Genomic DNA, 53108 nt, shown 5'->3' on the forward strand with positions numbered 1-53108 from the left:
CTAAATATGTTCAAAAGAGCAAAAGAACAGTGTGATTATCTCATTGTGGGTGTAGTAACGGATGAAGGTGTCAGGAAACATAAAAAAACTGAGCCGTTTATTCCGTTTGATGAAAGGATAGAGTTAGTCGGTTCCTGTAAATATGTGGATGAAGCAGTTGAGATACCACTTAACTACGGTGGAACCAGAGATGCTTATAAAATGTACCACTTCGACTGCCAGTTTTCAGGAAGCGATTATATTGATAATCCCGACTGGCTAGGAGAGAAAACTTTTTTAGAAAAACAAGGTGCTGACCTGATATTTTTTCCGTATACAGAGGGAACAAGCTCTACTAAAATAAAGAGCATGATAGAAAGATCTTTGATGTAAATTTGATACCCTGGTTTTGGCTGGACGTTCTGTTTTGGTAACAGAACGTTCCTGGCCAAAATCAGGATTTTTTTATTTGTACCACTTTCTTAAGATTGATAGAAATTTTCCTGACAACTTTCTTGACAAAATCTGCAAATAAATGTAGAATATAGTAAGAAAAATTACAGAAAAATAGGGAAAAACAAAAAAACCTGTCGAAATTTAACTGAAAAGGGGTAATTTTTTTGTAGCGAAAGACAATTCCCAGAGAACCAAAGGGGATGAAAGTGAGGAACAATCGGATGAATGGCATATTTGGGAATAGCATTTCAATGGCTGAAAAAACTTTGGATTATCTGTGGTCAAAGCAGCAGGTAACGTTGAATAATATTGCTAACGGAGAAACTCCAGGCTATAAAGCTCGTTATGTAACGTTTGAGGACGAGTTCCGAAAACGTTTGCTGGCTGGAAAAGAGGGTACGTCAAGAGACATTGGGAAGGCCATAAGCAGTTCCAGACATTATATCCATGAAACAAAGGACGAATCAGCAAGATTGGACGGGAATAATGTCAACATGGATGTAGAGAATGTGGAACTGGCAAGAACGAATCTTCAATATCAGTATCAGCTGAACGCATTGAACAGTGAAATTAGCAGGCTTCGTACTGTTATTAAAGGTTAAGACGGGAGGTATATGAGATGGAGCAGATATTTATAAGACCTATGATCCCAATGGAGTCCATCGGGAATATAGGAATGGAAAAGAAAGTGACAACCGGACAGGATGGAGGTTCGGTGTTTCGTGATATATTTAACGAAGCTATTCAAAACGTAAGAACCACGGATGAAGATTTGACGACACAGGAATACCTGTTGTCAACAGGCCAGATTGATGATGCGCATACCATACCGGCAGCGGCAGCAAAAGCCCAGTTATCTGTAGAACTTTTATCATCTCTTCGGAATAAGGCACTGGAAGCCTACAATGAGATTATAAGAATTAACGTTTAAGTAGATAACAGGGCGGATGGATGCGATGGAAAAGATAAAGGAACTTTTAGGAAAACTGAATGACAAAGTAAAAAAGGCCATAATCATCGGCGCTGTCGGCGTGGCGGTTGTGGCGGGAGCAATTGTGATAGCGCTGTCCATGCGGGAGAAGCCTTACGAGGTAATGTTTCCAAGTGTCAGCAGCGAAGAAGCCAAACAGATCATTGGAAAATTACAGGAAGATGGAATCGACTATCAGTATAAAAACGGTGACATTCTGGTACCCACGCCCCAGCTGGATACCACCAGGGCAAAGTTGGTTTCGGAAGGATATCCCAAAAGCGGTTTTACATACGATGTATTCAGAAATAATGTAAATTTGATGACTACGGATTCAGACCGGCGGCGGTTTGAGATTTATGATCTGGAAACCAGAATCGGTTCTACGATTAAAGTGTTTGATGGCGTTCAGGAGGCATATGTAACCTTAGCTTTGGGAGAACCCTCCAAATATGCACTGTCTGATGACACGGCACAGGAGCCCAGCGCCCAGGCTGTTGTGGTTATGAAGGATGGAGGATCTCCCACGGAGGAGCAGGCAAAGTCTATCCAGCTTCTCATATCCAGAAGTATACCTGGATTGGTCATTGACAATGTCTCTGTATTTGACGGAAACGGACGGGAAGTTTCCATCGGATCCGATAATGAGGACATTAACAACGGCAAGGCCGGAGAAGAGATCACCAGGCTGATCGAAGACCAGATTTCTGCAAAGGTCTTGAATGTCCTTGGACCTGTATACGGAAATGGCAATGTCAGGGTATCCGTAAAAGGCACGGTCAATATGGAAAAACTGATTCGGGAGAGTATTGTTTACAATACCCCCGAAAAGATCGATGAAAAAGATAAGACCGGTCTTACCTCCGAGGAATCCATATTCAAGGAATATTCCGGAAGCGGACAGAATGCTTCCGGTGTGGCTGGCTCAGAAGCCAATGCAGATATCCCTCAGTATAATGCAGGAGGAACAGATGCGGAGAACGCATATGGTTCCAGCAGCCTGACCAGAAAATATCTTTTGAATCAAATAAAAGAACAGGGCCAGGTCAATCCGGGAACTTTGGAAAACCTCACTGTTTCCGTAGTGGTAAACGGAACCGGATTCGGCAGCATGACCATTGACGACATAAGGGATTTAGCCGGAAATGCGGCGGGAATCCCTCAGGGAGAGCGTGCGGAAAAGATAACGGCCGTGGCAGCACCTTTCTATACTGTGGAAGTACCTCAGGCACCTGAAGCTCCTGCGGAAGCAAATACCAGCGGCATTTTGATCAATCAGTGGATTCTGATTGCGGCTCTGGCGGGAGTGCTTCTCCTTCTTCTGATTATAATTTTGGCAGTAAGGCACAGACGGAAGAAGAATGCTCTTATGGAGGCCATGGAAATAAGCCAGGAAGATGTTCCGGAATTGCCGGTTATGGCAGAACTGCTGGAAGCAAATGAAAAAGAACAGGCGAATCTGGAACCTGAAGAAGACAGGGGAGCAGAGCTGCGCCAGAGCGTCCGCGAGTTTGCAGAGCAGAATCCTGAGATATCAGCTCAGCTGCTGAAAACATGGTTGAATGGAGGCGGTAACAATGGCGATTAATCTGACGCCCGAGCAAAAAGCGGCAACAGTGGTTGTTTCACTGGGAGTGGAGAAGGCTTCCAAAGTATACAAGTACTTAACCGAAGACGAGATTGAGAAATTAACTCTTGAAGTGGCAAAACTTGGACATGTGGAAGCAGAGCAGACGGAAGCCATTTTGGATGAGTTTTATAAGACCTGCCTGACTCAAAAGGTGGTCACTGACGGAGGCTTGGAATATGCAAGAACTGTTCTGGAGAAAGCCTTCGGCGAAAGCACGGCCAACAGCCTGCTTCAAAAGGTTACCCAGTCTCTGAAATCCAGATCCTTTGGGTTTATCCGGAAAAGTGATGTAAAGAACCTGCTTTCGGTCCTTCAGCATGAAAGAGCCCAGATCATTGCCCTGGTTCTTTCTTATACAAATGAGGAGATGGCAGCTCAGATCATTTCGGAGCTTGCCCCTGAAAAGCGCATGCAGGTAGTGGAGGCCATTGCCAGAATGGAGAGCGCTTCTCCTGAAGGAATTAAAATTGTGGAAGAAGAGATCAGGAAGCGGTTCTCTGGCATCCTTACTACCGATTACACCAGCGTGGGAGGTGTTGATTACATAGCAAACGTTATGAACCACATAGACCGGAGTAACGAAAAACTCATCTTCGACGAACTGGGCAGAAAGGATGCGGAGCTGGCGGATACCATCCGCAAGAAGATGTTCGTATTCGAGGATATCATTACCATGGACAATCGTTCCATCCAGCGTTTTATCAGAGAGTGCGATATGCGTGACATGGTTTATGCTCTTAAGAATGCAAACGAGCAGATTACAACAGTTATTTTCTCCAATATGTCAACCCGTATGAAGGAAAGCATTGAGTCCGATATGGAAGTTACCGTTAATGTACGCTTAAAAGATGTGGAAGAGGCTCAGCAGAGGATTGTCGGTATTATAAGGCGTCTGGAAGAAGAGGGCGAGCTGATCATCAATAAGGGCGGAAAGGATGACGTCATTGTCTAATATTATAAAGGCTATGCAGAGGACAGATCGTGTTCTGGAGTACGGATTTACCAGGGAATTTGAAGATATCAGGGTAAATGAAAAAGAGAATCCGGAAAGGGAATCGGAGCAGGAAGACTCTGCAAACCAGGGATATGACAGGTATCTTCAAACTACCGAGCTGTACGAAGATGCCATAAAGAAGAGTCGGGTAGTTCTGGACCAGGCGAAGGCGGATTCGGAAGATATTCTCAACCAGGCAAAGGCGGACGGGGAAAAGCTCCGTGCTCAGGCCATGGAAGAAGGACGCCAGGCCGGATATGACGCGGGATATGAGGAGGGCTTTAGAAAAGCCTATGAAGCACATAAAGAGGTTCTTGAGGCGCGCCAGGAAGAATTCCTGGAGGCTATGAAAAATACGATTGAGAGCGTTACGCAAGAGAAAGAAAAGATACTGGATAAATATATTGATGACTTAAAAAAAGTCACTCTGACCATTGCGGAAAAAGTGATTCAGACCAGTCTGCGATCCAGCGGTGAGATCATTAAGCGCATGATCGTGGCTGCCGCGGGAAAGCTTAAGAAAACCCAGTGGGTGAAAATTTATGTATCCCAAAGAGATGCGGGAATGATGATACAGGGAGATGTGGGGCTGTTAAGTGAATTGTCCCACATTTCCGGGAATATCAAGATCATAGCCATGGATCATGAGGAGGACGGAGCTTGTATCATTGAGCTTCCGGAGGAGATTATTGATGTCAGCGTAAATACCCAGCTGGAAAATATTAAAGGAATACTTAATAACGCCAGACTGTAACAGGAGGAACCTGCATGTTTAAAGAATTGACGGATCTCATTACAAAAACTGAGACAATCGACCATATCGGGAAGATTGAAAACATTGTGGGGATGTCCATGGAAGCCTCTGGTGGAAGGGCCAGTATCGGAGACATTGCCTATATTTACAATGAAGACCGGCAGGAACAGATACCGGTTGAAGTGGTGGGCTTTAAGGATGACAAAATACAGCTTATGGCCTATGAAAATATGAATGGCATTGCTGCGGGCAGCTTTGTCCGAAATACAAAACGCAGGTTGAAGGTACCGGTAGGAGATTTTTTAAGAGGTCGGATCATCGATGCAAAGGGAGAACCAATGGATGGGAAAGGACCTTTTGAATCTCCCCGGTATTATTATGTAGAAAATCCTTATATCAACCCCATGACCCGTCCTCCCATTACGGACAAGCTGGAATTTGGGGTCAAGGCAATTGACGGCTTAAACACCATTGGAAAAGGTCAGCGTATTGGGATTTTTGCAGGCAGTGGTGTAGGAAAGAGTACCTTGCTGGGCATGATTGCCAGGAATGTAAAGGCAGATATTAACGTGGTGGCCCTGGTAGGGGAGCGTGGAAGAGAAGTCCGTGAATTCATAGAAAAAGACTTGGGACCGGAAGGAATGAAACGTTCCGTGTTGGTAGTAGCTACCTCAGATCAGCCGGCCATGCTTCGTATGAAGTGTCCGTTGGTTGCCACCACCATAGCTGAATACTTTAAAAATCAGGGCAAGGATGTATTGCTTATGATGGATTCCCTGACCCGTTTTGCCATGGCTCAGAGAGAAATTGGGCTTGCAATCGGTGAGCCCCCAGTGGCAAGAGGCTATACTCCCTCTATATACGCGGAGTTTCCCAAGCTGCTGGAACGAAGCGGAAACTTTGGAGAAGGTTCCATTACGGGAATCTACACGGTTTTGGTGGAAGGTGATGATACCAATGAGCCTATCGCTGATACGGTAAGAGGTATTGTGGATGGCCATATTGTGCTGACCCGAAAGCTGGCCAATGCCAACCATTTCCCGGCCATTGACGTAAACGCCAGCATTTCACGTCTGATGACCAACATCGTTTCAGATGAGCACCGGAAATTAGCTTCCCAGCTCCGGGACATGTTAAGCCTTTATGAGAAAAATGAGGACCTTATCTCCATTGGTGCTTATAAAACCGGTACGAACCCAAAGCTTGATGTAGCTATATCCAAAATTGATAAAATCAATCAGTTCCTGTGTCAGGGGATACAGGAACAGACCAGCTATGAAGAGGTCTTAAATAAAATGAAGATGATTTTAGCATAGATGCTGAAAGGGGAAGTGGAGCATGAAAAAGTTTAATTTTCCACTTAATACAGTATTAAATTACAAGGATCAGGTTCTGGACAATTTAAAAAATGAGCACGCTCAGATTGTGGATCAGGTAGTTAGGCAGGAAAAAAAGGTCGAGGTCTTGTCGGATCGTAGGAGAGAAGCATGTAACCGGTTTCAGGAGGAGATAGGCCAGGGCATTGCTGTTAGTATGATGCGGGAATATGAGACCTATATCACCTTCATGCAGCAGAAAATTCTTGCCGAGCAGGGAACTCTTCAGAAATTGAAAAAAAGAGAGGAACAAAAGCGGGAGGAAGTGGTGGAGGCCAGAAAAGAAGTGGTTTCCATCGAAAAACTGAAGGAAAAGAAGCTTTTGCAGTATAACAAAGAAGTCCTGCGCAGCGAGGAGCTGTTCATTGAGGAATTCGTTTCTAATACGACCTCGGTCCATGGAAGCAGGTAATCCTGCCGGAAAACTTCTGGCAGTTACCATAAAATCAAATGCCTGAAGGCATGAAAAGAAAGGAGTGAGAAGATGATAGAGGTAAAAAACAGCAGTGTGGATCTGTTATCCAGACAACTGACCGGCAGCAGGATAAAGGAAGAAAAGGCAGCTGACGGTTTATCCGAGTTTAAGGCCATGTTAAAAAGCGGCACTCAGAAGAAGGATAGCAAAAGTCAGGAACCAAGAGAGTCCTTTGAAGAAAATCCGCCTGCAGCGGAAGTGGCATCAGAGGCTGCTGCTCTGGTGTCTGCGGCCGCAATGGCGAAAGTCCAGGGGCTGGAGGAACAGTTTCAACTAGCCGGACAGGAACCAGAGACCCAAATTATGGAAGCCATTGGAGAGGCCCAGGCTCCGGTTTTTGTGTCAGAAGAAAGTGGAAAAATCCAGACAATGGATTCATTCCGTGCTTTGGATCAGCTTCGTTTTCAACAGCTGACAGAAAATGGTATGGGAGCAGAAAGTCTTCGCGAGGGAAATTCCATGACCTTGGCGGATAGTTCAAAAGAAAAGCCGGAGTCCATTTTCCTGAATGCAATGGCAACGCTGCAAAAAACAGGGAAAAAGGAACCTGTGATTCAGGATATAGCAGGGCAGAACACGGAGGCAGTTGTAAATCCAGATGGGAAAAAGGATATTTTATCGGAGAAGCCGCTTATGAAAGCAGCAGAGACAGTTTCCGGTTTAGCTGAAAAGGAACCGGCGGTGATTCTTCCAAAGAGCAGTTCTCAGGAAAAACCGGGCCCTGTGGAAGAAGACCAGGATAAAATCGGGAAAAACCTTCCGGAAAAGCCCTATGAGCCTGAACGTTTCTGGAACAGACACCTTGAAAAGCCTGAGGAAGTCCATACAACTGTAAGAGCAGAGAATTCGAAAGAATTGGAAGCAAAGTTATCGGAACAGATTTTAAAACAGATACGCCAAGGAAATGGGGAATTGGATATTCAATTGGAACCCCATAATCTGGGTAAGATCCGGATCAAAATTTCCTATGAGGATAATCAGATCAGTGTTTCACTTCTGTGTACAGAAAGTAAAACCTTAAAGCTTTTATCCCAGTCGGCGGGCGATTTAGGCTCCATTCTGGAATCTAATTTAGAACGGCCCTTCCAGGTCCTGGTAGACAAGCAGGAGCCGGATTACTTAAACCAGCAGCAGGAGCAGGGGAGCAGACAGGAACAGCGTGGACAGCATCAGGAAAGCCAGAGGGAAGAAACCCATGAGGACTTTATACAAAAGCTGAGGCTTGGGATTTTTGAGACAGAAAGCGCCGAAGAAAACGGCGTTGGTTACAGATAAGGAGAGAAGTAATGTCAACTGTAAATGGAGTAAATTTGTATAGTTCTCTGGAAGATTTTAAGGATAGAGCAAAAACCACCAGTAACAGTGAATTGACAACGGAAGGATTTTTTAGGCTTTTGGCAGCACAGCTTCAAAATCAGGACATGTCAAGCCCCATGGATAACTCGGAGATGATGACTCAGATGACTCAGATCGCCATGATGCAGGCTATGAACAACTTCTCCACTGCAATGGGGGATTTTGCCCAGGTCAATACAATCAATTATGGAACTTCCATGATGGGAAAAGACGTTATGGTTGCATACCACGATAAGAACGGGGCAGTTAAAAAAATCACGGGAACTGTGACAAGAGTCGATATTTTTAATGGTGTGCCAACTATTTACATCGACGACGATGAAAAGACAGGCTATCCGGTTTCCAGCATTATGTCCGTTTATGAAAAGGGGCATAAGCCTCCGGATAATGTGGGTGATACAGACAAGGACGATGGAGTCAAGGATCCGGATACAGATAATAATACCGATGGAGCTAAGAATCCGGATACAGATAACAATACCGATACCAGTACCGATTAGAATGCGCAGGTGATGATTAATGCTAGGTAAAATAAACCAGCATGAGGAACTAAGGCAGCTAAAGCTGCGGAATGCTGCCGCAATATCAAAACCAGCAGGCAGCTTTAATGAGATACTTCAAAACAGAATTGAGGAAAAGGAAGGGCTTCAATTTTCTCGCCATGCAGCAGAGCGGGTCAATCAGCGCGGAATTGAAATGTCGGATTCATTTATACAGGATTTGCAGTCCGCAGTGGAAAAAGCCCGTTCCAAAGGTGCAAAGGATGTGGTGATTATCAGTGACAAGGGAGCGTTTATTGTAAATGTGCCCAATAATACTGTGGTAACAACCATGTCCGGCAATGAAATGAAAGAAAATATTTTTACAAATATCGACAGCGCCGTCCTGTTATAGCTGGACCATTTATGGAGGCTTTTCCTGTATGTCCGATTGACAGCAGGAGGAAGGCGAAAAAAACGAAGGAGAACAATAACTATGGTCAAATCAATGTTTGCCGGTGTGGCAGGTCTTAGAACTCATCAGGCCAAAATGGATGTTATCGGTAATAATATAGCTAACGTGAATACATGGGGATTTAAGGCAGGCACCATGTCCTTTAAAGACACCATGTATCAGAACACCTCAGCCGGTTCAAAGGGCAGCACATCTGCCGGCGGTTACGGAGGCACCAATGCCAATCAGGTAGGGTATGGCGTGACGACAGGAAGTATTACCTATGACTTTTCTATGGGAAGCCCGTCACCTTCTTCCAGAGGCCTTGACTGCTATATTGATGGTACTGGGTTTTATATTGTAGGTCCTATGGTTGGAAACGGAGAGGGTTTTTCCCTGGAAGATAAGGATGTTATTTCCTCCAAGGGCTTGAGTCTTTCCAGAGTAGGAAAGTTTGATGTGGATAATCAAGGATATCTGGTTGACGATTCAGGAAATTATATATATGGATTTGAAAATACCAATACAAGCGATCTTTCCCAGGGAACATTTAATACTACTACATTGAAACCTTTAAGGATTCCTATGACATCAGAAATAGCGGCCATAGGGGATAAGAATGCGGTAAATAAGGTGGAGGCAGCAAGGAAAGAGCTTGAGGGAGCAAGAGCCAATCTCAATAAGCTGAATCTGGAGTTGGGGAAGGCAAGAGAAGAGTATATTGCGGTAAATGACGAATATGAAACCAAATATAACAATCAGGGCATCAAGGCAAAAACAGACGCTGTTTATGATCCGCAGAATGGATCTAAGGTACTCATGGAAAAAGCCTATAAGGATTGGCTGGATGGTAAAAGTGATCCGGCAAAGGCTGGTGATTTGTTGACCGCATATAATGATGCGAAAATAAAATATGAAGAAACTGTAAATGATTTGATCGTAGCACAGGCGGTGCTTCGGAATAACTCGACAACCAGCGCTAGTGACATTGCTGCTGCCTGGGGGAAATATAAGACAGCCTTTACTAATCAGGTAGATGCTTCCAAAGTTTATGATGATGCACTGAAAGCTTATAATGCTGATCCTAGTACTGCAAATAAGACAGCATTAGATGTGGCACAGGCAGACTTGGATGACAAGAAAAAGAAATTTGCTGAAGAGAAAAAAGCCCTGGATGACCTTCAGGCAGCCTTAAGCAAAATCGAACCTGAATCTGTGGAAGGAAGGCGGGATGCTAAAAAGCAAGCTGCCGACAAAGCCAAGGCCTTCGCTGATGCAGCACAAACAGCAGTAACCGAAGCAGAAAAGCGGCTGGAAACAGCCCAGAACAGCTCGACCAGTACTCAGGTAGAGAATGCCGGATCAAGCAATGAGAATGAACTTGCCAGGTTAAGCAATTACTCAATCAAGGAAGACGGCACCCTGGCAGGTACTTCTGTTGACGGCAGCGCTACAGTTATCATCGGTAAGGTCGCCTTAGCCGGTGTCCAGAATGTCAGCGGTCTGGAAAAGACCACAGGTTATTACTATGTCCCAGGCGCTAATGCCGGCAGTGTAAGCATTTATGAAGCCGGTGGTGTCCAGGGCCGAATCATGGGAAATTATCTGGAAATGGCAAAGGTAGACCTTGCTACAGAGATGACAGATATGATCACTACACAAAGAGGATTCCAGGCCAACTCAAAAATCATTACAGTTACGGATCAGATGCTGGAAGAACTGGTTAATATTAAGCGGTAATAAGCTATTGTAGATTTGGGGAGGCGGTGCCTGCCGCTTCCCCCCAATGAGAGGAGTTGAGCCATGATTCGTCTTACGAGACTGAATGATGAAGAATTTGTAATCAATTGCAATCAGATTGAGCGGATTGAAAACATACCGGAGTCCAATATTATACTGGCCAATGGAAAGCATTATGTGGTAAAAGAAAGTGTTGATGAGATCATTGACCGGGTGATTGAATTCCAGGCTCAGATATATGCGCGCGCGCAGAAAAAGAACGTTTAATCCAGGCACTGCCTGGAATATAGGAGGTTACTTATGGATGTATCATTGATCGTTGGCTGGGTGCTGGGAATCATATTGATTATCTACGGAATCGGCATGGAAAAGCTGATGAATTTTGTGGACATGCCCAGTGTTATCATTGTTGTGGGAGGTACAGCCGCAGCGTTAATAGCCAGCTTTCCGTTTAAAACCCTGGTGCAGATTCCAAAACACATCGGAATAATGATCAGTTCCAACCGGTACAATTCGGAAGCTGTTATTCACACCCTGGTGGATATGGCGAAGACGGCAAGAAAAAAGGGACTTTTGGTGCTGGAAGAGCAGGCTGCGACTATCAAGGATCCTTTTCTGAAACAGAGCGTGATGTTGATCGTAGACGCCATGGATGCGGATAAGATCAGGGAGATGCTGGAAAGTGAAGTGGCAGCCATGATGGACCGCCACGACCAGGATGTCAGTATCTATGACAAGGGGGCAGGAGTGGCACCGGCTTTCGGAATGATTGGCACGCTGGTAGGATTGGTTAACATGCTAAAAAGTATGGATATGTCAGGAAATGGATCAAACAGCCTTGGTGCTGACATGTCTGTGGCTTTGATCACTACCTTTTACGGCTGTGTTCTGGCTCATCTGCTGTTTAGTCCCATGGGTAAGAAGCTCCGTATCCGGAATGAGGAAGAAGTTTTGTATAAGCAGATTATTATTGAAGGCGTTTTGTCCATTCAGGCTGGAGATAACCCCAAGTATCTGGAGGAAAAGCTGTTATCTTACCTGTCTCAGAAGCAGCAGGGAAAGATCACAAAGAAAAAACCTGAAGAAGGAAGCGCAAATCCTGAGTAATTGAATTACCAAAGAGGGAGTGCTTTAAGGGCATATCTTAATCCCAAAGAACATGGGTAGGAAAGAGAAAAACAGGTGGTTGTATGATAAAGAGAAATAAGCAGCCGGAGGAATCTGGAAGCTGGATGGATACATATGGGGACATGGTTACACTGCTGCTGTGTTTTTTCGTTCTTCTGTATTCCATGTCTTCTATGGATCAGAGCAAATGGAAGAAGCTGGTGCAGAGCTTTAATCCTAGTGCATTGGAAAGCATAGAGTCCAACGCTAATGAAAGCGAGCGGGAATTCCGTGGAGATCCGGCAAAAGAAGAGGTCACGGATTTTGACGCACTGTATACGGCTCTGAAAGATATGGTTTCAGAAAGAGGAATGCAGGATTCTGTAGAAATTACCCGCGGAGACGGCTTCACTTTTATCTCATTCCGCGACAAAGTATTTTTTGACGGGGACAGTTCTGTGCTCCGGCAGGAAGGCAAGGACATCCTTGAACAGTTTGCTGTTGCTATGACGCAGGTGGATTCTTCCATAAAAGAAGTACAGGTATTGGGACACACCTCCCAGGGAGACCCCAACAGACCCAACAACATCCGAAACGACAGGATGCTTTCCGCTCAGCGTTCCGCAGAGGTTGTCATCTTTCTCCAAAGCAGACATGCTGTTTCACCGGAAAAACTGGTGAGTGCCAGCTATGGTCAGTTCCGTCCCATTGCGCCTTTTGATACGGAAGATGGGAGGGCGCAGAACCGCCGCGTGGAAATATTGATAACCAAGAATGATACGGTAGAAAAATCCCTGGAAGAGTATTACAACCAGATATATCAGGATTATCAGAACGTGCCGGGTAATTAAAAAATGAAGCGGAGTGAAACAAATGGCTGAAGTATTATCCCAAAATCAAATTGATGCACTGCTCAATTCCTTGCAGGGAACAGATGAGCTGAGCCAGGAGATTGAAAAAAAAGAAGATGAATTAAAATATAGGAAATATGATTTTTACAGTCCTAAAAAGTTTACAAAAGACAGGCTTAAAGTTTTAGGCAGCATATTCGACAATTATTCCAGGATTGCAGGTTCCCAGATCAACAGCCTGTTTCGGACTTCCAGTGAACTGTCAGTCGTTACGGTAGAGGAGCAGCGGTATTATGAATTCAGTAACGCCTTAAGCGATAATGATGTCCTTACCCTTGTCAATGTGTCTTTGCCGGATCATTCCAAGAATCCGCCGCTTTTAATCAATGCAAGTATGCCATTAATGCTTAGTTTGATCGACCGCATGCTTGGAGGCATAGGAAAGGAAACCAATGTTAGCTTGTCCTATTCCTATACGGAAATTGAGATGGCTTTATACCGCAGAGTGATCCAATATGTAATAGCACCATTAAAGGATTCCTGGTCAAGTTATATTAATTTAAATTTTGAGCTGGACAGGCTGGAGGAAAACCCCAGCATGTTTCAGGAAATCGGTGTGGATGAAACAATAGTAATTGTTGTCATTGATGTAGAAATGGAAGGCTGCTCTGGAAGGCTCAGTCTCTGCATTCCGGGGAATCTCCTAATGAACACGTTCAGCATTATAGATAAGCGAAGAGCCAGTGCCATGGGAGATGAAGAGAACAGCCAGGATACGAAGCTTGAAATCTTAAACAACATCAGGGCAACTGACTTGATGATACGAGCCAAGGTAGGAGAGTCTGTCATTACTCTGGATGATGTTTATAATCTTCATGTGGGAGATGTCATCAACTTAGGAACGCCTAAGGAATCCGACATCAAACTGTATGTGGAAGACCAGCCATGGTTTAAGGGGCAATTAGGTGTTCACAAAAGAAATACAGCGGTTCGTGTTGAAGGTCTTGTAGAAGAAGGAAATTACCAGGCCGGTGAAAGCTGAGTCAGGGATTATATAAAGAATTAAGGATAATAAAGGAGATGCAAAAAAATGGCGAAAATATTATTGGTAGATGATGCAGCGTTTATGAGAATGATGATTAAGGATACGTTATCAAAAAATGGATATACCGATTTATACGAGGCGTCTGACGGAGCTCAGGCTGTGCAGATGTTTTCTGAAATCAATCCGGATCTTGTAATCATGGACATTACAATGCCTAACATGGATGGTCTGGAAGCATTAAAGGCTATAAAGGCAAAATCCCCGGAAGCAGCGGTTGTTATGTGTTCTGCCATGGGACAGGAGAGCATGGTAATCGAAGCCATCAAATCAGGTGCTAAGGATTTTATTGTAAAGCCCTTTAAACCGGACAGGATTCTTAAAACTGTCACAGGTATTATCGGTTAATTTTACCGCAGAGGAGGGGACAAATGTCATTTTTAAGTTCCATGAACATAAGTGCGTCGGCAATGACCGCCCAGCGTCTTAGACTGGATGTTGCATCGGAGAACATTGCGAATATTGATACGACGAGGACGGAAGCAGGTGGGCCATATCAAAGAAAAATGGTGGTGCTTGAATCCAGGAATGAGAATAACTTCCGAAAAATTATGATGAATGCAGCCGGCATAAGCAGGCAGCAGAGCACAGGAGGTGTCAGAGTTTCACAGATAGTGGAAGACACCAGTCCCTTTAAGTCCGTTTACAATCCGGAACATCCGGATGCGGATGAAAACGGCTATGTGCAGATGCCCAATGTGGATTTGCTAAAAGAAACAGTAGACAGTATGTCTGCATACCGGTCCTATGAGGCCAACATAACAGCATTTAATGCCATAAAGATGATGGCCTCCAAGGCATTGGAAATTGGAAAGTAAGGCGTGACTTGGCATAGAGGGCTAATGAGTATAAAGGGAGAAAAGTTGTATGGATTCAAAGAATTTTAGCGCATTTGAAATTGATGCCATAGGTGAAATACTGAATATAAGCCTTGGTGCCTCGGCCACTGCAGTATCTACCATGCTCAATGCCAGAGTTGATATTACCACACCGGTGGTAAAGGTATTATCAAAGGAAGAATTTGAAATTTCAAACCTGGAACCGGCAGTAGGGGTGGAGATTACATATATTGCAGGACTTAGCGGAAGCAATCTAATGCTTTTAAAGAGGCATGATGTAAAAGTAATTGTAGATATGCTCATGGGCATGGAAACGCCGGAGGAAGAATTTGAATTAAATGAACTGAACATCAGTGCCATCTGTGAAGTTATGAATCAGATGATGGGGGCTTCTGCTACGGCACTGTCCGAGTTTTTAGGCAAGACCGTTAATATTTCCACACCCAGCTCTTTTGAGATCGGTGATGTGAATGATTTCAAAGAAAAATATTATAACAATGAAGAATTCATGGTTGTGGTCGGATTTACTTTAAAAATTGCGGACCAGTTGGAAAGTGAATTTATTAACGTAATGTCTCTTGATCTTGCAAAGGACCTGGTCAGTGGATTCTTGCCCCAGGAAATGATGGAACCGGTTCCGGAACCAAAGCCAATCCCGGAGCCAAAGCCAATTCCTGAACCAAAGCCAATTTCTGAACCAGTCATTGAGACGAAAACGGAATTAAGGGAGCCGTCTTCAGGCGGAGTCTTATCTCAGGAAGAGATTGAAAAGCTGTTGTCAGGCAGCTTTGGAGGCGAGGAGCCGATAAATGCTGTACAGCCTGCCGACAAGGAGACGGTTTTAGAAAGTCATGAAATACCGAAGATGACAGGAGATAACCAGATGGCAGTACAGCAGATGATGGGCCAGATACAGATGCAGCAGCAGATGATGAGTCAAATGCAACAAATGATATCACAGCTGCAAAGCGAACAGCAAAATATGAAAAAGACAGGATCTCCAGAACCTAAAACCATAAATGTGAAACCTATCCCCCAAAACAGCTTAAAAGACGGGGGAATTGGATTTGAGGAACAGGAAGAAAACCGGGAACTTATCATGGGAGTGCCCCTTGAGGTGTCTGTTGAAATCGGCAGAACCAGAAAGCTGGTTAAGGAAATCCTTGAATTCACCAAAGGGTCCCTTGTTATCCTTGATAAGCTGGCGGGAGAACAGGTTGATTTATATGTAAATGGCCGCTGCATTGCGAAAGGCGATGTGGTGGTTGTAGATGACAATTTTGGCATCCGTATTACAGAGATTACTAAAAAAAGCGGAGAATAGAGAGGAAGTGGCTGCATTTGAATAGCGTGATCAGTCTGTTATCTGCGCTGCTCCTTACCGTAGTCATTCTGTATTTGAGCTATGTATTTACCAGAAGCCTTGGAAAAGGAGTCGGGATGAAGCGGGGAGGAACCTGCATGCAGATGTTAGACAGGCTTCCCCTGGGACAGGATAAAGCGATAGCAATCGTCCGTGCAGGGAGTCACTATTATCTTATCGGCATTGCTTCTTCTCAGATAACCCTTCTATCTGAACTTTCGGAAGAAGACATTCCAGAGGGAGTTTCAGCCCAGACCCCATTTACCGGGGCGGAAGGGTATGAAAGCTTTAAAAAACTGTTAAAAAAATACACAGACAGACACAGGGATGATGTGTAAGGAGGAACCATGAATACAGATGCCTTGATTAATATTAATGGCGGCCGGGTGCCGACTCTGGAGGTTTTCCTCATTTTGACCATCATTTCCCTGCTGCCATCGATCCTGGTGATGATGACGTCCTTCACGAGGATTATCATTGTCTTATCTTTTACCAGAAATGCCATGGGCGTTCAGCAGAGTCCTCCCAATATGGTGCTGGTTGGAATTGCATTATTTCTAACACTGTTCATTATGGATCCGGTGATAAAGGATGTGAATGCCAATGCTTACCAGCCTTACATCAGGGAGGAGATAAGCCAGAAAGAGGCACTTGACCGGGCGGCAGTTCCTATGAAGCGGTTTATGCTCAAGCAGACGAAGACGGACACACTGAATTTGTTTATTGATTTGTCCAAAACCGACAAACCGGAGAATGTTGAGGAACTTCCAATGACAGTAATCATTCCGTCATTTATGACCTCAGAGCTGGAGCGGGCCTTTACAGCGGGATTTATGATTTTTCTGCCGTTTTTACTGGTGGATATCATTGTGTCCAGTACCTTGATGTCCATGGGTATGGTCATGCTTCCGCCGGCTATGATTTCACTTCCGTTTAAACTACTGTTGTTTGTAACGGTTAATGGATGGGAGCTGCTGTTTTCTAATTTGGTTAACAGCTTCCATTACTGACAGGAGGGATAAAAGATGACGGATGTTGCAGTAAACAGCCTGATGTATGAGTTATTCGGGCTGGTGGTCAAGCTGGCCGGTCCGGCGCTTATTGTCAGCATGATTATCGGAATCATTATTTCCATTGTGCAGGCGGCGACTCAGATTCACGAGCAAACGATTACCTTTGTTCCGAAGCTGATTGTTATAGGCCTGATACTTTTGATAATGGGTGATCATATGATGACCACTCTCAGTGATTTTACTATCAATATTTTTAATACCATGCTGAAATGAGCATGAAACAATTTCCAGGGTCTCATGATGGCCGAAAGACATGGAAAAAGAAGAGGAGAGGAAGGTTTAGATGCTGGAAATAGGACAGGTAATGCTGTTTTCTCTTATTTTTATGAGAATGTCAGGTTTTATTCTTTTAAACCCCATTTTGGGCAGAAGAAATATTCCGGCACAGGTCAAGGGCGGTATGATCATGGTATTTACGCTGTTGATTTATTCTTTTTCCTCGGCTCAGGTGCCAGAGCCTGTAAATTCCATTGAATTTGCAGTACTTCTTTTAAAAGAGTTTGCCGTTGGGTTTGCCATTGGCTTCGTTATGGAATTATTTCTTATGGTCATTACATTTGCAGGGTCAGTCATGGATTTTCAGATGGGTATGTCCATGGCAATGATCTATGACCCTCAGACCAACGCTCAGATCGCTCTTACAGGAACCCTTTATCAGGCGTATTTTATACTGTTGTTTTTTGCGGTGAATGGTCATCTGGCACTGTTTAAGCTTCTCATAAAATCTGCAGAAATAGTTCCTTACGGTCAGGTTGTTTTCGGGAGCCGTGTGGCGTGGGCAATGCTGGAAGTTTTTATCCAGTGCATAGTTATGGCGGTTAAGTTTGCATTTCCTATCGTTGCCATTGAATACTTAACGGAGATCGCTGTCGGGGTTTTAATGAAAATAATCCCCCAGATTAATGTGTTTGTTGTAAACATACAGGCAAAGATCGTAATTGGTTTCATTATGCTGATTTTTCTGTTTTCTCCTATGACGGATTATGTAAGCGGTATGATAAGCCAGATGCTTTTAACAGTTCAGGATATAATCAGACTTTTATAAATGCAAAGGATGTGATGAACGGCAATGCAAGATCCTTCAAAAACCGAAAAGGCCTCACCGAAAAAACGGCGGGATGAACGAAAAAAGGGTCATGTTGCCATCAGTAAGGATGTGGTCATGATAGCTTCCCTGCTTGGAACTTTCGTGCTGCTGAAAATGTTATTTCCTTTCATGTACCGGACCATACGGGATTATATGATAAAATATTTGAGTCTGGCTCCCGGGGTAGAGAATCTGTCTGATTTTTCCGCCGGAATTTTTGGAGATACAGCGTGGGCAATTTTAAAAGCGGCTCTTCCCATTCTTTTGGCAGGTATTGTACTGGCTGTACTGGGAACCGGGGTACAAACAAGATTTTTGATTACAAAAAGCAATTTAGCCCCTAAGTTCAGCCGGCTCAACCCCATTCAGGGAATTAAAAATTTATTTTCAATAAAAAGCCTGATAGAGCTTTTAAAAAATTTGCTGAAGATTATCATACTGGGAATCATCTTGTTCCAGATCATAAAAGGAGATTTAAGGCCAATTGCAAGAACCATTGATATGGACTTAAAAGAATCTGCGATGTATGTGCTGAATGCCATTATGGATATGGTATTCAGGGTTTCACTTATATTCCTGGCCGTTGCCGGTTTTGACTTCTTTTATCAGCGGTGGGATTATGAGCGTCAGATCAGAATGTCAAAGCAGGACTTAAAAGAGGAATTCAAGCAGACGGAAGGAAATCCTGAGATCAAGGGGCGTATCCGTAATCTCCAAAGAGAGAGGGCCCGTTCCAGGATGATGCAGTCGGTTCCTGAAGCAGACGTGATCATACGTAACCCCACCCATTATGCGGTGGCTCTGCGCTATGACATAGAGAAGGACAATGCTCCCGTTCTGCTTGCCAAGGGCCAGGATGAACTGGCCTTGAGGATTGTGGCTATAGGCGAGGAACATGGGGTATATGTGATTGAAAATAAACCGTTGGCAAGAGGCATTTTTGCCGCCACCCAGGTTGGGGCTGAGATTCCTTCTGAATACTACGGTATGGTCGCTGAAATTCTGGTGTATGTATACCGCATGAATAACAAGATCATAGAATAAAGAAAAACAGCAGAGAAACTGAAAGAAATGGTGTAAAAGAATGAAGACTTTACTGAAAAATTCTGTAGTAGTATTTGTCATTTTGATCGTACTTCTATTGATTATTCCATTGCCTCCGTTTTTTGTGGACGTAATGATTATTATAAATATTTCCCTTTCCATGATTATCCTGCTGATAACCATGAACATAAAGGAGCCTTTGGAATTTTCCATCTTTCCGGCCCTGCTTTTAGTGACAACCCTGCTGCGTCTGGGTCTGAATGTGTCTTCAACGAGAAATATTTTGGCCAATCAGGGGTCCTCAGGACAGGTAATCAAAGCCTTCGGTGATTTCGTCTTGCAGGGAAATGTTGTAGTTGGTTTTATCATATTCCTCATTATCGTTCTGGTAAACTTCCTGGTTATTACAAAGGGTACGGAACGTGTATCAGAAGTTGCGGCCAGGTTTACCTTAGACGCCATGCCCGGTAAGCAGATGGCAATTGACGCGGATTTAAGCTCCGGTCTGATCAATGAACAGGAAGCAAAGCTGAGACGGTATAAGGTTCAGAAGGAAGCGGATTTCTACGGAGCCATGGATGGTGCCACGAAGTTTGTAAAGGGAGATGCCATCATGTCCCTGATCACAACTGCCATTAACTTTATTGGAGGCGCCATTATCGGTATGGTGCAGTCAAATCTGGAGTTTGGCCAGGTAATGTCCATTTATTCCATTGCTACGGTGGGTGATGGGCTTGTTTCCCAGGTTCCTTCCCTTCTGATCGCTACGGCTACCGGTATGGTAGTAACAAGAGCCGTATCAGAAGGCACGTTAAATGATGACGTATCCAGCCAGTTTATGGCCCAGCCAAGGGCTATCATGCTCACTGGTTTCGTAATGATCGTGTTAATGCTGGTACCTGGAATGCCTAAGATTCAGTTGGCAGTTATGGCAGCGGTTCTTATTATAACCGGTTATCAGTTAGGACAGAGGGTTCGCCTGTCAGCCTCCGGTCTTCCGGAAATGGCGGCAACCATGGCCGCGCCCGAAGAAACGGCACAGGCACCTTCCGATGAGGAGTCCTACTACCGGGATGTGAACAATGTTTATGCTCTCATTAACGTAGAACCTATTGAGATGGAATTTGGCTATAGTCTGATCCCTCTGATCGACGAGAGCAGCGGTGGGAAGATGATCAACCGGATCGTTATTTTCAGAAGGCAGTATGCACAGGACATGGGGCTTGTCATTCCCTCTGTCAGGCTCAGGGACAGTTCCAGTTTAAACACAAACCAGTATGTCATAAAGATCAGAGGCGAAGAGGTATCCAGAGGAGAAATATTGGTAGATTATTATCTGGCATTGGAACCACCCTCTCTTTCCGGCGAAGTAGACGGAATTGAAACTGTGGAGCCGGCTTATGGAATTCCCAGTAAATGGATCCGGCCGGAAAACAAGGAAATGGCAGAAATTTACGGTTATACCGTTATTGATCCACTTTCTGTCATGTTGACTCATTTATCAGAGACCATCAGGCAGCACGCTTATGAGCTGTTAGGACGGCAGGAAGTCATGCAGTTACTGGAAAATGTGAAGAAGCATTCTCCGGAGCTGGTGGACGAACTGTTTCCCAACCAGTTTACATATGGCGGCATTCAGAAAATTCTCATTAATCTATTGAAGGAAGGGGTTCCAGTCAAAGACATGGAAACGATTCTGGCAACCATAGCAGATTCTCTTCCGACCACCAGGGATATGGATGTGATCACAGAAAACATCAGAATTGCTTTAAAGAGAACCATAACCAGAATGTTCTGCGAAGGAGGACAGATGAAGGTACTCACCCTGGATGCAGAACTGGAAAAAAATATTATAGGCAGTATGGCAAAAGGAGAACAGGGCATCTATCTGGCCCTCAGCCCGGATGTGATGCAGTCTGTAATTGGACAAGTGGGAGAACAGATGAAGAAATTCACAGATTTGGAGCAGAAGCCGGTGGTTCTTACAAGCCAGGTTGTCAGGCTTTATTTCTATCGGTTGATTGAGCAGTTTTATCCCAATGTATATGTCCTTTCCTTTAATGAGATTGCAAATAATATTCAGATTCAGGCAATCGGGAATATTACCCTTTGACCGGATTTTGTTACAGAAAGGCAGTGTTAGTCGGAATGGAACAGGATTTAAGCCAATATACCAATGAAGATTTATTAATTAAATACAAGAGAACAAAAGACATCAGGGTCAAGCATGAACTGGTGATGCGGTATATAAATATGGTCAGGAACATATCTCTCCAGATGCGGGACGTATATTTAAGTTTTGCACAGGTGGAGGATATTGTCAATGAAGGCGTATTGACGATTATGAGCGGAATCGAAAAGTTTGATCCGGAATTAAACGTAAAGTTTGAAACATACATTTCCAAGCGGATTCGTGGAATGGTTATTGATATGGCGAGAAAGCAGGATTGGATTCCCAGAAGCGTAAGAAAAAACGCGAAAATGATGGATAATGCGGTAGTAGAATTGTGCAACCGTCTGGGCCGTTTTCCTACTTCAAAGGAAACAGCGGATTATATGGACATCACCATGGAAAAATACCAGGAGACTCTTGGCAAGACAAATGTTTACAGCGTCATTTCCCTGGACATGGTCCTGGAGGTGGGAAGTGATGATAAAAAGTCAATGCAGCTTCCGTCAATGAGCGAACATGACCAGCCTGAGAATCATTATCTCCAGAAGGAGTTTAAGGAGATTTTGGTTTCCGCCATAAATGATTTAAAAGAAAATGAACAAAAGGTTATCTCATTGTACTATATGGACGAATTAAATATGAGGGAGATTGCGCAGATCATGAACGTCAGTGAACCCAGAATCTCCCAAATTCATTCCAATGCGCTTCAAAAGCTCAGATTGAATCTGACTAATTTCATAAATGAGTAGCAAGAAGGGAGAAATGAAATGTTTCAAGGATTCTATAATCTGGCATCAGGAATGCTGTATCAGACCAGAAACTTAAATGTAATCGGAAACAATATGGTCAATAGTGCAACACCGGGGTATAAACCAGACCGCATGGTCAGCACTACGTTTCGGGAAGAAATGCTTTACCGGAGCGGAAACCGCGACAAAAGCAATCCTGTTCAGATTGGGTCCGTATCAATGATACGTGCTTCCAGAAGTACAGTGACCAGCTATAATCAGGGGGCGGTAGAGGAAACCGGAGGAAACCTGGATTTTGCTTTGACAAAGCCAGGATTCTTTGTCATTCAGGATTCTGCAGGAAATCAGGTTTATACAAGAAACGGTTCATTTACTACTGATGAAGATGGATATCTTTCTTTAGGTTCCCGGGGCAGGGTAATTGGAGAAGACGGAAATCCCATTGAACTTCCCTCAGATCATATTATGGTGGATCAGTCAGGCAATATTTATGAAATGCCTATAAAGGGACAGGGAACCGGAGAGGACGACGGGAATACGGAGGAACAGGAACCGGTTCTCTTGGGAAAACTCCGCGTTGTGGACTTTAATGATTACTCCCAGCTTGTAAAGGGAGACAATGGCGTTTTTACCACGACTGCTGCGGGTAATGGAGTGGATGGAGGAATCCAGTGGAAGTCACTGGAACGGTCCAATATTGATCCTATTGAAGAGATGACCCAAATGATCACCAGCCAAAGAGCGACTCAAAGTGCTGCCCAGGTACTTCGTATATATGACCAGCTTATGGGCAAGGTGGCCAGTGATATAGGCAGAATATAAGGGGGAAGAGCAGATGAACCAGTCTTTTTATATTGGAGCTTTGGGTGCCTTAAATCAGCAGACAAAGCTTAATGTGGTATCTAATAATATTGCTAATGTAAATACAACAGGCTTTAAACCTCAGTACAGTGTGTTTTCTGATCTGATTTATGCCCAGGCAAGAAGTACTCAGGGCGGCAATGCGGCTAAAATGGGCAGTGGAACCAGAGTAGACCTCGTCAAGTCAGATATGACTGATATGCCTTATCGGGAAACAGGGCTTGAGAACGACTACGCCATAGAGGGAGAAGGCTTTTTCATGTTAAAGGACCCGGTTACAGGGGCCATTACCTATTCCAGGGACGGACACTTTCAGCTTTCCATGATGGGAGATAATTATTATCTGGTGAATTCTTCAGGAAAGAGAGTCTTAAACATGGACCAGCAGGAAATTTCATATCCGGTCAAGCCGGCTGTTTATCCCGGACAAGAGGAGGAAATTGAGGAAGAGGAAGAAGAACTGGAAGAAGATGAGCATGATCCGAAAGCCATAGGTGTGTATACCTTTGCAAGGAGAGACGGTATTTCTAACATAGGAAATAACGAATACGCTGTAACGGAAAAAAACGGAGCTCCCATTCTGCTTGAAAAGGCAACGGTAGTCAAAGGTGCCGAGGAGGTGTCCGGCACGGATTTTGCCAAAGAAATGACCAGAATGATGGAGGCACAGAGAGCATATTCTTACTCTCTTAAAATGGTGCAGACCTCCGATGAAATTGAAACAACCATAAATACACTTCGGCAAGGCTGAGGATAGTTTATCAGGAAGGAGGGTAATATCATGAAGATAACACGTTACGATGAAATGAGTGGATTAGGGCTGGACTTAATCCGGGAGATAGGCAGTATAGGCACAGGAAATTCAGCCACAGCTCTTTCCTCCATGTTGGGAAAGGCTGTGCGCATGACTCTTCCGGATGTGCAGATTCTCGGTTATAATGATGCCATTAAATTTTTGGGAGACCCGGAAGAAATTGTGGCGGCTATATTGGTAAAGATGTCTGGAGAGATCAACGGCCTGATGCTGTTTGTCCTTAAGTTGGATTTTATCAACGAGGTTTTATCCAGTCTTATGCAGGAGGAAATTGAAGATTATTATCAGCTAAACGTTTTGGAAACCTCTGCACTGGAAGAGGTGGGAAATATTATCATATCTTCTTACGTCAATGCAATCTCCTCCCTCAGTGACGTTTCCATTAATTTGTCTGTTCCTGATATAGCAGTAAATATGCTGGGCGGAATTTTAAGCGTGCCTATGGTGGAATTTGGCTATCAGACGGATAAAATGATGATGATCAGCGGCCAGTTTATCATAGGTGGTAAGGTGCTCCACAGTGATCTTCTGATGATGCCGGAAATTCAGTCATTGAACTTTTTAATGGAAAAGCTGGGGATAATCAATGGATAAAAATCTGACGGTTGGAATCGCAGACATGAAGTTTGCCAGGCAGGAGGGAATTTTAATCACTTATGCCCTTGGTTCCTGCATTGGGATCAGTTTGTATGATCCAATGATCAAGTTAGGAGCTTTGGTACATATTATGCTTCCTGAGGTATTCGGTTCAGGTGATGGGAATATATTTAAATACGCAGATACCGGACTGGCTGAGACACTGCGTAAGATAGAAATCATGGGAGCCAGAAAGCCCAGATTGATTGCTAAGATTGCCGGAGGAGCCAAGATGTTTGAATTACAGGGAAAAAGTGCTCTTGGTAATATCGGCGCCCGTAATATTGTCAGCGTGAAGCAGATTCTTCGTTCAGAGGGAATCCGCCTTGTGGCTGAAGATGTGGGAGAAAATTACGCACGGACCATGACTTTTGATGTGAGTACAGGAGGCGTCAGAATCAGGACTTACGGTAGGGCGGAAATTGACTTGTAAACATTATGAACCGGAAGAAATATGCCGATATTTTATTAGGCAGATGTTTTTGCCGGATTATATTGAGATAAAGGAGAAGAAGTATGGCAGAAACAGAGATTTTGTTAGAGTCAGGAACCAATGAGATCGAAATAATGGAATTTACCATTTACGGTGAATTATATGGCATTAATGTAGCAAAAGTACGTGAAATCATGATGTCAGATAAAGTAAAGCCCATTCCTCATGCTCACCCTTCTGTGGAGGGAATATTTAAGCCCAGAGAAATCCTTCTCACTGTAATTGACCTTCCTTATTACCTGACAGGAAGAAAAACGGAGCAGCAGCCAAAAGATTTATTCATTATTACCAACTTTAACAAGCTGCATATTGCTTTCCGTGTTCACAGCGTGGTGGGAATAAGCCGCATTTCATGGGAGGATATACAGAAGCCGGACAATACCATCAGCCGGGGGGAGGAAGGAGTGGCAACAGGTATTGCCCAATGTGGCGGTGATCTGGTGACAATCCTGGATTTTGAAAAAATTGTAGCGGAAATTGCTCCGGAAACAGGGATCCAGCTGGAGGAGATTACCAGATTTGAAGACAGGGAAAAAAATGAAAGTCCAATCCTCATTGCAGAGGATTCCATTCTGTTGACCAGGATGATAGAAACCTCACTCAGGAAAGCAGGCTACAATAACCTGACTTTTAAGAATAACGGGCAGGAAGCGTGGGACTACCTAAATGAGATTCGTAACGATTCGGATCTTGATAAAAAGGTTAACCTGATTATTACAGACATCGAAATGCCGAAAATGGATGGCCACCATCTGACAAAGCTGATTAAGGAAAATATGGCCTTACAGCATATCCCGGTTATTATCTTTTCTTCCATGATCAATGATGAATTAATGATCAAAGGAAAACAGCTGGGTGCAGATGAGCAGTTGTCCAAACCGGAAATCGGACATCTGGTAGAAGTGATCGACCATTTGCTTCAAAGGAGGTAAAAGAATGGATAGATATGTCACCCGGCAGCCTATTAAGGCACTTGAGGAGGATAAGATCATCGGCTACGAGGTGCTGTTTCAAAAGGATTATGACGCCCTGTATAACAGTTCCGACGTGGCGGCGGCAGATACCATTGCAGGTTTTCTTATGCAGAACACCGAAAGGATTTTCCAGGATAAACTTACATTTGTAACATTTACTCCTTCTTTGTTGTTTCGTAATATGCCGAAAATTTTTGATAAGGATAAATTAATTATTCAAATTGAAGATCATGTAATGATCCATCCCTTATCACCCACCATAATCAAAAAATACCGCACAGAAGGCTATGTATTTGCCATCAATGATTTCCAGTTCTCTCCCAAGTATTTTGCCATGCTGGATTATGTTACCTACATAAAAGTGGATATCAGCAGCAAACACGAAGGAAGAGAACGGATTTCCTTAAATAATCTGATCAATACCATGAAAGGCTTTGATAAGAAATGCATTGCAACCGGAGTCAATACCAAGGAGGATTATGAGCTTGCCATGGAAGTCGGTGCTGACTATGCGGAAGGCAGTTATGTGGCAGAGGCCATGGCCAGGAAAGTAAAGCGGCTGGAATTCCTGGAAGGGAATTTCTTCCAGCTTGTTGTGGAGGTATCGAAAGATGAACCGGATATTGAACGGATAGAAGAGGTCATAAGCCATGATGCGGCGTTAAGCTACGCTCTTCTTAAAATCGTGAATTCCGCATATTTTGCCCTGCGAAGACGGGTGTCATCCATCCGCCAGGCGCTGGTGACCATGGGAATCAGCCAGTTAAAGCAATGGGTATATCTTTTAAGCTTTAACAATGATTTTGAAAGTGATGAGTCCCGTGAGGCCATGATGAAGCTGTCCTTCCTTCGGGCTAATTACGCGATGGTCCTTTCCGACTACATCGAGGACCTGCCCATTATCCGGTCAGAGGTTTATATGATGGGAATGTTCTCGACCCTGCAGTACATGATTGATGCGCCTTTGGAGGAAATACTGGAAGAAGTACCGGTAGCCCAGGAGATTAAGGATGCACTTCTTAGCCAGGAAGGGATATGCGGAGCACTTTACAAACTCATTCTCAGCTATGAAAATGCGGACTGGAAAGCAGTAAAATCCCTGTCAAATGAATTAGGTATTCCTTCTTCTTTGCTGGCGCAAACCTATATGGATTGTGTGGAAACGGTAAATGAGATATGGGAAGGGGTTATAAGCAACGGAGACCGGGAATCAGAGAATGTAATAAAAGAAGCCCACACCTAATGGTGTGGGTTTTCTTTTACCGTAGAGCAAGCTTTGGTTAATTCTACAACCACCTGCTGGGAAAAGCGGGTGGAATAAAAGTTTAAAAGAGGAGAAGCGGTGGCTTGCTCCGCAACAATATATTTGGGAGGCAGATGGGACAGAGTCAGGGCCGTTACATCGGCAGTGCACCGCTCACAACTGCATACATCAAATTTATCCATGTATTCTGGTGCCGTATTTTTTATGATGTGTTCCATAACATTCAAATATTGAAATGGTGGAATCAATGGTTCCGGGACCTTAGGTTCTGCTCCCTGGTCAAGAGCTGGAGCCTCCAGGTCAGGAGCGTTTTCCGTCTCTCCCATATCCTCTATATCCTCCGTTTTCTCCGCTTCTTCTAACTGTTCCCTGATCAATTCTGCTACCGGGTCTGGAGCAGAAGAGGACATGTCTATAATAGAAATAGGAGTCGGGGGAGAAGGCGGCTGATTTGAATCAGTAAGTTCCCTGATTTTTTCTGTGGAATCGGAGGTTTGCCTGGCTGCAAGATTTTCCCTGGCAGCCTCTTCTTTTGAGGATTCAGCCTCTTCCCCTGCTAACAGATTCATAACATGAGCTGTTTTACTGCTTTTTCTGGCCATAATTGAAACTCCCTTCAGGTAATTAATTTTTGTGTTGTTTAATCAATTCCAGAACCTCGGAAATCAATTCCCTGTAATCCTTGGCCGGATTGGATCTGGGAGCATAATCCAGAAGATTTTCTCCCTGGGCCGGGGCCTCCGCCACACTGACACTGGATCGAATATGAGTGTTAAATACCGTAGAGTTGATCTGTAAGGCGATTTTCTGAGCCATCTCTTTTACCTCTTTGGAAAGGAGGGTTCTGGGATTATATTTGTTAAGCAGTATTCCAAGGACCACCAGATCCGGATTGACGGAGGAACGGACGGTGTTGATGGTATCTTTAATCTGGGAAACTCCCAAAAGGCTTAGAATTTCCGGAATCATAGGAATGATCAGATAGTCGGCAGCCGCATAAGCATTTACAGTTAGAATATTTAAGGCAGGGGGAGTATCAATAATAATGTAATCGTAATATCCGGCCACAGTAGAGAGAATATTTTTCAGAATACATTCCCGCTGCTTTCCCGTAAACTCCAGTTCAGCTCCGCTTAAGAGGATGTTGGAGGCGATTACATCGCAGCGCTTTGTAGACTGGATAGCCTCCTGCAGGGAAGCAGTCCCCTTTAAAACTTCGTATATGGTTGCGCCGGATTCGATCTGCAGTCCAAGGCTGAAACCCAAGTTGCCCTGAGGGTCTAAATCCACTGCCAAAACTCTTTTATGATTCATGGACAGGCCGCAGGCAAGAGCACAGGAAGTGGTTGTTTTGCCTACGCCGCCTTTTTGATTTGTAATTGCAATGACTGTTGACAACTTCTATTCCTCCAATCGTAAATTGAAATAAAACTATTATCTTTAGTATACAATATGTCGATAAATAAGTATAGTAAAAACAAGAAAAAAACAGAATTTTGACGAATCAAATCGCTTGTATTGTTTAGAAAGGAGTTTTTCATATGGCATCAGTATATAATAATATTTCCAATACTACTTCCGCCTCGTCTATCCGTGGTTTTGGGGGCCTTGCCAGTGGCTTGGACAGGGACAGCCTTATAGAGGGAATGACAGCCGCAACAAGGGCTAAGATTGCCAAACAACAAAAGAGCAAACAGACTATGCAGTGGAAGCAGGATGCCTATCGGTCCATCAGCTCCAAGCTGATTGAATTTTCAAGAAAGTATACATCCTATACCAATCCGGAAACCAACCTTGCAAGCGCTGCCTTCTGGACCAGAAGCAATGTTACACCAACCGGAATCAACAGTAAGTATATCCAGGTAACCGGAAGTCCCACCAGTTCCAGTAATATCTCCATCGCAGGGGTGGAACAGCTTGCAAAAAAAGCCTCTGTGGTTTCCAGTGATTATGTTACCAGCGGAGCGCTGACGACTGGAGAGCTTAAGGTAGATGAAATGACGACAGTCAGTACTTTGGCTGGGGAGAGCTTAAAATTTAAGGTTAATGACAAAACTTACAATGTGCAGCTGGGAAACGGTAATTATTCCAATGCCACCGAAGCCGTAAAGTCCATCAAAGAAGCGCTGAAGGGTATAGCCGTAGGAGGCAGGACTCTGGCAGATATCGTTGATGTAGAGGCAGAGACAGGTACTCCAGATGCAGAAAATGCTCCGTTTAAACTAAATTTCAAGTCCATAGATGGTGCAGGAAATACGGTCAGCATGGCAGGCGGAAGCGATGGTGCATTGAAGGCTCTTGGCTTTGAAAGCCAGGAAGCGTTTGCAACATTGGCAGAACAGGGTAAGACTGTCATGAATGGGTCTGGATTTGACATGCCCCAGGATGAATGGAATAATATCAAGGCTAAACAGGACTTTTTCAAAGAACTCTCGTTTCAGGACAGAGTAAATGGGAAAAAGATGACCTTTACTTATAACGGGGTTTCAAAGTCCATAACGCTTGAATATGATCCCAATGAACCGAATGCATTAGATAAATTTGCTGCAGATATTGAGAATAAGCTTGCCAAGGAATTTGGGTCAGGAAGAATTGCAGTGAGTATTACAGATGGTCAGCTCCAGTTTAAGACACAAAAGCCTAACGCTAGCGGAGAGATTGACTACTCTTCCGAATTGTCAATTTCATCTGCTGATGCAGGATTGCTGGGAACGACTGGAGCTTTAAAAGTAGAAAAAGGACAGTCAAACCGTCTGAACCTGGATGTGGCAGTTGGACAATCCGGCTTAAAGAATATTCCGTCAGGTTGGGATATTACGATTAATGGAAAAACCATTACAGGAATTGATTCCAATAGTACTATGAATGATATCATCAATAAAATAAATTCCTCCGATGCCGGTGTAACCGTGACTTATATGAAAAATGCAGACTGTTTCTCTATCGTATCAAACGAAGAGGGAGCCTCTGGAAGTGTAAAACTCAGTAACGATGCTGCAATGCTTTTTGGTGCCATGAAAGAAGATGGTACAGCACTGGAAGGCATCGGTCAGGACGCTATCATCAACGTAAGATACGGCGACTCAGCAGATACGGTGAAGCTGACGAGAGGAAGCAACACGTTCACCCTGGAGGGGATGAATGTTACCGTGAGCGGAACCTTTAATAAGGATGGAGACGATAAATCCCAGGAGGTTATCCTTAATGCCAAAGCGGATTCTGATAAAATCGTGAAAGCGGTTACCGATATGATTAAGGATTACAACGCCCTTATTAAGCTGGTAAACGATGAGATTTCCACAAAGCCAAACCGGAATTATGGGCCTTTGACGGATGAGCAGAAGGCGGAAATGAAGGATAGCCAGATTGAAAAGTGGGAGACAGAGGCAAAGAAGGGCTTGCTTTTCGGTGATTCGGAATTAAGAAGTCTGTCTGACAGCATGCGTTTTGTCTTTGGTGTAGGTTCATCTGAGACGGCCCGTCTGGAAGCTCTTGGATTTTCCAAAAGTACCGACTATTCAGAAAATGGAGCCATTGTATTCAATGAGGAAAAGTTCCGTACAGCTCTTGAAAACTCAGGAGAAGAGCTTCAGGATTTATTCACCAGGAGTGCGGATGCTTCTACAGGGGATCAGGGCGGAGTCATGAAGCGTCTCACTGGAACCATCAACAAATACGCATCTGTCACTGGTGCTTCAAAGGGTAGCCTGGTTGAAAAGGCAGGGTCAGTCTATGCTCCTAGCAGCATTCTTTCCAATACCCTTAAGAAGTCTATGGATGAGGTTGACAAGTATATTAGTCGTCTCCAGTCTCAGCTCAAGGTAGAGACGGACAGGTATATTAAGCAGTTTACCAGCCTGGAGACAGTGATTGCTCAGATGAATTCTCAAAGCAGTTGGCTGCAGAGTTCATTTGGTGGTTAATGAAGAGGTGGTGTATAATATGAATGCCTATGGTTATCAAAATTACAAAGCGCAGGCGGTAAATACCATGACTCCTGGAGAGATGCTTGGTCTCCTGTATGATGAGCTATTGAAACGCCTGACGAGAGCACAGCTTTCCCTGGAGAAAAAGGATTATATGCTTTTTGACCAGTCCATGCAGCGTTCTGTTGAAATTGTTAATTATTTGAAGAATACCCTGGATCTTAAATATGAAATAAGTTTTGAACTGAAACGGATGTATGACTTTTTTCTTTATGAGTTCAGCCGGATTAGCGCAGGAAGAAATCCAAAGGTAATCGCAGAAGTCAGACCCTTGATTGTAGAGTTGAGAGATGCCTTCAAAGAGGCGCAGCGGTTAAGCAGTTAAAAAAGGTGCCGGAGGGAAAAAAATCTCTCCGGTTATTTAATATTCAGTTATAAGAATGAGGGAGGATGAATATGGAAGATTCCATACTGGTTGAAATTCTTAAAGAGATGCAGAAGAAATATATGTTTATAACTGAAATTGAGCGCATTACCCGGGAGATGGGTGATGCTCTGTCTCGAAATGACAGGGAATTGGTTCAAATGTTATTGGGAATGCGCCAGGATGAAATGAACAAAGCAGATGTATGCACCAAGAATGTAGAATGCCTGATATCCGCCCTATCACCCGATGAAGGCAGTCAGGTAAGAGAGTGGCTAAATGGCAAAGGAGGCGGGAACCCTGACAATCCTACGGCTCAGCTGCTGGCGGAGAAGGGAAAAAGTATTCAGCTGGTACTGAAACGGACCATTGAAGTGGACCGCCTCATCAGCATACGGTTATCAGGAAAAGATTCTTACTATCACTAATAATCAAGAAAGCCAGGTTACTTAACCCGGAGGGCCTATCATCCAAAGAGGTCCCCCGCTTGAAGCGTGGTAGTTTAATTCCTTCAATATAATAGAGGGATCCCAGTCTATTTGAGAATTATCGTATTGATTGGCATCAGCAATTTTTATCATTCCCTCTTTTGTAAAGCGGGTAAGGATAATAAAATGGCCGTTCTGGGTGAAATGCCCCTTTTTCATAAGGGCTACCACCAAATGACCGGAATTTAATGCATCTGCCAGCCCCTGAACCGTATAATCTTTCACTGGTGCGGCATTCAGGCCATAAGCCAGGGCGCTGTCTAATATCAGGCGGTGATAAGAACCCTGACCGGGGGCCCAGGACTTATTTGCTGCCGCCCACACAGCCATATCAGGTGGAAGCACCTGATTACCGGTAAGGCTTGTGACAACCATGGCCATGACCGTGGGGCCGCAGCCATAGGTGGAAAGAGGATCCTTTCCACCATATAGAAAGCTGCCCCATCTTGCGTCAGACTGGTTGTAGTAGGTAAGAGGGCCGCATACGCTGTCCAGCATGAGGTCATATCTTCCCTCTTGAGGAAAATCGGCTGTTGGCATTTCAGGGCTTTCATTTTGAGAATAGTCCGAGATAATTGCTGTTTCTCCCGGGATTGCCTGATCATTGGAATGGGAGGACATAAAAGGGATTACAGTCAGAAACAGAGTTCGGAACAGGATATATTGGATGGTATTCAACACATTCACCTTTTCTATAGTAATATTCATTTCTATGTTATTTATCGAACTGCTGTCTGATAAAGTTAAGATTGCTATAAAAAAACCGATATATAGTATATGAAGTGTTATTTTTTTAGCGGTAAATGATCTGCTGACAGCAGGAAAACGTATATTGATTAAAGGTGGAATCGTGAATGAGTAAAGGATACGAAGAACGGTATTTAATGACATTGCTGTCATCAGTGCTGAACCAGAAGGAATCACCGGCGCCGCTGAGGTACTTAAATTGGGAAAAGATGTTTCGGATTGCTGATTATCACCGTGTGGCTCATGTTGTTTATTACGGAATTATGGGATTAGATGAAGAGATACCTCAGTCAGTCCGTCAGCGTTTTTTTGATAAATATTTAGAATCCGTTCATAGGGTCGAACGTTTACGTTCAGCAGAAAGGCAGGTACAGAATCTTCTGGAAAGGAACGGGATTAACTGCTTTTTTTTAAATTATTCTGATTTTGTTAACTGCTATCCTGTCGAAGAAATGTGCTGCAGGGAATTTATAGAGATCGGTACGGAAAAAAAGTATGCCCAGGCCGTCAGATCACTTCTTTGGGATGCGGATTTTGAAGAACGATATACGGAAATTCGAGGGGAACTCTACTACCGGGTTCCGGGGAATAAAGTTTTATGTTTCAATCAGACCATGTTTTTTAGCAGGTCCATGCAGAAATTTTATATCAATCTGGTTCATTCCCTGACCAATAAAAGGGGCTTTTACCATATCCGGGAGATGAATGCCAGTGAGATGTATTTATTCCTTATGTGCAGGCTGACGGATTCTTATGCCAGAGGAGATATCAGTTTGAGCCAAATTATGGATTTTTGGGCATTTTATAAAACCCAGGGAGAATTCTTTTTATGGCCTTATATTTATGAACGTTTGAAGGAGCTTAAAATAGATGAATTTGCGGAACGTCTGGAATATCTTATCCTCCGCTGGTTTGGCACTGGAACGGGAATTGAAAATGTGGAAATATACGATGCCATGGAATCTTACATCTTCAGCAAAGGAGCGGAAGGGCGTGAAATCAGTGAGCAGTTCCTGCCCTTGATCAAAACGGTTGCCGATTGTTACTCCAGGGATAGGAAAAAAGAAGAATTCAAAAGGCTGGTAGCGTGGCTGTTTCCGGAACGGGATTATATGGAAACCATATATCCGGCATTAGAGAAAGCCGGCGTATTCCTCCCCGTTTTTTGGCTTATCCGTCTTGAACGATATTTCAGAAGGATGGCTGTCAACAGAATGGAAGAAAAGTTCCGGATCTCTAAACGGACATTTTTTCGGTTTATTTGGAGAAAGTATCAGGCAGTAAATGCAAAAGAGGCGGAAGAAATAATTGAAATAGAAGAGAAAAAGGAAATAGAGCAAAAAAATCAAAAGGAAGAAAAAACAGCGGAAATACCTAAATAATATCAGGTATTTTCGCTGTTTTTTGACTGGCTCATTAAGTCCTTGATTTTGGAAATAGAGCCTGCGTTTAGATGAGAGGAAGCGGCCTCCTGATTGGCCGAGACAGCTTCCAATAACTCTGTACGAAGAATTGAAATTTCCTTTGGTGCATCGATAGCTAACTTTACCCAGTCATTTCCAGTTTCAATAACTGTAACCGTTATATTGTCACCAATAGTAAGGGACTGGTTATTTTTTCTTTGAAGAATCAGCATACAAATCCCCCTTTTTTATAAAATCCTTAAGCGGATGACGGAAACGGTAAAGGGGATTATCCAAAATTATCTGTCTGGCTTCCCGGGTTTCTGTATTTACCGCAATAGGAGCCTTTAAATTTACCGTGCTGTTCTCCATGGGGTCATGGATCACGCTGATAACATAATAAGAAACATTATCTTCGCTGTCTGCAATTTTTAAAAGTCTTTGATCCTCTTTCGATAATTCCGGTTCGTATTTCTCATAAAACTGGAATGGATTCATAAGAATAAAGGAAACGCTCAAATCTTCTACGGACTGCAGGCAGATCAAGGCATCGCTGTTCTCCTGAAAGGCCAGAGGAACATAATTTTTCAAGTCAGTAAAACCAAACAGCCCGTCAGAAAAATGTATGAATTCTTTTTCTGAACAGGAAATCTTGCCAAAATATTGTGTATTGATTTCCATAAATACCTCCAGAGTACAGGGTTAAGCGAGAATATCTACCGGAGTATGATTGAAGTAACTGGCCGCGCTGGGCGGAACATAAAGAGGCTTGCCGATATATTCAATATTCACGTCAGGCATCTGAGTGATAGATAACTCAACATTTCCCGGTATAAACTCAAAATTTCCATTTGCTACTTTCATGTCAAAATTTAATTTATCCATTTGGTATTGTATGGATAAATCAGGATCAGACCATTCGATATCAGGACCCGTAGTAGGAAGAAAACGTAATCCAAATTCTCCCGTAGGCTGCTGGGCGCGCTGACTGAATATCTGATCGAGGGGATTTGTAATTTTTGGGTCTAACAACATGGCACCTTCCTTTGCATATGTAGCAGTAGCCTCCATGGCGGCGGACTTGCCCTTGGCAGCGGCCTGACGAACGCTTTCCATCGTAGTAGGGCAGACTGAATTACGTGCATCGTACGTATCCAGGTGTAATTTGATCGGGCGATTTTTTATGGTCAGGCCGCCCTTGAGCCTGTTGGTTATCAGTTCGGACTTAGAACTGGAATATTCCAGTTTAGCCCTATGGATTTTCAGTTCGTATTCAATAGGTATGGTAGTAATCTTTAGCAGTGTTTCCATTATAACACACCTCCATTAACTTTACTTCATGAAATCGATAAAAGATGGAGATAAGATGCTGGTTCCTACCTTAAGGGCGGCATTGTATGCGTACTGATTCCACATGTAATCAGTAATAGCAGCTGCAGGGTCCATTCCTTCCACCTTTAACATCTGTTCTTGCAGAGAAATATCATTGTTTTCAAGCCGGTCCTTTGTTGTATTTAAAAATTCTGATTTAACGCCGAGATTTGTGATTTCATTTAATACGTTGGTCCCTAAGCCTTTAAACTTGTCCATAAGCTTTCCATAAGCGTCTGAATCAAAAGTATCTGCCTCCAGTGCATCAGCGAGCTGGCCGGCTAATACAATGACATTATCGCTTAATCCATCTGCATCTTTTCCGAATCCAATGGCCTTGATGCCTGGAAGAGAAAGGTTAAATGCGCTGGAAGGTACGACACGGTCAATGCCATCAAGAGAAAGTCCCATCCCTAAGTCAACGTAAAGTGTTTCTTTGGATAAATTAGTAAGATCTTTATAATCCTGACTACCTGGCTCAGCATTCACATCAATTCCCCGGTAAGTAAGGGTCTTCCCATCCTCAGACAGCACAAAGGGAGGATTCTTTCCATCTGTTCCGGCAAATAAAAATGTATCTTCATAGGTGGTATTAAGGCTTAAGGTCATGGATTTCTGGAACTGACGAATGGCAGCGGCAAAGGTCTGCCGGGTTTCCGGCGTTTGCTTGTCGCCGCTCATAGCCTGTATGTTATAATCAGAACTAATGTTTCTCATAGCGTTGGATATTTGCATGAGAGCATCTTCCTGTCCATCCTGACGGGACTGAACATCCGATAAGGTATCTAAATTATCCAGATTCTTGTAATATTTTCGGTGAAGCTGGGAGGCGCGGGCTGCAGCTGCAGGATTCTCTGCAGCACTGTTAAAGCTTCGCTGAGTCATAACATGGTCTCTGGACCTATTTAAGTTGGCTACGGAAGCAGCAAGATTGCTTTTATAATTCCGTATAATCGCATTGGTTGAAATTCTCATTAGAAACCTCCTATCTTCCTACGATGCCGGTATTGTTTATTAGTGTATTCAGTGCTTCGTCGAGGGTTGTCATAAGGCGGGCTGCAGCTGAAAAGGATCTTTGGTACTGCATCAGGTTGATGCCTTCCTCATCTAAAGAGACACCCGATACTTCATCCTTGCTGTTTGCAGTCTGCTGCAGAACAGATAAGTGGTTATCAAGGATTGCACTATTGGCGGAACTGTCAATACTCTGAGTAATTTCCAGGTTACAGTAGCATTCGAAAAAGTTTCCGGTATAATGGGTAATATATCCGGTCTGGGCAACTCCATTTTTGTCCATGTAGGTGTTTTCATATTTGAAAACCCGCTCATCTTTCAGGGCCTTTAGCATTTTTAAAATGTTGTCATTGGCGGTGGAACCGGCATCCTCTTCATGGGAAGAGATGATGTGAATGGTATTGTTCATCCAGTCATCAGATATTTTAATGTTGCTGGCGGTAAAACGGTTACTTCCATCGGAGGTCTGGAACAAATCAAAATTTCTGATATTGACAGGATTTGCTTTATAGCCAAGGGATATATCTGTATCATCGAGGGCCTTGATGCTGTCTACAGCCGTTGTTATGTTAGTGGCAGTACTGCGCCATTCCAGCTTTCCGGAGGCGTAGGACCATTTACCGGCTTCGTTGTTGCCATCCACCAGCATTGAAAGGTTAGATGACGGGTCGGTATTCAATTTTGTGGCCAGGTTGTTTAAGCTCTCCTCAAGAGTTGCTCCAATGGGTATATCGTCTGCACCGGTACCAAATGTATAAGTCGCGCCATTGACTTTAATCGTCTCTCCTCTTAAGAAGTTTCCGGTCGTCTTTGAGAAATCCATACGGAATACTGCTTGCCCAGTGGCAGAATCTTTTGATGCTGTGCCCATATCCGGCAGCAGAGTCACGCCGGTAAAAGGTTTCGTATTGACATTCAGTTCATTAAAGGTCTTGGCAAAAGTCTGGACAAAAGATTCAAAGGATTTTTCGTAATATCCGATTCCTCTGTAATCGGTGGAAGGGTTGTCCATTTCTCCCGATTTATTCAATACATCCACAGTCCCTTTTAAAGTTCCTTCTTTCAGATAAGCGGTAATATCCGTTTTCAGAGTGCTTACATCTGAGTTGCCAGGGAAATCGCTGGCAGGAATCAAAGATATGGAGACCGTACCATCCGGCTCTCCGTTTATTCCTTTGTTTCGTTCCATAGAAAATGAAGCGACATTTTCACCGTGTTCACCGGCAGTAAGAGGATAAGTCACTCCATCACTGCCTCTGAATTTTACAACCGGATACTCAAATTTAGCGCCTGTGGCAACGACCACATCCTTGTAAGAAACAGTGATTGGAAGGTAACCGGCAAGTTCATCGAATTTTGCATTCCTCTGATCCAAAAGCTCAAGAGCAGGATTGCCCTGTACCTGGCTCTTCCAGATGGCATCGTTTAACTCTCCGATGTCAGAAAGAAGACTGTTGATGGCAGGGATATCCGCATTCTCCAGGCCATTGAGGGTTTCCTCCCGGACACTCTTAAGGTCGGCGGACTTTTGATGGATGTAATTTACGATGACCTGAGCCCTGGAACGGACAATGCTGTCAAACTCGCTGCTATTAGCTTTGGAGGCCAGTTTATCAAGGCTGGAACTTAATTCGCTGAGGGCTGTTTTCAGTGCGTTTTTATCAGTCTCATCAAAAATATCTGCTAATTGATCCAAGGTAGCCTGTCTTGCATCTGCTGTTCCCACCTTGGCAATCTGATTCCGGAACTGAACATCTAAAAAAGGATCTCTTATCTGGGAAATGCCGGTAATATGAACACCGTAACCTATTTTAGAACCAGGCCCGGTGCTTCCGTTATCGGCACCTCTTGTATTAAAGCTGATCAGATCCACCCTTTGTCTGGTGTAGCCCTTTGTATTAATATTTGCTATATTCTGTCCGGTTACATCAATGGCCCGCTGGCTGGCAGTCATGGCCAGTTGGGCGATGGTAAAGCCGGAGAACGTAGAGCGCGTCATAATAATCCCTCCCATTTTGCTTTGTCTGGAGCCATTTTCCTTTGGGAATTCTGAATGGCTTTGTCTATCATATGAAGATTGAGTTCAATCATGGCTCTTGCACCATCACTTATTTCCTGAAACAGCCTGACCTGGCGGGAAAGTCTGTCAAACAGTTCTTTCAGCTGGTTACGGCCATCGTCCTCTGAGACTTTTGAAAGGATCTGCTGAAAAGTATCACCCTTCATTCCAAGTCTTTCCTGGCAATCCTCCCGCTTTTTATCAAGGCCTCTCAGCTTTAAAATGGCGGCCTGTTCCTTGTTCATGCAATCTTCTACATAAGTGACCCGGTTCTTTTTAACGGCTTCCAGCTTTACCTGTTCAACTGAAACCAGATCCTGAAAAAGCTGGATCATATCCTCAATTACTGCGATAAAATCATTCATGGAAATCTGCTCCTTTGTATAAAAGAATCCTTTCGGCGATCTTGTTGGCATTCACCTGATAGGTTCCGTCCTCAATTTTCCGTCTTAAGCACTCCAGCTTTTCTTCTGATGCGGTCTGCTTGATTTCTTTCATAAGGGCATCTTTAAGGGTTGAGATGAACTTGGAATCCATTGCTTCCTGTGGAGCCGAACGGATGGTGATTGCATCGTAATTGTTCTTACCGGATTCAGAAAGGCTGATTTCGTTCTGATCCTGGTTCTGCCGTGTCATGGAGGTATTATACCGCGTACTGTAATAGTTCTGTGAAATACGCATTTACTTACTCCTTTCTAAGAAGTTTATAAGGAAGTTCGATTTGCCTGACGGCTTATCAAACGGCTGATTTTCTAAATGACCTAAGTACCCGTTATGGGTATTTTGAATAAGATTCAGGCGGCGCTTTTGTTTATCGTTATTAAGAAAACCATGCCACGAAAATTTTTTATTACATCTATAATATCGTCAGTTTTGAGAAAATATTAACTTCAGGAACAGAACTTTCTTAATTAAAGAGAACTTAGATGCTTCATCAGGACGCCTGCTATATTTGCGCAGGGTACTTGTCTGGTCACAGCTCCTATGTTGTAGGCTACCATTGGCATTCCGTAAACAACGCAGCTATCCGCATCCTGTCCAATGGTAAAGGCTCCCTTTTTTTTCATTTTAAGAAGTCCGTCGGCCCCATCACGTCCCATTCCGGTCATAATGATTCCCACGGAGGAGGCCCCGGCCGTGTCGGCTACGGACTGGAATAGAACATCCACGGAAGGGCGGTGCCCGCTTACCTTTTCACCGGAATAGCAGTTTACCGTATAGCGGCTGCCCATTTTCACTACCTTCATCTGTAAGTCACCGGGAGCAATCAGCACCTGGCCCCTTTCTATGGCATCCCCGCTTTGGGCTTCTTTTACGTTCATGGCGCAGAGCCTGTTTAAACGGTCTGCATACATTTTGGTAAAGCCCTCCGGCATATGCTGGGTTACCACAATACCGGGCGTGTCCGCAGGAAGGTCTTTAAGCACCTGGAGAGTGGCTTCTGTTCCGCCCGTAGAAGCGCCTATGGCAATTATGGTATTGCAGGCATTCATGGAAAAGGTCATTTTTCCCACAGCAGGCTTTCCAGGTTCTATGGGAGGAGGGGCAGAGGCCGGGACCTTGATGACAGCACGGGAAGCAATAAAGATTTTGCTGATCAGGGTATTTAAAAATGTGCTGGCAGTATTGCTGCTGGATAAGTCAGGTTTTCTTACAAAGTCCACAGCACCTGCAGAAAGGGCTTCAAACACGTTTAAATTAAGAGAAGAGACTAAAATGACTGGAACCGGGTGTTTGGGAAGAAGCTTTTTTACAAACTCAATACCATTGACCATGGGCATCTCCACGTCAAGTGTTACTACGTCTGGTTTAAGTACAGGAATCTTACGTTCCGCGTCAAATGCATCAACAGCATATCCGATCACTTCTATATTGGGATTTTGAGAGAGATTATCCATTAATACCTTGCGAAACAGCAGGGAATCATCTACTATGAAAACCCGGATTTTATTGGCCATAATTTATTCCTCCTGTTATTTCTTTTTCCTGCTCACGTTTTATTGGCAGAGTCTGCTTCATAAATTCAAGCTGAAAGTTTTTTCTTTCAACCTTTGGCGGATGGAACATTGATTCGCCGTTAACTCGTCGAACCGCAGCCCAAAATCCGTGTAATATAAAATCCATTTACTGAAATGGAGAGACAGTAAATAGATTTTATATTACGCAGATCATTCTTTTCGGTAAGTAGCCGGCATTAAGTACCGGTAAGGTGTTTTTTCTTTGTTGATTGTTTCAGAGTGACCAATAAATAAATATCCACCTGGGGCAGTTGCGTCATAGAATCGCTGAATCAGCGCATCTTTGGTATTCTGATCAAAATAAATCATGACATTCCTGCAAAAAATAATATCAAATTTCAATCGGAACCGAATGGGGTCCATAAGATTGAAGGTCTGGAAGATAACATTTGATTTAATTGCCGGAGCTACGGAATACAATCCCTGCTCCGGGGATTTAACAAAGTATTTGGATCTCCACCCAGGAGATAAGTTCTTTAAAGAATCCTCATCATACACCGCTTCCTTTGCAGCTTTTAAGGCATTCTGGGAAATATCAGTGGCAAGGACCCTGGTGTCCCAGAGGGCGGCCTGGGCCCCCAGGGTATCCTTGATGATCATGGAAATGGTATAAGGTTCTTCGCCAGAAGAACAGCCGGCACTCCAAATACTTAAAACTTTATTCTTTTTTGTGTTTATCAGATGGGGAAGGACGGTATTCTGAAAAAAGTTAAAATGAGCCTCTTCCCGCATAAAGTAGGTGTAGTTGGTTGTAAGCTTGTTGAGCATTATTTCCAGATCAGCCTGATTCTTTGATGAAAGAATGTGATCCACATAATCTGTGAAGGAAGTGTATCCCATGGAAATAATGGTGTTTGACAATCTTCCCATTATGAGCTGCATCTTTTTAGACAGGTCGATTCCGTAATTTTTTTTCATGAAATCCACCAGTCGCATGAAATCATGCTGCGAAATAGTTAACATAGGGCGGCCATCCTTTATGAGTTATTGACTAAGGCTTCGCAATCCAGAAGAAGGACAATGTGGTTATCCGAAACGGATATCATGCCGCTGACCAGTTCTTCCCGGTTATTGGCCGGAACCGGTGAGATTCTGGAATAATCAATATCAAGAACCTGCTCCACAGAATCCACGATGATTCCTATAAAAACAGAATCCACATTTAAAACAATGATACAGGTTGAACTGGTATATTCAATGTCCGGTTTGCCAAGTCTTGACCGGATATCCATGATGGGAACGATCTGTCCTCTTAAGTTGATGATTCCCTTTACATAGCCTGGCACCATAGGCATAGCAGTAATTGTATGGTTGGTGATGATTTCAATGATATAATTGGTGCTGACACCAAAGGTCAGGTTTTCTGTACGGAAGGTTAAATAGCGTTCCGTGGCTTCTGTTTGCGCAGAAGTAAAAACTTCGGATGTAGCTGTATTTTCTGCTGGCATTTGTATTCCTCCAATTCAATTCGGTTGCCCACGCTCTCTGGGCTTAAAGGTATATCCAACGGGTATTTTAATTAATAGTACTGATTTTGTGATGCGGCATGCAGGTTTAAAACGTCTAATATGATGCTGATATTGCCATCACCAAGAATGGTACAGCCGCTGATACCAGAATCCTTAACATTGAAGCTGTTTAAGAATACCGGAAGAGGTTTTACAACAACCTGCTGTTCCCCTAAGAGCTCATCAACAAAGAGACAGTAGGATTTGTCACCGGATTCCACCCAGACCAGAATTCCGTCTTCAATGCTTTTAACTTCTGTTTCAATGTTATAAAGTCTGTGAATGCGGATGATGGGATAGAACTGGTTCATGCACTTAACGATCTCATTGCCTTCCGTATCGTAGATCACTTCTTCATTCTTCACCTTAAAGGACTGACGGATATTGGCAATGGGGATAGTAAAGACTGATTTTCCCACTGAGATCTCCATACCATCCACAATTGCCATGGTAAGGGGGATTTTCAAGGTAGTACACATTCCCTTGCCTAATTCACTGGAAATACTTATGGTGCCTCCGATATTCTCCACATTTTTCTTGACTACATCCATGCCAACTCCCCGGCCGGAAAATTCAGTGACGACTTCATTGGTTGAAAAGCCGGGAGCCAGAAGAAGACTTAAGATCTCCTTTTGGGTGTATTCGCTTTCCGGTTTGGTGAGAATGCCGTTTTTCTTTGCTTTTGCAAGAATTCCTGCCGGATTCGCACCTCTTCCGTCATCGCTGATGGTAATGATGACTTCGTTGGTTGTGTGGCTTGCGGAGAGAGTCAGTTCTCCCTGAGGATTTTTTCCTGCGGCAATACGTTCTGCGGCAGTCTCTTCAATTCCATGGTCCATGGAATTGCGGACAATGTGCATGATGGGATCCCCGATGCTGTCTACGATGGACTTGTCAACTTCCGTATTTTCCCCGATAATGGTTAAGCGCACATCTTTTTTGAGCTTTTGCTTCATGTCACGGACGATGCGGTTCATTTTCTGGAATACACCGGATACAGGTACCATGCGCAGGGACATTACAATGTCCTGTAAGTCATCGGTCAGCTTTCGAAGCTGTCTTGTGGCCTTTAAAAAGCTGTCAAGGTTCTTTAAATTCTGAATCTCAGGCGAGGAAGTCACCATGGATTCCGTAATGACGATCTCACCGACGATTGCAACCAGGTTGTCCAGTTTTGCCAGATTTACGCTGATCAGATTCTGCTTGTTCGGCATCTGATGGCCGTTTCCTGGGGCCGGAGAACCGGGAGCCGGGGCGTGTTCGCCGGCAGATGGGGCTGTAACGGCCGCAGCATTCTGCTTTTCTGCAGTGTGAGCAGCCTCGGCACGTGGATTTTCAATCAGTTCATAGGAACGGATGTTGTTCATATTGTTGACCTGTGATATAGCTGAGTCCGCTTCCTCACGGGATTGGAAGGTCAGGAAAAAGCCTTTCTCAATAATAGATCCGCAGCTCTGGCTGTTAGTCTCCACATCGGCAGGATAAAAGCCGAATTCCAGACCGGATTCTTTTAATGCGCTGATGATCATGAAAGCCCGAAGGTTTTCCATTCCGCAGCCTTCATCAAAGAAAATGCGAAGGAAAAAGGCAGCCGTATCATCCGGGCATTCCGCTAAGTCCAGTCGGATTTCTTCCAGACTGGTGGCAGAAACCGGAGTTGAAATGGCCGGCACTGGCTGGGTAGCTTCTTTGGGACTGGAGGTGCCCGAAAGATTTTTTTCTCCGGCAGCGGTCGGAGTTTCATCGCTGATTTTTTTCAGAAAGCTATTAATTTCTTGGGTCAGATGGTCGACATTATCACTAAGCGGCTCATTATTTTCCACTTTTGAAACTTCAGCGCGAAGCATATCAGTAGATCGGAACATTAAGTCAAAAAGAGTGCTTTTGTGGGAACTGTCAAGGGATTCCAGACCATTCTCACGGATAAAAAAGAATAAATCTTCAATACGATGAGCTATCTGCATCAGAGAGTTAAATTCCATCATAGCGGAAGAGCCCTTGATAGTGTGCATAATGCGGAAGATTTCATTTACGTCATCTACTGTAAAATCTCCTGCTTTTTCGGCTTCTATCAGGAGCTCATCTAATTGCTCCAGAAGGGAATTGGTTTCAAACAGATACATATCAAGCATATTATCCATGCCGTTATCCATAATATTTACACCGCCTTGTCTAGTTTAGTATATGTCTATTTATCGGTATGGTTGGATAAAAAAATAATAGTAATTTAAATAACCTTTCGAAAAATATATAAAACACCAGTTAAATGGAGGCATAATATGGCAGATATTTTGAAAGTTACAACACCCCTTGCAGGTTATGATAATTCCACGATAAAAAACAACCCTCAGGCTGGTCAGGGAATCCATATCCAGAATCCCGTAGACCCTTCAAAAGTGATGAGAGGGGATAACCGGACTGATTCCGGGGGAAACGGGGAACAACAGCTGGCATTCCAGTACGGATCGAATTTTGCAGCATTTCTGAATCAGGTAAAAAACATACCCGATCTTTCCAAAATTTTTACCGATATTTTTTTTCAGGGCGAAGAAATGCTGACGGGCGGAGTCATGGGAGAGGAAGCAGCGCAGAAGATCGCTTCTTTTTTTGAGGCGGCCAAGATACAGGGGGAAGAGATCCTGCCCTTTATGAAGGAACAGGCCGAATCAGCAGTCCGCTTCAACGGAGGTATTTTTGACCAGCTGCGTCATGTGATGGCAGAAACAACTTCTGTGGATTTAAAAGCAGAGATTTTAAATTTTGTTAGAAAATTCAGTGATATGTCTTCCGGAAAGCATATACTTCATGATATATTTAATACAGTGAAGGATATGGAGGGATATGTTTTTAAGCAGACCAGAGAGCAGATCGAGGCTTTGCTTAAGGAGCTGGACTTATCTGCGCCTGAAGGGGATACTTCCCATAACAGCGCGCTCTTAAAGGAAAAAATCCTCCCTTTTCTGGGCCGTTATATTGCAATGAATCATGACATGGGCACCATACGTGATAAGATCTCTCTTTTAACGATATTAATGGCAAGGTATGAAAATGGGAACAGGGAAGAGATTTTGCAGTCCTTTTCAAGGCTTACGGGTTATCAGGGCTTTCGTAAATTTTTTGGAACCATGACTATGGAGCAGTTCGATGAGCTGCTTAATCAGGTTGATTTAGAGCAGGCGGCAGGAAAAAACCAATGGGCGGATAAGTTTATTGATTTTCTAAAGACCGGCGTGGGCGGAGGCACTGGCCTTGAGAATAAGCAGATGTTTCAGAATATGCTGCAATCTATGGTTTTAAATGAAAGTGTTTATATGCCTCTTTTACATCTGGCATTCCCCATGAATGTAGACGGGCGGAAACTGTTTTCCGAAATGTGGATTGATCCTGACGAAGAGGGCAGCAGCACCCAGGCAGGGGCAAAGCATAGGACCAGAATTTTTGTTAAATTTGATATCAGGGAATTAGGCCAGTTTAAACTGCTGCTTTTTTATGGGGACAATGCGGCTTCACTTCAGCTTTATTATCCGGAAAAGATGCAAAAATCAGAGGGCAATATTCATAAAGAGATTAAAAATATCCTTGACCGGTATCATTTCCGGGCAGACAGCATTTATCTCCAGGCTGGGGGCGGACCCACCTCCCCGGTAGAAGTATTCCCCAAAATCCAGGAAAGGAAAAATTCAGTTGATGTCAGAATTTAATAATACGTTAAATAAAAAGGCGGTTGCGTTAAAATATGATGATGCAAAGAATTCTGCTCCGGTTATCGTGGCCTCCGGTATGGGATATATGGCGGAGAAAATAATAGAAACTGCCAATGAAAGCGGTGTACCCGTTTATGAGGATAATTCCCTGGCAACTATTTTGACCCAGCTTGAACTTGGGAGTCAGGTGCCGGATGAATTATACCAGACTATTGTGGATATTTACCTTTATTTCCTGAATTATGTACCTGGTCCGGTGGAAAAACCAACGTCGGAACCGGAGCCTGTACAGGAAACAGAGGAAGAGGAAATAATAAAAGAGGAAACGGTGGAGTAGGTTATGTTTATTGAATGTGAAAAAGCAAGTGTTTATACTTTGAATGGTGTCTATATCGCAGAGGTAAAGGTAGTTGATTCCCATAAGGACAGTATGGGACTTATCTTTGAAGAGGAAGATATGGATAAGGTGAGCACAGAATCCGTAATCGTATTTTACGACGGCGTTCAAGGACTTGTTACATGCAAATGCCGTTTATCCGGAAGGGTAAAGATCAATGGCGATGAAATGGGAGAGGTCGGAAATGCGATCTACAAGGTTCCATGCCTGATTGACGAATTGATCGGTATCGAACAAAGACGGCGTGACCTAAAAGTCAGGATTTCCTTACCGGTTACCTTAGAGACGGCAGATTCAGACGGAAAGGTAACACATATACCCGCTAAAATAAAAGATATCAGTGCAGGTGGGATTGGGCTTGAATCAGCTGTTGAACTAAAGCAGGATCAGATCTTTTCTTTTCTGTTTGAAACTGACTGTGACTGCACCAGGCTTAAAGGCTGTATTCTATGGGCGAATGAACTGTCAGGCGAGAATGAAACGCCCCGCTACCGGTATGGCAGCCGTTTCTTCGATATGACATCTTATCAGGAATCCCTGGTCAGAAAATTCACTTTTCTGGAACAGCTGAAAAGAAGGAAGACACAGTAAAGGTTTATTGGAGAGTTGGAATATGATGGAACAGGTAAGAGCAAAGAAACCATAGTATTGCTGTATATAACTTAGTGATAGTTTAAACTCTTAGATAAAGGCGTATTGATTAAAAAAGGAGCGATTTCATGAAACAAAAAAAGAGGGGATTGGCAATAGTTATTTTAGCCGCTTTTTGCCTGTGTCTCTTCCCTGAAAAAGCAATGGCAACAGAGGCAATCAATTCAATCAGCATTAAGGTGGTACTTAATATCGAGGCAGGAGACCGTTTGCCTGACATACAGATTAATAAAACCGGTGGGGAATGCTATGTGAACTCCGGTGATAAAAAGTACACTGTCAGGGAGGCGAAGTGGGTCACCTCCACCTCAAAGGATATGTCGGTAGGGGAAGAACCAAGGATGAGTGTTACCCTTACTCCTTCCGATGAATACGATGCTTATTTTAAGTCCTCTTATGAGGCTGCCAAGATGAAGATCACGGGAGGTTCCTATGTCAGCGCAAAGCGAAATGGCAGCGATCTGATTGTCACCTTAAGGACGAAGCCTGTCAAAGGCCTGTACGCGGAACCGGAAGATGTGGGCTGGAAGGATACAAGGCTTGGCCAGGCTGTCTGGTCCAAGGGAGATAACACTTCAGGGGCTTATGAATTATGGCTTTATTGCGGTAAAAAGATCATATTAAAAAAGGAACAGGTAAAAGCCACCTCCTATAATTTCTATCCGTATATGACAGAGGAAGGAACCTATTCTTACAAAATCCGTTCTGTCCCCTATAAACAGGATGAACTGAAGAATGGAAAGAAGAGCGGCTGGGTGGAGTCAGACGAATTGGTTATCAGGGACCGGGATGTATCTGATGGAACAGGAAAAGACTCAGATACAATTGCCGGTTCAGCTAATGGCTCCGGGATAAAAGAAGGCTGGGAGCAGCAGTCCGGAGTGTGGTACTACCGGTATGCCGATGGAACGGTTCAGGCTAATTCCTGGATGGAACTTGATAACGTATGGTACCGCTTTGGCCAGGAAGGGAAGATGGTAACAGGCTGGTTTATCCTGGATTCCGATATCTATTATATGAATTCCAAAGGGGCAATGGTGACAGGCTGGAATAAAATTGACAATACATGGTATTATTTTTATCCGGACAACGGCTACGAGGCCCCCATGGGAGCAGCCGCAACCAACTGGCAGGTCATAGACGGCTATTATCATTATTTTAACAGCCAGGGTGCCATGCAGAAGGATTGGATCAACCAGGCAGGAAGATGGTATTATTTAAATACCATACAGGGGAACTTAGAGGGAGCGATGCTAAAGGGCTTATTCACCCGGAATGGGCATACATATTTTACCGGGGAAGACGGAGTCATGGTAACCGGCTGGCAGAAGATCGATGGACTGTGGCGTTATTTTAATCAGGATGGCACGATGGCGGTTAATACGGTAATCAATGGATTTCCGGTGAATGAAGATGGAGTATGGGTACAATGATGAGAGATAAAAAAAGAAAACTGCAAACGATGTTCCTTGCTGTGCTGGTGGCAGCATTTACATGCTTACCGGCAGTTATGTCCTATGCTGCCGATTCTGTTGTGATTCGAAGCGTGAATCTTAAATTTGACAGCCAGTATGGGAGTGAAGAAATACTGATGCCTGGTATTTCCACAACCAATGCCGGAGTATCGGTAAAGGAGGTTGTATGGAAACGGGATATCAGCAAATGGAAGGCAGCGAAGAATGAACGGGTCAGCGTGATTTTAACATCAGACACCATGATATTTGCCAATGCCTACAACCGGTCAGAGTGCAAGATCACAGGGGCGAAGTTCGTTTCCGCCAAAGCTTTGGATAACAATACCCTGGAAGTAAAGGTGGATTATGTTCCTGTAGTGATTTTAGGAAGAACAGCCAGGGCCGGCTGGAGTGACAGCAAAAAGACAAAGGCAGTATGGGAAAAAGTTGAATTTGCTACGGGGTATCAGGTTGCCCTGTATGCAGATGATAAGCTGAAGAAGCGTATTTCCGTAGAAACCAATATGGTGGATCTTTCTGAATACATGGATAAGGATGCTGTCTATTACTATGAAGTCCGGGCAATCGGCTATACTGCCGATGACCGGAAATATATGAAGGAAGGGGACTATGTCACTTCCGATGATACTATCATGGAATATGACGGCGATACATCAGGGAAATGGAAGGGAAATACCTACAAGCAGGAGGACGGCGGAGTTCCCAGGAATAGCTGGAAGCAGATCTTAAACGACTGGTATTATTTTGACGGGAATGGAGTTTACCAGACAGGCTGGCTCCTGTCAGGTCAAAGATGGTATTATATGAATCCCAAGGATGGAAAATTACTCATTGGCTGGCAGTTCGTCAATGGGAAATGGTATTACTTAAATCCGGATGGAGGAGAAATGCTGACGGGCTGGATACAGACCCAGCCAGGAATCTGGTATTATTTAAATCCGGATGGCAGCATGGCAAGCAGCACAAATGTCGGTAATTATTGGGTGGATGCTTCAGGAAGATGGATTCCGTAAAAGTCGGAGATTGACGGGAGGATTAAATTTTGGCAACGATAGACCAGTTAAGGCTGTCTGCACTTACCAGTGTAAAGGCAGGGCAGTCAGGATATACGGCAGCTTCATCTGCCAAAGGGAATTTTAAGCAGGTTTTAAAATCAGTAGTAAAGGCTCCGGAAAATCTTGAGGCCATATTCAAAGAGGCGTCTAAAAAATACGGTGTTTCCGAAAAACTGCTAAAGGCGGTCGCTAAGGCAGAATCGAATTTCAACCCATCTGCTACTTCAAAGAAGGGGGCTGCCGGAGTGATGCAGCTGATGCCAGCCACTGCCAGATCCCTCGGAGTGGATGATCCTTATGATGCAAGAAGCAATATTATGGGGGGAGCTAAATATTTGAAAGAAAATTTGGAACGGTATAAAGGTAATGTGGATCTCACCCTGGCGGCCTATAATGCGGGCAGCAATAATGTAAGCAAATATGGAGGAATCCCTCCTTTTAAGGAAACCCAGGAGTATGTAAAGAAGGTTAAGAATTATATGGGTGATTCCGAAACTTCAGGATATTTGGCGGACACATCAAGTAATTTACAATATCTTTCGGGGCAAACATTGGAAGGCGATAGCGAAAGTCTTATACCGGCTAAATCCGATTATCTTTATTTGATCGAACTAATGAAGCTTCGGATGCAGATGGCTTCCTACGGCATTTCCGGTCAGTTTGATTCTGATGATTCAGCAGTTGGATCAATCTATAATTTATAAAATAAAGCCTAATGGAAAATCGAAAGAAATAGATTTTCCATTAGGCTTTATTTATTTAATAATAAATAACATGTCGTTTTAGTTATATATAAGATCTGTTTATTGGGAAGATCTTACTTTTTGGAAATCGCATCACTTACTTTTACCAGTGCCTCAATAAAATATGATTTTTTAATGGGCTTAAAAACAAAAGGAATATTGGTGCCCAATTCTTGCACCTTCCGATGTGTTTCATCATAGACAAGGGAACTGATAATGATGATCCCCGCTTCTGGATGATGCTCCAACAGGCGTTTGGAAGCTTCGATACCATCAATTCCAGGCATTATGATATCCATGGTCACAATATCAGGCTTTTCCCTTTCATAGGCTTCCAAAGCCTCCTCACCACTTCTGCACTGGTAGATTACATCAAAATTTGTACCTTTAAGTAATTGTTCTATCTCACCGCGTGTTACAATTGAATCATCGACAATCATAATAGTTTTTCTCATATAGCTTCCCTCCTTCTGAGTTAATTACTTCCGATCGTAATTTCACCTTCGTTATTTTTATAAATAATACTTCTGGAGTATTCCTCCTGAACCAACAGGCTGGAAGAGCCGATTCGGATGCGAACCACTGGCAGCAGCTGCTGGCATTGAATGATTCCGGATTGTTCCTTGTCAATTGCGTCTATCTCTTCCAGGCGGTTTGTAATCTCCTGTTCCCGGAGGTTTAAATAAGTGGAGGCCTGCTTTAAATTATCCAATAAATGCTGTTTATCCTGTCTCTGGGTGGTTTCAAGATAGGTGATATTTTTTCTCACTTCCGACATGTTATGATGAAGCTGCTCCAGTTCCCTGGTAAGACGGGTGGATTCCTCCACGTTTTTAGGAACATTTGCAATTATTAATTCGGTAATGAGCCGCCGTACTTTGGAACCAATAATGCGTGCATTGATGCTGTTAGCAGCCAGCAGGGTTCCACCGATAATGACGCCCATGCCGGAGGTAACAATAATATCCTGACCGCTTTCTATTTTGGAGTTGATAATGCTTTCTGCATACACATTTCCTCCGGCGGTAACCGTGCAATGCTCCAGGTAGCGGCATTTGACATCGGAGTCAGAGGCCAGAGTACCGCGGCCGTTTCCAGACATACCGCTGGCAATGGTAATGGCTCCCTGAGCAGTAATCTGGGCGCCTTCTACGGAGCCTCTGATGTTAATGCTTCCGGTAGCCTTCACCGAAAAACCGTTTCTTACATCTCCGGTAATTAATATATCGCCGTCATAATCTAAGTTTCCCGTACTGTTATCAATATCACCATTTATCTTAAGGATAGGATCTACCTGGAATTTTCCATTAACAAATGTTACATGGCCAGTTTTTTGAGAAAGGAGCAGAGTCCGGTCCTCCGAAAGCTGCGTATTGCGGCCTGCAGGCACGGGAACGTCAGTTCCCTTAATGGTACAGGGATAAGGTTGCCCGGTTATGGTCATACCATTTTCACCCGGAAAAGCAAGACTAATACTGCAAATCGTTTCTCCATCTTTGACAGACTGAATATTATTTAATTTTTTGTAATCTACAGATCCATTTTCATCTTCTATAAATTCAAGCTTAAGATCACGTTTAAAATGGTCTTTAATAGAACCATCAATTCCGTCACGGGCAAGGATTCCCTTTGCAATCAGTACGGCCTGGCCATAGACCTGATTTTCAACAATTGATTTCAGAGACTCCTCTATAATTCCGGTAGATACATGTTCCTGATTGAGGATTGATTTTAAGTCTTCTTCTTTTATATCCTGGCCGCCGTTAAAGGGCGGAATCACATAAATCCATGCAGCCATCCGATCCTTTGAGATATTAATATAGGCCTGAGCTGCCCTTGGCTGGGGATCCTGCTCTTGTGAAGCTTCGGATGTTCGTTTAATAACATTGGATAATGATTGCATTTTACTGGCGAACTGAGCACATTCACTGCATAATGCCTCTTCGTCGATCCGTACAAGAAGCGGATCATCGGATGGCTCCCATATAAACGAACAAGGAGGTTTATTTTCAATTTCGAAAAATGCGGTTGTTGCGGCAGAACTTTTTTGTGCGGCTGGATCGGATACTGTTTCAATAAGATCTTCATTTTGGGATTCTTCAGTTGGAACATCGTCAGTTGAAACATCGTCAGCTGCATCGGATATCTCTGAAGGCTCCGAAAAGCGTCTTACATTTTGGAAAAGGCTAAAGAATCCTTTTTTAGTTTTTTCTTTCATTTTCTTCCCCTAACATTAAAAAATACCTGCTACTTTTGACCTGTATGCAAGTAATTGGCTGATTTCTATCGTTTCTTTGACTGGAGTCAATAGGCGTCAGGTTATGACGCTGTTCAGCTTCACAATCAAAGAAATGCTGACTCCGGTTTCTGGTTATTCCATTCCTATGTATATATAGTCAGATGAGATTAGTCTTGAGCCTTTGTTAATCAGATTACCTGGATCGAGCCATGAGAATCTATTTCGTTGCACGTTGGATTTAATCCTGCCCGGTCTTTTTGGAATTACACTTCTTGAATTATCTATTAATAATAGTAATCTGTCATACAGATTGTCAGGCATTGAATTACAGGGTACCGGGATTCTTGATCCAAAACGCGTCATAGGAACACCTCCTTCTTAAACTCCTTCTTAAACTACAAATTGACTTTACTATTATATCGGCAAACTATACTGTAAATATAACATAAAAGTTGCTATTTTGGTTACTTAATTTTAAATAAATATATTTGGTAACATAAAATAACTACTAAAAGCTGAAGTTGTGTAACCATTTCTCTCTTTATAAGAGAATTTTAAGACTAGGTTTACAGACATGCTGCCAGGTTTACAAGGGGAATGCAGTCTTTCTTGACATTATTGGTGCAATCGCTTTATGGCAGAATTATAGGCATAGGAAAAGCAAAGGTCATAATGTTTTTAAGCTTTACAGGGCTAATCGTATCTATAATTGATTTTTATATTTGCATATAGATTTTCCACTTTATATAGAAGCTATATTCTCAAAAGAATAAATTATAAAAACAATTCAAAA

General features: G+C 43.5%; 58 protein-coding genes (1 of these 58 cut by a window edge). 42 read left to right on the forward strand and 16 right to left on the reverse strand.

Features of this window, described 5'->3' with window-relative positions:
- The 32 genes from ABFV83_RS20680 to ABFV83_RS20835 all read left to right on the forward strand — a co-directional run.
- On the forward strand, positions 1-372 hold the 3' end of the coding sequence (locus tag ABFV83_RS20680) for an adenylyltransferase/cytidyltransferase family protein (RefSeq protein WP_349946620.1). It extends 1866 nt beyond the left edge of the window; the window shows 372 of its 2238 coding nt (coding positions 1867-2238); the start codon falls outside the window, past its left edge; the stop codon is at positions 370-372.
- A gap of 284 nt (positions 373-656) precedes the next feature.
- A complete protein-coding gene (gene flgB, locus ABFV83_RS20685; protein ID WP_349946621.1) occupies positions 657-1037 on the forward strand; it encodes a flagellar basal body rod protein FlgB in 381 nt (126 codons plus the stop codon).
- Positions 1038-1054: 17 nt separating this feature from the next.
- Positions 1055-1366 carry a flagellar hook-basal body complex protein FliE gene (locus tag ABFV83_RS20690; protein WP_349946623.1) on the forward strand — a complete coding sequence of 104 codons (312 nt, stop codon included), beginning with the start codon at positions 1055-1057 and terminating at the stop codon, positions 1364-1366.
- Positions 1367-1391: 25 nt separating this feature from the next.
- Positions 1392-2993 (forward strand): flagellar basal-body MS-ring/collar protein FliF, encoded by a 1602-nt coding sequence (fliF, locus tag ABFV83_RS20695; protein WP_349946625.1) that lies wholly within the window; start codon positions 1392-1394, stop codon positions 2991-2993.
- Positions 2983-3987, forward strand: coding sequence for a flagellar motor switch protein FliG (gene fliG, locus ABFV83_RS20700; RefSeq protein ID WP_349946627.1), 1005 nt, complete (start codon positions 2983-2985; stop codon positions 3985-3987). The genes fliF and fliG overlap by 11 nt, the downstream gene beginning before the upstream one ends.
- Positions 3980-4783 carry a FliH/SctL family protein gene (locus ABFV83_RS20705; RefSeq protein WP_349946628.1) on the forward strand — a complete coding sequence of 268 codons (804 nt, stop codon included), beginning with the start codon at positions 3980-3982 and terminating at the stop codon, positions 4781-4783. The genes fliG and ABFV83_RS20705 overlap by 8 nt, the downstream gene beginning before the upstream one ends.
- 14 nt (positions 4784-4797) lie before the next feature.
- Positions 4798-6099, forward strand: a complete 1302-nt coding sequence (gene fliI / locus ABFV83_RS20710; RefSeq protein WP_349946630.1) for a flagellar protein export ATPase FliI — start codon at positions 4798-4800, stop codon at positions 6097-6099.
- A gap of 22 nt (positions 6100-6121) precedes the next feature.
- Positions 6122-6571, forward strand: coding sequence for a flagellar export protein FliJ (gene fliJ, locus ABFV83_RS20715; RefSeq protein ID WP_349946632.1), 450 nt, complete (start codon positions 6122-6124; stop codon positions 6569-6571).
- Between the two features lie 72 nt (positions 6572-6643).
- Positions 6644-7909 carry a flagellar hook-length control protein FliK gene (locus ABFV83_RS20720; RefSeq protein WP_349946633.1) on the forward strand — a complete coding sequence of 422 codons (1266 nt, stop codon included), beginning with the start codon at positions 6644-6646 and terminating at the stop codon, positions 7907-7909.
- 11 nt (positions 7910-7920) lie between these two features.
- Complete coding sequence (locus tag ABFV83_RS20725) at positions 7921-8490, forward strand: flagellar hook capping FlgD N-terminal domain-containing protein (protein ID WP_349946635.1); 570 nt, start codon at positions 7921-7923, stop codon at positions 8488-8490.
- A gap of 19 nt (positions 8491-8509) precedes the next feature.
- Entirely contained in the window at positions 8510-8884 is a 375-nt protein-coding gene (locus ABFV83_RS20730; RefSeq protein WP_349946636.1) for a TIGR02530 family flagellar biosynthesis protein, read from the forward strand.
- A gap of 81 nt (positions 8885-8965) precedes the next feature.
- Positions 8966-10663, forward strand: a complete 1698-nt coding sequence (locus ABFV83_RS20735; protein WP_349946638.1) for a flagellar hook-basal body complex protein — start codon at positions 8966-8968, stop codon at positions 10661-10663.
- Between the two features lie 63 nt (positions 10664-10726).
- Positions 10727-10930: a flagellar FlbD family protein gene (locus tag ABFV83_RS20740; RefSeq protein WP_349946640.1), complete on the forward strand. Its 204-nt coding sequence runs from the start codon at positions 10727-10729 to the stop codon at positions 10928-10930.
- Positions 10931-10963: 33 nt separating this feature from the next.
- Positions 10964-11770 (forward strand): MotA/TolQ/ExbB proton channel family protein, encoded by an 807-nt coding sequence (locus ABFV83_RS20745; RefSeq protein WP_349946642.1) that lies wholly within the window; start codon positions 10964-10966, stop codon positions 11768-11770.
- Between the two features lie 83 nt (positions 11771-11853).
- Positions 11854-12621, forward strand: a complete 768-nt coding sequence (locus ABFV83_RS20750) for a flagellar motor protein MotB (RefSeq protein WP_349946644.1) — start codon at positions 11854-11856, stop codon at positions 12619-12621.
- 22 nt (positions 12622-12643) lie between these two features.
- Positions 12644-13663: a FliM/FliN family flagellar motor switch protein gene (locus ABFV83_RS20755; RefSeq protein WP_349946645.1), complete on the forward strand. Its 1020-nt coding sequence runs from the start codon at positions 12644-12646 to the stop codon at positions 13661-13663.
- A 48-nt stretch (positions 13664-13711) separates the two neighbouring features.
- On the forward strand, positions 13712-14071 hold the full coding sequence (locus tag ABFV83_RS20760) for a response regulator (protein ID WP_349946647.1): 360 nt from the start codon (positions 13712-13714) through the stop codon (positions 14069-14071).
- A gap of 23 nt (positions 14072-14094) precedes the next feature.
- Complete coding sequence (flgC, locus tag ABFV83_RS20765; RefSeq protein ID WP_349946648.1) at positions 14095-14541, forward strand: flagellar basal body rod protein FlgC; 447 nt, start codon at positions 14095-14097, stop codon at positions 14539-14541.
- A 49-nt stretch (positions 14542-14590) separates the two neighbouring features.
- A complete protein-coding gene (gene fliN, locus ABFV83_RS20770) occupies positions 14591-15886 on the forward strand; it encodes a flagellar motor switch protein FliN (protein ID WP_349946650.1) in 1296 nt (431 codons plus the stop codon).
- Positions 15887-15912: 26 nt separating this feature from the next.
- Positions 15913-16263 carry a flagellar biosynthetic protein FliO gene (locus tag ABFV83_RS20775; RefSeq protein WP_349948960.1) on the forward strand — a complete coding sequence of 117 codons (351 nt, stop codon included), beginning with the start codon at positions 15913-15915 and terminating at the stop codon, positions 16261-16263.
- A 9-nt stretch (positions 16264-16272) separates the two neighbouring features.
- On the forward strand, positions 16273-16935 hold the full coding sequence (gene fliP, locus ABFV83_RS20780) for a flagellar type III secretion system pore protein FliP (protein WP_349946652.1): 663 nt from the start codon (positions 16273-16275) through the stop codon (positions 16933-16935).
- A 15-nt stretch (positions 16936-16950) separates the two neighbouring features.
- Complete coding sequence (locus ABFV83_RS20785) at positions 16951-17211, forward strand: flagellar biosynthetic protein FliQ (RefSeq protein WP_054741974.1); 261 nt, start codon at positions 16951-16953, stop codon at positions 17209-17211.
- 70 nt (positions 17212-17281) lie between these two features.
- The gene (gene fliR, locus ABFV83_RS20790; RefSeq protein ID WP_349946654.1) at positions 17282-18043 is read left to right on the forward strand and encodes a flagellar biosynthetic protein FliR; all 762 of its coding nucleotides are present in this window, start codon (positions 17282-17284) and stop codon (positions 18041-18043) included.
- 24 nt (positions 18044-18067) lie between these two features.
- Complete coding sequence (flhB, locus tag ABFV83_RS20795) at positions 18068-19129, forward strand: flagellar biosynthesis protein FlhB (RefSeq protein ID WP_349946656.1); 1062 nt, start codon at positions 18068-18070, stop codon at positions 19127-19129.
- A 40-nt stretch (positions 19130-19169) separates the two neighbouring features.
- On the forward strand, positions 19170-21242 hold the full coding sequence (gene flhA, locus ABFV83_RS20800; RefSeq protein WP_349946658.1) for a flagellar biosynthesis protein FlhA: 2073 nt from the start codon (positions 19170-19172) through the stop codon (positions 21240-21242).
- Positions 21243-21277: 35 nt separating this feature from the next.
- Positions 21278-22051 (forward strand): FliA/WhiG family RNA polymerase sigma factor, encoded by a 774-nt coding sequence (locus ABFV83_RS20805; protein WP_349946660.1) that lies wholly within the window; start codon positions 21278-21280, stop codon positions 22049-22051.
- A gap of 18 nt (positions 22052-22069) precedes the next feature.
- A complete protein-coding gene (locus tag ABFV83_RS20810) occupies positions 22070-22873 on the forward strand; it encodes a flagellar hook-basal body protein (protein ID WP_349946662.1) in 804 nt (267 codons plus the stop codon).
- A gap of 13 nt (positions 22874-22886) precedes the next feature.
- On the forward strand, positions 22887-23663 hold the full coding sequence (locus ABFV83_RS20815; RefSeq protein ID WP_349946664.1) for a flagellar hook-basal body protein: 777 nt from the start codon (positions 22887-22889) through the stop codon (positions 23661-23663).
- Positions 23664-23693: 30 nt separating this feature from the next.
- Positions 23694-24320: a chemotaxis protein CheC gene (locus tag ABFV83_RS20820; RefSeq protein ID WP_349946665.1), complete on the forward strand. Its 627-nt coding sequence runs from the start codon at positions 23694-23696 to the stop codon at positions 24318-24320.
- On the forward strand, positions 24313-24795 hold the full coding sequence (locus ABFV83_RS20825; protein ID WP_349946667.1) for a chemotaxis protein CheD: 483 nt from the start codon (positions 24313-24315) through the stop codon (positions 24793-24795). Before ABFV83_RS20820 ends, ABFV83_RS20825 begins: the two co-directional genes overlap by 8 nt.
- Positions 24796-24878: 83 nt before the next feature.
- Positions 24879-25787, forward strand: coding sequence for a chemotaxis protein (locus ABFV83_RS20830; RefSeq protein ID WP_349946669.1), 909 nt, complete (start codon positions 24879-24881; stop codon positions 25785-25787).
- 4 nt (positions 25788-25791) lie between these two features.
- A complete protein-coding gene (locus ABFV83_RS20835) occupies positions 25792-27072 on the forward strand; it encodes an HDOD domain-containing protein (RefSeq protein ID WP_349946671.1) in 1281 nt (426 codons plus the stop codon).
- Here ABFV83_RS20835 and ABFV83_RS20840 read toward each other — a convergent pair.
- The gene (locus ABFV83_RS20840; protein WP_349946673.1) at positions 27069-27695 is read right to left on the reverse strand and encodes a late competence development ComFB family protein; all 627 of its coding nucleotides are present in this window, start codon (positions 27693-27695) and stop codon (positions 27069-27071) included. The genes ABFV83_RS20835 and ABFV83_RS20840 overlap by 4 nt on opposite strands.
- Positions 27696-27717: 22 nt before the next feature.
- Positions 27718-28491: a ParA family protein gene (locus ABFV83_RS20845; RefSeq protein ID WP_349946675.1), complete on the reverse strand. Its 774-nt coding sequence runs from the start codon at positions 28489-28491 to the stop codon at positions 27718-27720.
- A 143-nt stretch (positions 28492-28634) separates the two neighbouring features.
- Between ABFV83_RS20845 and fliD the strand changes: the two genes are divergently transcribed.
- The 3 genes from fliD (at position 28635) to ABFV83_RS20860 (ending at position 31871) form a co-directional block, all read left to right on the forward strand.
- On the forward strand, positions 28635-31016 hold the full coding sequence (gene fliD, locus ABFV83_RS20850) for a flagellar filament capping protein FliD (RefSeq protein ID WP_349946676.1): 2382 nt from the start codon (positions 28635-28637) through the stop codon (positions 31014-31016).
- Between the two features lie 19 nt (positions 31017-31035).
- The gene (fliS, locus tag ABFV83_RS20855; RefSeq protein WP_349946678.1) at positions 31036-31404 is read left to right on the forward strand and encodes a flagellar export chaperone FliS; all 369 of its coding nucleotides are present in this window, start codon (positions 31036-31038) and stop codon (positions 31402-31404) included.
- A 71-nt stretch (positions 31405-31475) separates the two neighbouring features.
- Positions 31476-31871 carry a hypothetical protein gene (locus tag ABFV83_RS20860; RefSeq protein WP_349946680.1) on the forward strand — a complete coding sequence of 132 codons (396 nt, stop codon included), beginning with the start codon at positions 31476-31478 and terminating at the stop codon, positions 31869-31871.
- Positions 31872-31892: 21 nt separating this feature from the next.
- On the opposite strand, the gene ABFV83_RS20865 is transcribed toward ABFV83_RS20860, so the two are convergent.
- On the reverse strand, positions 31893-32609 hold the full coding sequence (locus ABFV83_RS20865; RefSeq protein ID WP_349946682.1) for a C39 family peptidase: 717 nt from the start codon (positions 32607-32609) through the stop codon (positions 31893-31895).
- A gap of 176 nt (positions 32610-32785) precedes the next feature.
- Here ABFV83_RS20865 and ABFV83_RS20870 point away from each other — a divergent pair, with 176 nt between their 5' ends.
- Complete coding sequence (locus ABFV83_RS20870; protein ID WP_349946684.1) at positions 32786-34060, forward strand: nucleotidyltransferase family protein; 1275 nt, start codon at positions 32786-32788, stop codon at positions 34058-34060.
- Between the two features lie 2 nt (positions 34061-34062).
- Here ABFV83_RS20870 and ABFV83_RS20875 read toward each other — a convergent pair whose 3' ends face one another.
- The 11 genes from ABFV83_RS20875 to ABFV83_RS20925 form a co-directional block, all read right to left on the reverse strand.
- Positions 34063-34314, reverse strand: coding sequence for a carbon storage regulator (locus ABFV83_RS20875; protein WP_349946685.1), 252 nt, complete (start codon positions 34312-34314; stop codon positions 34063-34065).
- Positions 34289-34762 (reverse strand): flagellar assembly protein FliW, encoded by a 474-nt coding sequence (gene fliW / locus ABFV83_RS20880; protein ID WP_349946687.1) that lies wholly within the window; start codon positions 34760-34762, stop codon positions 34289-34291. The genes ABFV83_RS20875 and fliW overlap by 26 nt, the downstream gene beginning before the upstream one ends.
- A gap of 21 nt (positions 34763-34783) precedes the next feature.
- Complete coding sequence (locus ABFV83_RS20885; protein WP_349946689.1) at positions 34784-35392, reverse strand: DUF6470 family protein; 609 nt, start codon at positions 35390-35392, stop codon at positions 34784-34786.
- 21 nt (positions 35393-35413) lie between these two features.
- Positions 35414-36427: a hypothetical protein gene (locus ABFV83_RS20890; RefSeq protein WP_349946691.1), complete on the reverse strand. Its 1014-nt coding sequence runs from the start codon at positions 36425-36427 to the stop codon at positions 35414-35416.
- Between the two features lie 10 nt (positions 36428-36437).
- Entirely contained in the window at positions 36438-38465 is a 2028-nt protein-coding gene (gene flgK, locus ABFV83_RS20895) for a flagellar hook-associated protein FlgK (RefSeq protein WP_349946693.1), read from the reverse strand.
- Entirely contained in the window at positions 38462-38890 is a 429-nt protein-coding gene (gene flgN, locus ABFV83_RS20900; RefSeq protein WP_349946695.1) for a flagellar export chaperone FlgN, read from the reverse strand. Before flgN ends, flgK begins: the two co-directional genes overlap by 4 nt.
- The gene (locus tag ABFV83_RS20905; protein WP_349946696.1) at positions 38883-39206 is read right to left on the reverse strand and encodes a flagellar biosynthesis anti-sigma factor FlgM; all 324 of its coding nucleotides are present in this window, start codon (positions 39204-39206) and stop codon (positions 38883-38885) included. Before ABFV83_RS20905 ends, flgN begins: the two co-directional genes overlap by 8 nt.
- 230 nt (positions 39207-39436) lie before the next feature.
- Positions 39437-40483, reverse strand: a complete 1047-nt coding sequence (locus ABFV83_RS20910) for a chemotaxis response regulator protein-glutamate methylesterase (protein WP_349946698.1) — start codon at positions 40481-40483, stop codon at positions 39437-39439.
- Between the two features lie 210 nt (positions 40484-40693).
- The gene (locus tag ABFV83_RS20915) at positions 40694-41506 is read right to left on the reverse strand and encodes a protein-glutamate O-methyltransferase CheR (RefSeq protein ID WP_349946700.1); all 813 of its coding nucleotides are present in this window, start codon (positions 41504-41506) and stop codon (positions 40694-40696) included.
- A gap of 14 nt (positions 41507-41520) precedes the next feature.
- Complete coding sequence (locus tag ABFV83_RS20920; protein WP_349946701.1) at positions 41521-41991, reverse strand: chemotaxis protein CheW; 471 nt, start codon at positions 41989-41991, stop codon at positions 41521-41523.
- A gap of 71 nt (positions 41992-42062) precedes the next feature.
- Positions 42063-44204, reverse strand: coding sequence for a chemotaxis protein CheA (locus ABFV83_RS20925; RefSeq protein WP_349946703.1), 2142 nt, complete (start codon positions 44202-44204; stop codon positions 42063-42065).
- A 126-nt stretch (positions 44205-44330) separates the two neighbouring features.
- Between ABFV83_RS20925 and ABFV83_RS20930 the strand changes: the two genes are divergently transcribed.
- The 6 genes from ABFV83_RS20930 (at position 44331) to ABFV83_RS20955 (ending at position 50037) form a co-directional block, all read left to right on the forward strand.
- Complete coding sequence (locus ABFV83_RS20930; protein ID WP_349946705.1) at positions 44331-45752, forward strand: hypothetical protein; 1422 nt, start codon at positions 44331-44333, stop codon at positions 45750-45752.
- The gene (locus ABFV83_RS20935) at positions 45739-46092 is read left to right on the forward strand and encodes an EscU/YscU/HrcU family type III secretion system export apparatus switch protein (protein ID WP_349946707.1); all 354 of its coding nucleotides are present in this window, start codon (positions 45739-45741) and stop codon (positions 46090-46092) included. Before ABFV83_RS20930 ends, ABFV83_RS20935 begins: the two co-directional genes overlap by 14 nt.
- Before the next feature lie 3 nt (positions 46093-46095).
- Entirely contained in the window at positions 46096-46743 is a 648-nt protein-coding gene (locus ABFV83_RS20940) for a PilZ domain-containing protein (RefSeq protein ID WP_349946708.1), read from the forward strand.
- A 128-nt stretch (positions 46744-46871) separates the two neighbouring features.
- Positions 46872-48236: an N-acetylmuramoyl-L-alanine amidase family protein gene (locus tag ABFV83_RS20945; RefSeq protein ID WP_349946710.1), complete on the forward strand. Its 1365-nt coding sequence runs from the start codon at positions 46872-46874 to the stop codon at positions 48234-48236.
- On the forward strand, positions 48233-49291 hold the full coding sequence (locus tag ABFV83_RS20950) for an N-acetylmuramoyl-L-alanine amidase family protein (RefSeq protein ID WP_349946711.1): 1059 nt from the start codon (positions 48233-48235) through the stop codon (positions 49289-49291). The genes ABFV83_RS20945 and ABFV83_RS20950 overlap by 4 nt, the downstream gene beginning before the upstream one ends.
- Before the next feature lie 29 nt (positions 49292-49320).
- Positions 49321-50037, forward strand: coding sequence for a lytic transglycosylase domain-containing protein (locus tag ABFV83_RS20955; RefSeq protein WP_349946713.1), 717 nt, complete (start codon positions 49321-49323; stop codon positions 50035-50037).
- A gap of 113 nt (positions 50038-50150) precedes the next feature.
- Here the strand turns inward: ABFV83_RS20955 and ABFV83_RS20960 are convergent, their stop codons facing one another.
- Together ABFV83_RS20960 and ABFV83_RS20965 are read right to left on the reverse strand one after the other, a co-directional pair.
- Positions 50151-50531 (reverse strand): response regulator, encoded by a 381-nt coding sequence (locus tag ABFV83_RS20960; RefSeq protein WP_349946715.1) that lies wholly within the window; start codon positions 50529-50531, stop codon positions 50151-50153.
- A 20-nt stretch (positions 50532-50551) separates the two neighbouring features.
- Positions 50552-52294, reverse strand: a complete 1743-nt coding sequence (locus tag ABFV83_RS20965; protein WP_349946717.1) for a FapA family protein — start codon at positions 52292-52294, stop codon at positions 50552-50554.
- Positions 52295-53108: the final 814 nt, after the last annotated feature.

Origin of the sequence: Lacrimispora sp. BS-2 (assembly GCF_040207125.1) — a bacterium.
Taxonomy (GTDB): Bacteria; Bacillota; Clostridia; order Lachnospirales; family Lachnospiraceae; genus Lacrimispora.

Coding starts and splice junctions, on each gene's coding strand:
- fliS (WP_349946678.1), top strand. CDS start 31,036: ATGAATGCCTATGGTTATCAAAATTACAAAGCGCAGGCGGTAAATACC.
- flgB (WP_349946621.1), top strand. CDS start 657: ATGAATGGCATATTTGGGAATAGCATTTCAATGGCTGAAAAAACTTTG.
- fliN (WP_349946650.1), top strand. CDS start 14,591: ATGGATTCAAAGAATTTTAGCGCATTTGAAATTGATGCCATAGGTGAA.
- flgK (WP_349946693.1), bottom strand. CDS start 38,465: ATGACGCGCTCTACGTTCTCCGGCTTTACCATCGCCCAACTGGCCATG.
- fliP (WP_349946652.1), top strand. CDS start 16,273: ATGAATACAGATGCCTTGATTAATATTAATGGCGGCCGGGTGCCGACT.
- ABFV83_RS20730 (WP_349946636.1), top strand. CDS start 8,510: ATGCTAGGTAAAATAAACCAGCATGAGGAACTAAGGCAGCTAAAGCTG.
- ABFV83_RS20930 (WP_349946705.1), top strand. CDS start 44,331: ATGGCAGATATTTTGAAAGTTACAACACCCCTTGCAGGTTATGATAAT.
- ABFV83_RS20950 (WP_349946711.1), top strand. CDS start 48,233: ATGATGAGAGATAAAAAAAGAAAACTGCAAACGATGTTCCTTGCTGTG.
- ABFV83_RS20755 (WP_349946645.1), top strand. CDS start 12,644: ATGGCTGAAGTATTATCCCAAAATCAAATTGATGCACTGCTCAATTCC.
- fliR (WP_349946654.1), top strand. CDS start 17,282: ATGCTGGAAATAGGACAGGTAATGCTGTTTTCTCTTATTTTTATGAGA.
- ABFV83_RS20840 (WP_349946673.1), bottom strand. CDS start 27,695: ATGGCCAGAAAAAGCAGTAAAACAGCTCATGTTATGAATCTGTTAGCA.
- ABFV83_RS20720 (WP_349946633.1), top strand. CDS start 6,644: ATGATAGAGGTAAAAAACAGCAGTGTGGATCTGTTATCCAGACAACTG.
- ABFV83_RS20940 (WP_349946708.1), top strand. CDS start 46,096: ATGTTTATTGAATGTGAAAAAGCAAGTGTTTATACTTTGAATGGTGTC.
- ABFV83_RS20960 (WP_349946715.1), bottom strand. CDS start 50,531: ATGAGAAAAACTATTATGATTGTCGATGATTCAATTGTAACACGCGGT.
- fliW (WP_349946687.1), bottom strand. CDS start 34,762: ATGGAAATCAATACACAATATTTTGGCAAGATTTCCTGTTCAGAAAAA.
- ABFV83_RS20825 (WP_349946667.1), top strand. CDS start 24,313: ATGGATAAAAATCTGACGGTTGGAATCGCAGACATGAAGTTTGCCAGG.
- ABFV83_RS20935 (WP_349946707.1), top strand. CDS start 45,739: ATGTCAGAATTTAATAATACGTTAAATAAAAAGGCGGTTGCGTTAAAA.
- ABFV83_RS20805 (WP_349946660.1), top strand. CDS start 21,278: ATGGAACAGGATTTAAGCCAATATACCAATGAAGATTTATTAATTAAA.
- ABFV83_RS20835 (WP_349946671.1), top strand. CDS start 25,792: ATGGATAGATATGTCACCCGGCAGCCTATTAAGGCACTTGAGGAGGAT.
- ABFV83_RS20890 (WP_349946691.1), bottom strand. CDS start 36,427: ATGAGAATTTCAACCAATGCGATTATACGGAATTATAAAAGCAATCTT.
- ABFV83_RS20785 (WP_054741974.1), top strand. CDS start 16,951: ATGACGGATGTTGCAGTAAACAGCCTGATGTATGAGTTATTCGGGCTG.
- ABFV83_RS20910 (WP_349946698.1), bottom strand. CDS start 40,483: ATGGCCAATAAAATCCGGGTTTTCATAGTAGATGATTCCCTGCTGTTT.
- ABFV83_RS20810 (WP_349946662.1), top strand. CDS start 22,070: ATGTTTCAAGGATTCTATAATCTGGCATCAGGAATGCTGTATCAGACC.
- ABFV83_RS20860 (WP_349946680.1), top strand. CDS start 31,476: ATGGAAGATTCCATACTGGTTGAAATTCTTAAAGAGATGCAGAAGAAA.
- ABFV83_RS20760 (WP_349946647.1), top strand. CDS start 13,712: ATGGCGAAAATATTATTGGTAGATGATGCAGCGTTTATGAGAATGATG.
- flgC (WP_349946648.1), top strand. CDS start 14,095: ATGTCATTTTTAAGTTCCATGAACATAAGTGCGTCGGCAATGACCGCC.
- flgN (WP_349946695.1), bottom strand. CDS start 38,890: ATGAATGATTTTATCGCAGTAATTGAGGATATGATCCAGCTTTTTCAG.
- ABFV83_RS20735 (WP_349946638.1), top strand. CDS start 8,966: ATGGTCAAATCAATGTTTGCCGGTGTGGCAGGTCTTAGAACTCATCAG.
- ABFV83_RS20920 (WP_349946701.1), bottom strand. CDS start 41,991: ATGCCAGCAGAAAATACAGCTACATCCGAAGTTTTTACTTCTGCGCAA.
- fliF (WP_349946625.1), top strand. CDS start 1,392: ATGGAAAAGATAAAGGAACTTTTAGGAAAACTGAATGACAAAGTAAAA.
- ABFV83_RS20745 (WP_349946642.1), top strand. CDS start 10,964: ATGGATGTATCATTGATCGTTGGCTGGGTGCTGGGAATCATATTGATT.
- ABFV83_RS20690 (WP_349946623.1), top strand. CDS start 1,055: ATGGAGCAGATATTTATAAGACCTATGATCCCAATGGAGTCCATCGGG.
- ABFV83_RS20905 (WP_349946696.1), bottom strand. CDS start 39,206: ATGCGTATTTCACAGAACTATTACAGTACGCGGTATAATACCTCCATG.
- ABFV83_RS20915 (WP_349946700.1), bottom strand. CDS start 41,506: ATGTTAACTATTTCGCAGCATGATTTCATGCGACTGGTGGATTTCATG.
- ABFV83_RS20815 (WP_349946664.1), top strand. CDS start 22,887: ATGAACCAGTCTTTTTATATTGGAGCTTTGGGTGCCTTAAATCAGCAG.
- fliI (WP_349946630.1), top strand. CDS start 4,798: ATGTTTAAAGAATTGACGGATCTCATTACAAAAACTGAGACAATCGAC.
- ABFV83_RS20945 (WP_349946710.1), top strand. CDS start 46,872: ATGAAACAAAAAAAGAGGGGATTGGCAATAGTTATTTTAGCCGCTTTT.
- fliJ (WP_349946632.1), top strand. CDS start 6,122: ATGAAAAAGTTTAATTTTCCACTTAATACAGTATTAAATTACAAGGAT.
- ABFV83_RS20820 (WP_349946665.1), top strand. CDS start 23,694: ATGAAGATAACACGTTACGATGAAATGAGTGGATTAGGGCTGGACTTA.
- ABFV83_RS20740 (WP_349946640.1), top strand. CDS start 10,727: ATGATTCGTCTTACGAGACTGAATGATGAAGAATTTGTAATCAATTGC.
- ABFV83_RS20875 (WP_349946685.1), bottom strand. CDS start 34,314: ATGCTGATTCTTCAAAGAAAAAATAACCAGTCCCTTACTATTGGTGAC.
- ABFV83_RS20725 (WP_349946635.1), top strand. CDS start 7,921: ATGTCAACTGTAAATGGAGTAAATTTGTATAGTTCTCTGGAAGATTTT.
- ABFV83_RS20925 (WP_349946703.1), bottom strand. CDS start 44,204: ATGGATAACGGCATGGATAATATGCTTGATATGTATCTGTTTGAAACC.
- flhA (WP_349946658.1), top strand. CDS start 19,170: ATGAAGACTTTACTGAAAAATTCTGTAGTAGTATTTGTCATTTTGATC.
- ABFV83_RS20870 (WP_349946684.1), top strand. CDS start 32,786: ATGAGTAAAGGATACGAAGAACGGTATTTAATGACATTGCTGTCATCA.
- ABFV83_RS20885 (WP_349946689.1), bottom strand. CDS start 35,392: ATGGAAACACTGCTAAAGATTACTACCATACCTATTGAATACGAACTG.
- flhB (WP_349946656.1), top strand. CDS start 18,068: ATGCAAGATCCTTCAAAAACCGAAAAGGCCTCACCGAAAAAACGGCGG.
- ABFV83_RS20965 (WP_349946717.1), bottom strand. CDS start 52,294: ATGAAAGAAAAAACTAAAAAAGGATTCTTTAGCCTTTTCCAAAATGTA.
- ABFV83_RS20830 (WP_349946669.1), top strand. CDS start 24,879: ATGGCAGAAACAGAGATTTTGTTAGAGTCAGGAACCAATGAGATCGAA.
- fliD (WP_349946676.1), top strand. CDS start 28,635: ATGGCATCAGTATATAATAATATTTCCAATACTACTTCCGCCTCGTCT.
- ABFV83_RS20750 (WP_349946644.1), top strand. CDS start 11,854: ATGATAAAGAGAAATAAGCAGCCGGAGGAATCTGGAAGCTGGATGGAT.
- fliG (WP_349946627.1), top strand. CDS start 2,983: ATGGCGATTAATCTGACGCCCGAGCAAAAAGCGGCAACAGTGGTTGTT.